Source organism: Vibrio gazogenes, assembly GCF_002196515.1.
Lineage (GTDB): Bacteria > Pseudomonadota > Gammaproteobacteria > Enterobacterales > Vibrionaceae > Vibrio > Vibrio gazogenes_A.
In genome coordinates this window covers 1153431-1211101 of record NZ_CP018835.1, presented here as the reverse complement: position 1 = coordinate 1211101, position 57671 = coordinate 1153431, and the positions used below count along the sequence as shown (strand labels likewise).

Sequence of the window (57671 nt, the reverse complement as noted above, 5' to 3'; positions counted from 1 at the left end):
AGCAAAACATGTAATTGATGCGAAAGAGCGTGGTCAGCAGGTGGTTGTCGTTGTGTCGGCGATGTCTGGTGAGACCAATCGATTATTAGATTTAGCCCATCAGGTTGATCGGGTTCCAAATGCTAGGGAACTGGATGTGATTTTATCCGCTGGAGAGCAGGCATCGATGGCTCTTTTGGCAATGACGCTGCATAAAATGGGGTATTCAGCGCGTTCATTCACAGGTTCCCAGCTTGGTATTATGACGACAAATCAGCACAATGATGCGACGATTCTACAAGCTGATACAGCGAGAATTCAGCAGTTATTGGATGAAGATACGATCGTGATTGTTGCTGGTTTTCAAGGCGTGAATGAAAAGGGTGATATCACGACCCTGGGACGAGGCGGTTCTGATACGACCGCGGTGACGCTTGCCGGCATGTTGGCAGCGGATGAATGCCAGATCTTTACCGATGTTGATGGCATTTATAGTACGGACCCCAGAATTGTCGACAATGCCCGAAAACTCGATATTATCGATTTCCCGTCAATGGAAGAGATGTCCCGAAAAGGTGCCAAAGTGCTCCATTTGCCGTGTGTCCAATATGCATGGCAACATCAGGTTCCGTTGAGGGTTTTATCGACATTTGAACAGAATGAGGGGACCCTCATTCGAGGGGAGAGCTCGCAGTATGACGTGTGTGGTATTGCGGTCCAAAAAGAGATGGTCAAGCTGAGTTTTGAGTCTCATCATATTGATTCCATTCTGAAACAATGCCATTTATTAGGAATTGATGTATGGAATGTGATCGGGGATGCAGAATTCACAGCTTTACTGATTAAACCGGATGCTAGTGCTAAGTTGGGACTGGTGTTTGAAGAGAAAATCCGTAATAGTAAGCCAGTTAGCTTACTGACGATTGTCGGCAAGAAAGCGAATGATTTGATTGATTCAACATATCAGTTGCTTTGTTCTGCCAATATTCTGATAGATAGTGGTTATTCTGATAGCTTATCTCATAGTTTGGTGATTGCGCCTGAACAAATAGATAGTGCTACAAATGTCGTCCATGAAGCTTATGTTATTTCCGGTTCATTTGTTGATCATGAACCTAAACAGCGTTTTATGGGCTGATTTTGTATGAGACAGTTTACCCCTATAGGGTTTTTAATAGATAATAATATGGTCAAGGCAAAACAGAGATAACTCAAGGAGCCAAAGAATGCTAATTTTGACTCGCCGTGTAGGCGAAACGCTCATGATAGGTGATGAAGTCACAGTAACTGTACTCGGTGTGAAAGGCAACCAAGTGAGAATTGGTGTCAATGCTCCCAAAGAAGTATCTGTTCATCGTGAAGAAATATACATGCGTATTCAAGCAGAAAAAGGCGGAAATAGCAGCTCAGGTACACCGAGCTATTAATCCCTCGATGAAAGGCTGGCAATTCTCTTTGTCAGCCTTTTTTGTTTCAACTGAGTCATCGTTATTCTCTCTGTTTTCTTGTTTTTTATTACGCTGATGATTTGAGTCACAAATCGATTGATTGGTGACTTAGGGCGAGTGGTATCTTGTCTGGCGATAAAAGAATCAATTTATTTCACATTGATTAAATACCCAACGCTTAATGCGTTTTTTCCCGTTTTTTCCAAGAAAATGTTTGACATATTTTTGGTAAATCGTAATATGTGCCTCCGCAAGACGGTGAGGTGGCCGAGAGGCTGAAGGCGCTCCCCTGCTAAGGGAGTATACGGTTTGTAGCCGTATCGAGGGTTCGAATCCCTCCCTCACCGCCATGTCTTGCTTGATACATGAAGTATTGCGCGCTCGTAGCTCAGCTGGATAGAGTACCTGGCTACGAACCAGGCGGTCGAAGGTTCGAATCCTTCCGAGCGCGCCACTTTGTGACTGTGTTGTGGTGAGGTGGCCGAGAGGCTGAAGGCGCTCCCCTGCTAAGGGAGTATACGGTTTGTAGCCGTATCGAGGGTTCGAATCCCTCCCTCACCGCCATAAGCACGAATATTCGTGAATGGAACAACACTGCAGTAAATATTGAAGTATTGCGCGCTCGTAGCTCAGCTGGATAGAGTACCTGGCTACGAACCAGGCGGTCGAAGGTTCGAATCCTTCCGAGCGCGCCACTTTGATGTTGACGGCAATATCAATAAATTGATTTAACAGTGCGCTCGTAGCTCAGCTGGATAGAGTACCTGGCTACGAACCAGGCGGTCGAAGGTTCGAATCCTTCCGAGCGCGCCATTACTTCAATTTTTGATCAATAATGCATTTCATCAGCGCGCTCGTAGCTCAGCTGGATAGAGTACCTGGCTACGAACCAGGCGGTCGAAGGTTCGAATCCTTCCGAGCGCGCCATTTCCTTGTTTTTCTTCTCATCTGCTTTTCGATTATTCTTTTATTTTTTGATAGCTTACTCACGTATTGCTGTCTCGATTTATTTCTTTTTTCTATCTTTATCTCAGCATTTGCATAAACTTTATCCGATACTGTTTGCGTTGAATTCTTGATGTGATATACGGATCTCGACCATATGTATGGTCGACTGACATCAGTCAGGCGTTGAGATAGCTCGTTTTAAGTTTGTTGATACGGATATTTAACAAATGTCTGCCCAGACAATCAATGAAAAGGAAATAGAATGAGTCATATAGGAAGTTTATTGTCAGAAGCCGCTACCTTAATGATGACAGGAATGCTCGTTGTCTTCGCGTTTCTGACGATTATGGTCTATCTAGTCAGTCTGATGTCCAAGATTGTGCCTCAAGAGTCCCCCCCATCTCCACCTGACGTCAGTCGGTCTCCACAGATACTTACCCATTCAACGGATGTTAGCCCTCAGGTTGTTGCTGCTATTTCAGCCGCTGTACACCAATATCGCTCATCAGCCAAACATAAATAATATAAATAGGAGTGTTGTATGTCTAAATCATTAGCACTTACTGATGTCGTTCTTCGAGACGCACACCAGTCTTTGTTTGCGACGCGGATGCGTATTGAAGATATGTTACCCATCGCATCAGCGCTTGATCAGGTTGGTTATTGGTCTTTAGAAACTTGGGGAGGCGCAACGTTTGATTCTTGTATTCGCTTTCTGGGAGAAGACCCATGGGAGCGACTCAGAACACTGAAGCAGGCGATGCCGAAAACCCCGATGCAGATGTTGTTGCGTGGTCAGAATCTATTGGGATATCGTCATTACGCAGATGATGTTGTCGAAAAATTCGTGGAGCGAGCACATCGAAATGGGATGGATGTCTTTCGGATCTTTGACGCAATGAATGATGTGCGTAACTTCAAGAAAGCAGTTCAATCGACGATCGATGTCGGCGCTCATGCACAAGGTACGCTCTCTTACACCACAAGTCCGGTTCATAACATCGATATGTGGGTTGATCTGGCGAAGCGTCTGGAAGATCTTGGCTGCCACTCTTTATGTATCAAAGACATGTCAGGGTTATTGAAACCTTATGAAGCTGAAACATTAATCCGTAGAATTAAGCAGTCCTGTGATGTGCCGTTAGCATTGCATTGTCATGCGACCACGGGGCTATCGACAGCAACAGCCATCAAAGCCGTTGAAGCGGGAATTGATATTTTAGATACAGCGATTTCATCGATGAGCCAGACATATGGACACACACCGACGGAAACGGTTGTTGCCATGTTGGAGAATAGTGAGCGAGATACTGGGCTTTCTCTGGAACAGTTAGCTCCCATTGCAGCGTATTTCCGTGATGTCCGCAAAAAATATGCGAAATGGGAAGGGCAGCTTAAAGGGGTCGATTCTCGTATTCTGATTGCTCAGGTGCCAGGTGGAATGCTAACCAATATGGAAGGGCAGTTAAAGGATCAAGGTGCGGCGGATCGTATTGACGAAGTTTTGGCTGAAATTCCGAAAGTTCGCCATGATCTCGGTTATATCCCATTGGTGACTCCGACATCACAAATCGTCGGGACTCAAGCGGTAATTAACGTGTTGATGGGTGAACGATATAAGAGTATTACCAAAGAAACCGCTGGGGTTCTGAAAGGGGAGTATGGTGCTGCGCCTGCCCCTGTCAGTGCTGAACTTCAGGCGCGAGTACTTGAGGGGCAGCAGCCCATTACTTGTCGCCCGGCGGACTTGATTGAATCTGAAATGGCAATACTCACCGATGAGCTGACCGAGAAAGCTAAAGCTGAAGGGATCGCTTTGGCTGAGTCCGTCGTCGATGATGTTCTGACGTATGCGCTTTTCCCGCAGGTTGGGCTCAAGTTCCTCAAAAACAGAAATAACCCTGACGCGTTCGAACCTCGACCTACCGGTGAAGATGCGACAGCAGTAAAAGCAGTACCTGATGCTGGCTCTGACGGAACTGTCTCCAACAACACTGTTTCTAACAATAAAGGTGTCGAATCCTATAGTGTGAAAGTCGATGGTCAAGTCTATGCGGTTGAAGTCGGTCCACAAGGGCAGTTAACGTCTGTGACATCGGCCTCGAATGCAGCAGCACAACCGACTGAGCCTGTCTCAAAAGGAGATGCAGAAGTCATCACCGCACCTTTGGCGGGAACGATTTTTAAAGTGAATGCTTTGCCCGGTCATCCCGTGAATGAGGGCGATGTGCTGATTGTACTAGAAGCGATGAAAATGGAAACCGAGGTTCGTGCTGCTAAAAATGGCACTGTGCAGGACGTTTTGGTGAAAGAAGGTGACTCGGTGCATGTCGGTTCACCGCTATTCAGTTTGGCATAAAGGTGACTCATGGACGGATTACTAACCTTATGGACGGAGACTGGTATTGCAAATTTTGAATTTGGTCAGATTTGCATGATTCTTGTCGGATGTCTGTTGCTATTTTTAGCAGTTGCCAAAGGGTTTGAACCCTTACTGCTATTGCCGATTGGCTTTGGTGCCATTTTAGCCAATATTCCCAACGCAGGTTTTACCGAGCCGGGCGGATTACTTTATTATATCTATCATGTCGGTATTGAGTCTGGCGTATTTCCCCTGTTGATCTTTATGGGGGTTGGCGCCATGACTGATTTTGGGGCGTTAATTGCCAACCCGAAGACCTTATGGCTGGGGGCTGCGGCTCAATTGGGGATTTTTGCCACTTTGATTGGGGCGATTCTGCTCAACTTGGTGCCGGGAATGGAATTTTCCATGGCGGATGCGTCTTCAATCGCAATTATTGGGGGCGCTGATGGGCCGACAGCAATATTTCTGGCGAGTCGCTTGTCACCTGATTTATTAGGGGCAATTGCAGTGGCTGCATATAGCTATATGGCGTTAGTGCCGATTATTCAGCCACCGATCATGAAAGCGCTGACAACACCGGCAGAGCGACAAATACAAATGGCACAATTGCGCTATGTTGGGCGGCTAGAGAAAATTTTCTTTCCGATGCTGGTGTTATTGATGACAATTCTCTTATTGCCATCAGCGACGCCTTTGGTGGGGATGTTTTGTCTTGGTAATCTTATGCGGGAAGTTGGGGTTGTCGAGCGTTTATCGAAAACCGCTCAGAATGAACTGATTAATATTGTAACAATATTTCTTGGCTTAGGTGTTGGTTCTAAATTACAGTCTGATAAATTCTTAAATCTTGAAACCTTAGGTATTCTGGCGTTGGGTGCGGTGGCATTTAGTATCGGGACTGCTGGTGGCGTATTGATGGCTAAGTTATTGAATAAGCTGTCTAAAGAAAGTATCAATCCGCTGATTGGTGCGGCAGGTGTCTCCGCTGTACCGATGGCTGCCCGGGTGGTGAATAAGGTCGGATTGCAGGCAAACCCGCAGAATTTTCTACTGATGCATGCGATGGGGCCTAATGTGGCTGGTGTTTTAGGATCTGCGGTTGCTGCGGGGATTCTTTTAGCGCTAGTCGGTTAATTTTTCTGCAAATTTACCGTCAGATGTTCACGATAGAGGGTAAAATGATATATATTCAAAGGAATACCTCAAGGTATTCCTTTGATTTTTACATCGATATAAATAGGTAAGGACGTTGGATATGGATAACAAGCAAATTGCGATAACCCAGTTTGGTGACGAAGATGTATTGGTGATTCAATCCAATTTGATACCAGAACCCGGAGCCGGAGAAGTGCTGGTCAAAGTTGCTTTTGCTGGTATCAATCCAATCGATGTAAAAACTCGCTCCGGTTTGGGGTGGGCTGCCGATCAGAATAAAGATCAACTGCCATGGGTACCCGGTTATGATATTTCCGGGACTGTGATTCGATGTGGTCAAGATGCTGAACGGTTTCAGGTGAATGATTTTGTCGCTGGTTTCATTGGCTTTCCTTTGAAAGGCGGTGGCTACAGCCAGTACGTTTGTGTGCCTGAAAGTGAATTAAGTTATGTGCCTCCTTCGGTCACGTTGGAAGCGGCTGCTGTATTACCATTGGCGGGGCAAACGGCGGTTCAGGCATTAAATAAAGCGCAGGTGAAAGAAGGCGATCGGGTTTTGATTCTTGCCGGAGCTGGTGGGGTCGGGCATTTAGCTGTCCAAATTGCAGTGGCCGCCAAAGCAGAAGTTTACACCACTTGCAGTGAAGAAAATCTTGATTATCTGGCAACGTTGGGCGCGCATGCGATTAATTATAACTTTGCACCAGTATCTGAACGGCTGGAAGATGTGGATATACTGATCGATCTGGTCGGTGGGCAGATTGCATTGGATGCCTTGAAATGTCTAAGAGATCAGGCAACAGTCGTTACAGTACCGACTGTGACTGCTGAGATGATTTGTGAAAAAGCCAAGTTACTCGGTTTTAATGCGATGGGAATGCTGGTTGATCCGGAGCCAGAACAACTTGATACCATGCTCTATATGGTTGGCGTCGGTTTACTGAAAACAGAAATTCAGCATATATACCCGCTACATGAAGTGCAAGAAGCGCACCGCCAAGTCGCAACCGGCCATACCCGAGGCAAAATTTTGCTTGATATGCAATGTTAGAATTCTGGGAAACCTTTTTTTCAGGGCTCGGATTATCTTTACAGGAATCAGCACTTTGGGCACTCTTTATTGGTGGTTTCCTGAGTGCTACCATCCTACCGGGTGGCTCTGAAGCCGCGTTAATTGCGACCCTCAATCTTCACCTATATCCGACTTTCACGATTGTTGCGATAGCGACTTTGGGCAACACGTTGGGTGGCATGGTCAACTATGGGATCGGTATATGGCTTCCGAACAGAACTCAGGAGAATAAACGCGGTCAGAAGTCTTTAGCTTGGTTACGACAATATGGCTACTGGGCTTTGTTATTTAGTTGGTTACCTGTGATTGGTGATGCAATGTGTATTGCAGCAGGCTGGCTTCGGATGCGTTTTCTGCCTTCTATGTTTTTGATCCTGATTGGTAAAGCGATTCGATATGCCATATTGGCTGCGTTATTTTATGGTTTGTTTTAAGGAGATGAAATGAGAAAGCTGTTGCTTTGCCTTCTCTGCCTGGCTGTTTTTTCTGGTTGTTCTTCCGTCCGTGATCCGGATGCTCTTCCTCAAGGTGTAACGTTGGTTGAGAAGCAATTGCCTCAACCCGGCCAAGTCCAAATTCCGTATTCTAAATATAAATTAGCCAATGGCCTGACAGTTATTTTGTCTCCGGATCACTCTGATCCATTAGTACATGTCGATGTCACTTACCATGTTGGTTCTGCCAGAGAGTCGCAGGGGAGAACCGGGTTTGCTCATTTTTTTGAACATATGATGTTTCAAGGCTCAAAGCATGTGAAGGATCAGCAACATTTTAAGCTGATTACCGAAGCCGGTGGCTCTTTGAATGGATCTACAAATCAGGATCGCACTAATTATTATGAAACGGTGCCGGCTAACCAGCTTGAAAAGGTGCTTTGGCTTGAATCTGACCGGATGGGTTTTTTGTTGGATGCGGTCTCTCAGCGAAAATTCGAAATTCAGCGTGATACCGTTAAAAACGAACGGGCTCAGAATTATGACAATCGTCCTTATGGCTTGATGTGGGAAAAGATGGGGGAGGCAATGTTTCCTCAGAATCATCCCTATTCATGGCAGCCGATTGGATATGTCCAGGATTTAGACAATGTGGATGTCAATGATTTAAAAGCCTTCTTTCTCCGTTGGTATGGTCCGAATAATGCTGTTTTGACCATCGGGGGTGATATCAACCCTGAACAGACCCTTGCTTGGGTCGAGAAATATTTTGGATCCATCCCTAAAGGACCCGAGGTGAAGGCGCCCTTAAAACGCCCGGTCACGTTATCGACAGATCGATATGTCACAATGGAAGATCGTATTCAGCAGCCGATGGTTGTTATCGGCTGGCCGACAGAATATAAAGGGGCGAAAAGCCAAGCTTCGCTAGATGTGCTGGCCCAAGTGCTTGGTGATGGAAATAACAGTTTACTCTATCAGTCACTGGTCAAAACTCAGCAAGCGTTAAGTGCCGGTGCTTTTCAGAGATGCGGTGAGCTTGCCTGTACATTCTATGTTTATGCGATGGCACCCTCAGATAAGCAGCATGATTTACAACAATTATCTCAGAAACTACTCAATATCGTCAGAAAGCTTGAAAAGCAGGGCGTTGCGCAGGAACGTCTGGATGAGATTAAAGGGATGGCAAAAGCCAATGCCGTTTTTGCCTTGGAAAGTGTTAAAGGTAAGGTCACCCAGTTAGCCAGTAACCAAACATTCTTTGGGCAACCCGATCGGTTGCAGCAGGAACTGGATGATCTGGACATGGTATCTTCTGCATCGGTACAGCGTGTGTTACGGCAATTTATTGTTAATCATCATAAAGTGACTTTAAGTGTTGTACCTCGAGGAAAGAATAATCTGGCAGTCAGACCTGCGAACTTTATCGCACCAAAGCATATCAGTGCTGCTCCTCATCATGTCGATGATCAGGATTTGGCATTTCGAACGGTTAGCGACTCTTTTGATCGCTCGGTGATTCCTTCTACATCTGGCCCTGTCAGGTTACACATGCCAAAACTTTATAGCGCATATTATGAGAATGGTATTGCGCTGATGGGGACGGTTACAACAGAGACTCCGACGGTTTTGGTGAGTATTAATTTACCGGCAGGAAACCGCTTTGTTCCTCAGGGAAAAGAGGGGTTGGCTGAATTAACGGCTCTTTTATTATCTGAAGGCAGTCTGACTCACTCTGCCGAGCAAATACAATCCGAACTGGATAAGCTTGGCTCAGTGATATCTGTTGATACTCAAACTTATACGACACGTATTACGATATCGAGTTTGAGTAAGAATCTGCCTCGAACAATGGCAATTGTTGAGGAGATGCTATTCCAGCCTAAGTTTGCCGTATCAGACTTTAAGCGGATTCGAAATCAAATGATTCAAGGTGCGATTTATCAACATCAAAAGTTGAGCTGGCTTGCTTCACAGGCGACTCAGCAAGTCTTGTTCGGTGATTCGTTGTTTTCACGCATCAGCGAGGGGACTGAAACGTCGCTTGGTGCACTCACTTTGGATGACGTGAAGTCTTTTTATCATCAGCACTATACTCCTCATGGTACTCAGATTGCTGTCGTGGGTGATATTTCCAAGCAAGAAGCAATCAAATCAGTTGCTTCTTTATCGGCATGGAAAGGTGATGATGCACCCTTGTTGGATCCCCAAATTGTTCCTGAGCTGCATGGACAAAAAATTTATCTTGTTGACAAGCCCGGTGCTTTGCAGAGTATTGTTCGTTATGTCCGTCAGGGATTACCGTTTGATGCGACGGGAGAGCAATTCCTGACACAACTGGCGAATTTTAATTTGGCAGGGAACTTCAATAGCCGAATGAACCAGAATCTGAGAGAGGACAAAGGTTATACCTATGGTGTGAGTAGCACGTTGGCAGGCAACCGGGAAATTGGTGTCATCATCTATAGTGCCTCGGTTCGCAATGATGCAACAGTGAGTGCGATTCGGGAAATGCAGCATGAAATGAAGCGTTACAGTCAATCGGGGATGACGCCAGAAGAGATGCATTTCATGCGCCTTGCTGTTGGGCAGCAGGATGCATTATCTTATGAAACGCCATCACAAAAGTCTCAACTGCTCAATGGTATTATGGCATATAGTTTGGACCATGATTATCTTCAGCAGAGAAATCAGATTGTTGCGACGGTTGATCGAGATGTATTGGATCAACTGGCAAAAAAATGGTTCAATCCGAAGGATTATCAGATTATTGTTGTGGGTGACATGAAGACCCTAAAACCGCAGTTAGAAAAGTTAAAAATCCCGATGGAAGATCTTGAAATCGTCCACTAGAGTACACATAAAGACTATACGAGAAGCTGATTTGTCGGTGTGTCTGGGATTTTCTGACTGGGTACGACAAATTTACAAGAAGCGAATAATATTTTGACTAATTTTGCCACACGACTAAAGTTGGTTGCTCAACAACCGGGTATCGTCAACGCTTTTAATCGGGGTGTTGAGCGAGAGACGTTACGATACACCAAGGATGGACAGTTAGTTCAGACACCGCACCCGGAAGCATTGGGCGCGGCATTAACAAACCAGTTTATTACAACGGATTTTGCAGAACAGTTGCTTGAGTTTATTACACCAGTGAGTCAGGATATTTCGACTTTGGTTCAGCAACTATCCGACATCCATCGTTTTGCGCAGGTCACAATTGATGATGAGGGGCTATGGCCAATGTCAATGCCTTGTTATGTCGGTGATGAAGAGAATATTCAACTCGCAAAATATGGAACGTCGAACATCGGTAAGATGAAAACGCTGTATCGTCAGGGATTAAAGAATCGTTACGGCAGCCTGATGCAGATTATTTCCGGGGTTCACTTTAATTTCTCTTTTCCGGAATCCTTCTGGGATGCCTTATTCGGTACACAATCTGACAGTGAACGCTGTGCTTCGAAGTCAGAAGCTTATCTGGGTGTGATTCGAAATTACTACCGATTTGGCTGGTTACTCCCTTATCTGTTTGGCGCATCGCCTGCACTATGTTCATCATTTATCAAAGGCCGTGAAACATCGCTGCCTTTTGAAAATATCGGTGAGACGTTATACCTGCCGCATGCGACTTCGCTACGACTGAGTGATTTGGGTTATACCAATAGTGCTCAGAGTACTCTCAAAATCGGTTTTAATAGTCTCGAACAATATCTTGATGGGCTTCGTCAGGCAATTCATTCTCCATCGGAAGAATTTGCTCAGATCGGTGTGAAAGTCAATGGTGAGTACAATCAGCTGAATAGTAATGTGCTTCAAATCGAAAACGAATTGTATGCTCCGATTCGACCTAAGCGTGTCACCCAGAGTGGCGAAAAGCCTTCTGAAGCATTGGCAAATCGAGGTATTGAATACATTGAAGTTCGTTCATTGGATGTTAATCCATTTAGCCCGATAGGCATTACTGAAACCCAAATCCGTTTCTTGGATCTTTTCCTGACCTGGGCGGCATTATCGGATTCAGAACCGATGGATGATTGTGAGCTGAATTGCTGGAGAGAAAACTGGCAAAAAGTAATTCTGGAAGGACGAAAACCCGGATTGGAACTTCAAATCGGGTGTCATGGTGAAGTGCTAACTTTACAAGCTTGGGCAAAGCGGGTTTTCGGTGAGTTAAAACTCGTTGCTGAATGGATGGATCAAGCTGCGGGTGATCATGCTTATCAGGATGCCTGCGAACAGTTATCGACTTATATTGATCTGCCGGAAAGTACATTATCCGGACAGTTCTTGGAACAGATTAAACAGTCTGGTGGGTTAGGAAAAACAGGCAGGGCGCTTGGTGATATTTATCGTCAGTATCATCTGGCACATAATTATCAGTATTACTCGCAGAAACTGATGGAAGAAGAAGTCACACGCTCGATGGTCGAACAAGATCAGATTGAACAAGATGATCGTTGTGACTTTGATGTATTTTTACAGCAGTATTTTTCTTACTCAAATACTCAGGAAGAACAGCCGGCCCAGGCTGCATGTGAATGATTATTGGGAATACCGAGGTCGGGTTATCGTTGTCATGACTCATGCTCTAAACATCAAAGTTTAGTGAAGCTTATCTGAGATAACGTTGTACGACTCACAAGATACAATTGATACTGGTTGTTAGAATCAGTCGAAATGGAGAATTATTATTATGCCATTATTAGATAGTTTTACGGTGGATCATACACGTATGCATGCCCCAGCCGTCCGTGTTGCGAAAAAAATGAATACCCCTAAAGGCGATACGATTACGGTGTTTGATTTACGCTTTACCGTACCAAATCAAGATATCCTTTCCGAGAAAGGTATTCATACACTAGAACACTTATTTGCAGGTTTTATGAGAGCTCATCTCAATGGTAACGGTGTTGAAATTATTGATATTTCCCCTATGGGATGCCGGACTGGCTTCTACATGAGCTTAATTGGTGTGCCTTCTGAGCAGCGAGTCGCTGATGCTTGGTTAGCTGCAATGCAAGATGTGCAGAAGGTTGAAGACCAGAACAAAATCCCAGAGTTGAACATCTATCAATGCGGAACCGCAGCGATGCACTCTTTGGATGAGGCGAAGGATATTGCTAAAGCTGTCATTTCAAGTGGTATCAGCGTGAACCAGAATGATGATTTGGCGCTGCCAGAATCAATGCTTCAGGAACTAAAAGTAGACTAATTGTCGCTGACGACAATACATGTTCACACAGACAATGTATGTTTACAAAAAAGCTTGGCTTTATGCCAAGCTTTTTACTTTTAGTGGATGTGCCAGTTAGTTCTAAACCTGAAACCCAAGCTATCCCCATGAGCTGTTATTGAGAATGCGTTATGACTTTTTGGCTTTGTCCGGAAAAACTTTGACGAGCTTAATTCGATTCTCTTCAATATCAATAATTTCCATCGCATGTTGAGCAACATTGATACTGAGTTGAGTTTGAGGGATATCTTCCAAATGTTCCAGAATTAAACCGTTTAAGGTTCTTGGGCCGTTGGTTGGTAGTTTCCATTTCAGACTTTTGTTGATATCCCGAATGTTGGCGCTGCCTTCGATGAGGAAACTGCCATCACTCTGCGGTGTTATTTCATCAGCAAGGCTTGGCGAAATCGAGGTCGTAAACTCACCCACGATCTCTTCAAGAATATCTTCAAGCGTGACAAGGCCATTGATATCGCCATATTCATCAACAATCAGTCCAATCCGCTCTTTATTTCTCTGGAACTTCAGTAACTGCACATTGAGTGGTGTTGATTCTGGAATGAAATACACCTCGTCTGCGGCGCGAAGTAACATCTCTTTATTAAACTCGTTTTTCTCAAGCATCAGACGGAAGGGGTCTCTGAGTTTTAAAATACCCACGACTTCATCAATATTATCCCGATAGAGCACCACTCGACCATGAGGGGAATGCGTTAACTGACGGACGATCGATTTCCAGTCATCATTGATATTAATGCCGGTAATCTCATTACGAGGAACCATAATATCGTTTACGGTGACGTGCTCTAAATCGAGAATAGATAACAGCATGTCTTGATGTCGTTTCGGAATCAGCCCCCCCGCTTCATTAACCACGGTTCTTAGTTCTTCCGAACTGAGATGATCACCGCCATTTTGTCGTGCCGAGACACCCAACAGCTTAATAAATCCGTTGGTGATGAGATTGACGAAGAGCACCAGTGGTGACAGGAGTTTCATGAGAATCGTCAGCAGAAAACTACTGATATAAGAAACTTTTTCTGGATGGAGTGCGGCGAGTGTTTTTGGCGTGACCTCGGCAAAGACCAGAATCACCAATGTCAAAATACCGGTTGCAATCGCAACCCCCATGTTTCCACCCAGCCGCATGCCGAGAATCGTCGCAATTGCGGAAGCGATAATATTGACTAAGTTATTGCCGATCAGAATCAGACCGATCAGGCGGTCTGGGCGGCTTAATAGTTTTTCAACACGCTTTGCACCTTTATGGCCTGTTTTAGCCAGATGCTTCAGGCGATAGCGATTCAATGCCATCATGCCTGTTTCTGAACCGGAGAAATATCCTGAGATGATGATAAGACACGCAAGTAGCGTAAATAAGACACCAGTTGATATGTCGTCCAAAATAAATAACTTCCTTTATTGATGTTGTGACCTTTATGGCTGAACTCTGCTTTTGTGTCAATCCATAAAGTATTTCAACAAGTTAATGTAAGATGAATTCTCGGACAAAACGGCTGCCGAAGTAAGCCAAAGTCAAAATAAAGGCGCCGGCAATTGCAAACCAGGTCACCTTTCTTCCTCGCCATCCTTTCTGATAATGGCCCCATAGCAGCACGGTATACACAACCCAGGCAATGACCGACAAGATACCTTTATGCGCTTTCCCTTGAGCAAAGATTTCTTCGATGAAGACAAAGCCGGTGATTAAGGTGCCGGTTAACAGCACATTACCGATCAGAATGATACGAAACAGTTGTCTCTCTATTTGGAGTAAAGGAGGGAGATTCGGGTTAATCGCTAATGATTTTTTCGTTTTCAGTTTATGATCTAACCAAGCTAATTGAAGTGCATACAGTGCACCAATTGTCAGCGTCGAATAAGAGAATAGTGCAAGGAAAATATGGATCAACAGCGGCAGGTTGTCTTCCATATGAGTAATGAAATTTCCGGGAAGGCTTGCTGCCGCAGACAAATTAATTGCTGCAAAACAGTAAACCACTGGCAGCATAAACCACAACCGAGTCCTGAGCATTGCACCGCTCATCACTAAGCCAATGATGAAACTGATGAGAGAACCAACATTCAGGATGCTTAGATTCTGGCCGTTCGGGTGGAAGATCAAATCGCTAAGTAACCACGCATGTAAGAGCAGCGCAGCTGCAGCGAAAATCAATACGGCTTTTGCTTTAATACCCGTTTGATTGACCAGTCCCGGAATGATGGTTGCAATAGCGAGACAGTAAAAAAGCGAAGCAACTATTGCGATAAATTTATCCATATATCTCATCAAAAAAGAGTGTAAAGAAGATGAATTATACATGCCTATGTGTCAATGAGCCACGGTTGACCACTTAATTTTGAATGACATAAAACAAATCGTTTACAGCCGAAATAATAGATTGCCAATTTCGCTGGAATATCGAGGTCAGAGAAGTGATATCGATGACTGAACAGATATGACTATCTGCTTTGGCTAAGGTATACTCGGACCTAATTTATAGAAATTCACAGCACCGCGAAGAGATGCAGTATGTTTGAGAATCTAACTGATCGTTTGTCCAAGACGCTGAAAAATATCAGTGGTAAAGGTCGTTTGACCGAAGAAAACATCAAAGAAACACTGAGAGAAGTGCGGATGGCTCTGCTTGAAGCTGATGTCGCACTTCCTGTTATCCGTGAATTTGTCAATCGGGTCAAAGAAGGCGCTGTTGGCGTTGAAGTCTCCAAATCACTCACTCCGGGACAGGAGTTCATCAAGATTGTACAAGCTGAACTTGAAGCGGTGATGGGCGCTTCGAATGAAGCACTGAACCTTGCTGCTCAGCCACCGGCTGTCGTTTTGATGGCAGGCTTACAGGGTGCGGGTAAAACAACCAGTGTCGGTAAGTTGTCGAAATTACTCAAAGAGCGGGATAAGAAAAAAGTCTTGGTGGTTTCCGCAGACGTTTATCGTCCTGCTGCAATTAAACAATTGGAAACCCTGGCAACTGATATTGGCGTTGACTTCTTTCCTTCAACGGCAGACCAGAAACCGATTGATATTGCTTTAGCTGCAATTGATCAGGCACGGAAAAAGTTTTACGACGTTCTCATCGTCGATACGGCTGGTCGCTTGGCTATCGATGAAGAAATGATGTCTGAAATCCAGGATCTTCACCGTGCGGTTAATCCTGTTGAGACACTGTTTGTTGTCGATGCAATGACAGGTCAGGATGCTGCAAATACCGCGAAGGCTTTTGGAGATGCACTGCCTCTGACGGGGGTCGTATTAACTAAAGTCGATGGGGATGCTCGTGGTGGTGCCGCGCTCTCTGTTCGTCATGTGACGGGAAAGCCAATCAAGTTCTTGGGGGTCGGAGAGAAAACCGATGCTTTAGAACCCTTCCATCCAGATCGCGTTGCGTCACGAATTTTGGGGATGGGGGATGTTCTTTCTCTTATTGAAGATTTACAACGCAATGTTGATCAGGAAAAAGCCCAGAAACTTGCTCAAAAGTTTAAAGAGAAAAAAGGTTTTGATTTAGAAGACTTCCGAGAGCAACTGGGACAGATGCAAAATATGGGTGGCATGATGGGAATGCTGGATAAACTTCCCGGAATGGCAAACATGAAAGACGGCATCAAAGATAAAGTTGATGATCGGATGTTCAAACAGATGGAAGCGATTATCGGCTCGATGACAATGAAAGAGCGTCAGAATCCCGATGTAATTAAGGGCTCTCGGAAGAAGCGAATCGCTGCTGGTTCTGGAACACAGGTTCAAGATGTGAACCGGTTACTGAAGCAGTTTACGCAAATGCAGAAAATGATGAAAAAAATGCAGAAAGGCGGCATGAAAGGCATGATGAGAAATATGCAGGGGATGATGGGTGGTGGTTTTAACCCATTCGGACGGTAAATTACTGCGGTTTCGTCATGTCGACGCACAATGGCTAAAAAATAGCTAAAGCCCTTGCAATGACTCTGAATAAGAGTAAAATTCGGGGGCTTTAAATTGGCACGAGACCCCAATCGACTGTTCTGAAAAACAGTTCTTGGGGTTAATTTTATTATATAAGCAAGCAAAGAGGACGATATGGTAACCATTCGTTTGGCACGTCACGGCGCTAAAAAGCGTCCATTTTATCAAATTGTAGTTGCGGATAGCCGCAATGCTGCTACTGGTCGTTTCATCGAGAAAGTAGGTTTCTTTAATCCTACTGCATCTGGTCAAGAAGAAGGTCTTCGCCTTGATCTGGATCGTGTAAACCACTGGGTTGGACAAGGTGCATCTCTGTCTGATCGTGTAGCAAAACTAGTAAAAGACGCTCAAAAAGCGGCTTAATCTATTTGTAGATGACTAGTAAATGTCGATGGAAGGTCAAGGCACAATGAGTGAACCGAAAAGTAAAATTGTTGTTGGTAAGTTTGGATCAACTTACGGCATTCGCGGTTGGCTTAAGGTTTTTTCCTTCACAGACAATCCGGAAAGTATTTTTGATTATAGCCCTTGGTATATTAACCGTAAGGGAGAGTGGATTGAGTACAAAGTTGAAAGCTGGAAGCGCCATAACAAAGGGATGGTGGTAAAGCTAGAAGGATTGGATGTTCGTGAAGACTCCCTTCTTTTAACCAATTTTGAGATTTCAGTTGACTCTGCGTCACTCCCTGAACTGTCAGAAGATGAGTTCTACTGGCGAGAATTATTTGGGATGCAGGTGATCACCACAGGTGGTTACCACCTGGGTGAGGTCATTGACCTCATGGAAACCGGCTCAAATGATGTTTTGGTTGTGAAAGCGAATCTAAAAGATGCTTTTGGACAAAAGGAACGTTTAATTCCGTTCCTTGAAGAGCAAGTGATTAAGAATATTGATCGCTCCGCTCAACGGATCGAAGTTGACTGGGATCCTGGATTCTGATGCCAGAGTACAGAGCGAGAAAATGATGTGGGTTGGCGTTATTAGCCTTTTTCCTGAAATGTTTCGTTCTGTGACTGATTATGGTGTCACAGGTCAAGCGGTAAAAAAAGGGTTGCTATCAGTTGAAGTCTGGAATCCGAGAGACTTTACTCATGATAGACATCGTACAGTTGACGATAAACCCTATGGGGGTGGGCCTGGTATGCTCATGATGGTACAGCCTTTGCGTGACGCCATCCATGCAGCCAAAGCATCCGCTCCCGGAAAGACGAAAGTGATATACCTTTCTCCACAGGGACGAAAACTCGATCAATGTGGGGTTGAAGAACTGGCAGCAGATGAAAATTTGATTTTAATCTGTGGTCGGTACGAAGGCGTCGATGAGCGTATTATTGAGTCTGAAGTTGATGAAGAGTGGTCTGTCGGAGACTTCGTAATGACTGGCGGTGAATTGCCGGCAATGACAATGATTGATGCAGCAGCTCGGTTTGTCCCCGGTGTTCTTGGGGATTTTGCATCAGCAGAAGAAGATTCTTTTGCTAATGGATTGCTGGATTGTCCACATTATACGCGCCCGGAAATATTAGATGGGAAAGAAATTCCCGCTGTATTGAAATCGGGGAATCATCGGGACATTCGTCGTTGGCGACTGAAACAGTCGTTAGGCCGTACTTGGCTAAGAAGACCGGAGCTCCTGGAAAACCTAGCTCTGACTGACGAACAGGAACAGTTACTAGTTGAATTCATTCAAGAATATCAAGCTAAGTAACTTCAATTAATTGAGTATCAGTTTATTCTAGGAAAATTAACAATGAGTAATATCATCAAAGCTCTTGAGCAAGAGCAAATGAAACAAGACCTACCTAAATTTGCACCAGGCGACACTGTCGTTGTGCAAGTCAAGGTTAAAGAAGGTGAGCGTGAGCGTTTACAGGCATTTGAAGGCGTTGTAATCGCTGTTCGTAACCGTGGTCTTCACTCAGCATTTACCGTTCGTAAAATTTCTAACGGTGAAGGTGTTGAGCGTACGTTCCAAACACACTCTCCAGCTGTTGACAGTATTGAAGTTAAGCGTCGTGGTGCAGTACGTCGTGCCAAGTTGTACTATCTACGCGAACGCTCTGGTAAGTCAGCTCGTATTAAAGAGAAACTTACTAAGAAGTAATGCTGTCTCAGACATGCGTTCTCAAAAAAACGGAGCCATCTGGCTCCGTTTTTTATGTCTTCTATTCATGATATGAGGAAGAGGATTGGATTAATCCCGAGTATCTTCAGCAACCGTGACCGGAATAGTGATTTCCTTGCCTTTCCTGATGACATCGACATGAATGGTTGTCCCCGGACGTAAATCGGTTACTAAATCCATGACGCTTTGGCGTCCGTTAATTTTTTTACCATCAATTTTGATGATGATATCTTGGGGTTTAAAGCCTGCTGAAGCGGCCGGGCCATTCGGATCGACACCGAGAACAATGATCCCACCGATATGTTCATTGCCGAGAAGCCGAGATTCAACTGAACTGATATCTTGTCCGTCAATCCCTATATACCCTCGAATCACGCGTCCGTCAGCAATGATTTTTTCCATAATCTTATTGGCAAGCTTATAGGGGATGGCAAAAGAAATACCGTAAGTTTCCAGATCCGTTGCTTGCTGAAATGAAGCCGTATTGATACCGACAAGTTCACCTTGGGTATTGACTAAAGCACCGCCAGAGTTACCTTCGTTGATTGCTGCATCAGTCTGAATAAATGCCTGCCGACCATCAATGCTGATTGAAGAACGTCCCGTCGCTGAAATAATTCCGAAGGTGGTGGTTTGGCCTAAGTTATAGGGGTTACCAATCGCGAGTACGACATCTCCAACCTGAGGAGAATAGTTTGGATTTTGAGGAATAACAGGCAAATTCGAGTCTTCAATTCGGAGGACCGCAATATCTGAACGACGGTCTTTACCAACCAGTTGTGCCGCTGCAACCCGACCGTCCTGAAGTGCAACGATCACTTGATCGGCCTGGGCAATAACATGGTAATTGGTAATGATATAGCCTTTTTCACTGACAATGACACCAGAACCCAAACCTTGTGTTGATAACTTTGAGCGATCATTGGCAGCATACTTGCGACTATAAATATTCACGACTGCTGGTGCAGCTCTACGTACTGCTTGATTGAAGGTGATTTGTAGCGTGTTGATATTGGTTGGTTGTGGATTCTTTGCCGGGGGGAAAATATGGCTTCTCAAAGAAGGAACAGAAATAATGACGACGAGTGCAGTCACTAAACCAATTCCAACAGAACGAAGTAAGTTAGCTATCATATTTCAATCCACTGAACCATTACAAACATGTATATAGGGTGGAAAGAATAGCACTCTCTGAATCAATAGAAAATGGGCCTTTCATCAGAAAGGCCCAATAATCGCTGGAATTAACGGATGACGAGGTAGATGGTTCGATCATCACGTTGAATATTCAGGGCTAGAATACTTGGTGATTTTTCCAGAATCTTTCTCAACTCAGCAATATTTTTCACTCGCTGTCTGTTCAGACCGATAATGATATCTCCTTCTTGAAGTTGATAGCCTTCAGCCGGAGAGCCTTTTTCAACATGGGTCACTTTGACCCCTTGGATTGGGTCACTTGAAGTTGTGTTAGACAGCTCGGCACCAGAGAGTCCTTCATACAGGGCTTTCGCCTGAGTTTTAGTCTCGTTCTGTTTGCCTAGCGTGACATTGAACGTTTGTTCTTTTCCATCTCTGAGGATACCGAGTGTCACCTTCTTACCTGCACCGAGGGTAGCCACTTTCGCACGCAGTTCAGAGAAAGAATCAATATCTTTACCATTGACGGAGACAATGATGTCGCCTGCTTTTAATCCCGCTTTATCTGCGGCACTATCCGGGACGACTTGACTGATAAATGCCCCTTTACTCGATGAGTACCCCATCGCTTGTGCCAGTTCTGAAGTCACTTCTCCACCTTGGACACCAAGCATCCCGCGTTTGACTTCACCATATTCGAGGATCTGATCCGTCAGGTTTTTCATCATGTTGGCTGGAATAGCAAAACCAATACCTACATTGCCACCATTCGGGCCAAGTATCGCAGTGTTAATCCCGATCAGCTCGCCTTTAAGGTTCACCAGTGCGCCACCCGAGTTACCGCTATTAATTGCAGCATCGGTTTGGATGAAGTTTTCGAAGTTTTCAATATTCAGTCCACTTCGGCCTAACGCAGAGATAATGCCTGAAGTGACGGTCTGTCCCAGACCGAATGGGTTACCAATTGCAACTGCAAAATCACCAACCCGGATTTTGTCTGAATCGGATAGTTTGATTTGCGTGAGGTTTTTCGCTTTTTCTAATTTAATCAGCGCGATATCTGACATTTTGTCGCCACCGACGAGTTCGGCTTTATATTCACGACCGTCAGAGAGTTTTACTCGGATTTTGTCAGCACCGTTAATGACATGGTAGTTGGTGACGACGTATCCTTTGTCTGCATTAATAATGACCCCTGAACCAAGTGCTTTAAAGGGACGTTTCTCAAGTTGCTCAGTTGGAAAATTCGGGCCAAAAAAGAAACGGAATTGTTCAGGCAGGCGTTGATGAGATACTTGTGTCCCTTCAACAGCGATAGAAACGACGGCTGGTGTCACATGCTCAAGCATTGGTGCTAGGCTTGGTAATTGTTCTCCGTTAACGGCGATAGGCAGAGCGGCCGCTGCTGGTAGCGGGGTGATGATCGAACTCATGCATAATGATAAGGTTGCTAATGCAAGCAAAGGTTTTTTCATCTTAAAACTCCTCTATGGAAATCACCTGTTGTAACTATTTGATATCTTGATATAAAAGTTTCAACAGCGTCAGTGTGTTTTAAGACTCAAAAACCTTTGCAAAGTTCACAAAAATTTTAATTTGGTTGCGCGTTTATAATATCTTTCGAGTGGATAATTGGTTTTTCTTCATTTCTTAGCTGGCCTGAAGCACCTAATGCGTAGTCTTTTGGCGGCTGGCTTTGATCTGGAGATTCTTGCGATTCAACCTCTTGGTGTTTGGCGATAGTTTTGATGAATGGATTATCTTGCTCAGGAAGATTCGGAATCAATTCTGATGACGTTTTCGCCAAATGTTGGTAGAGCTTCGTATAATCTTTGCCGATTGTGTCCAGCATCTCTGCGGTTTGGGCAAAATGATCCATCAGCTCTTGCCGTTGTTGTTCCAGCTCAAACTTCGTATTATCCAAGTCTTTTTGTACGGACTTCTGGTTTTTATATTGGGGGGTTGTCAGGCGAGTGATCACGACACCGACGACACATCCAATCAGCAAACCTATGATGGTATAGATCCAAGGCATAACCGCTCCTTATTGTTGTTATTTAACATGTTTTTACCAAAAGGTTACACATGCTCAAAGGACATGGTACTATGACTTCCTTGGCTGATAAAGCAAAAAGCATGTGTTGCGCTGCACACTTTCCTCTCTTCTTATTTTACTCGATATTTATGACACCTAGGCAACGTTACGATCAGGATTTGAAAGACAATAATTTTCAGAAAGATGACGCTCAGTTAACGGCGGTGGAGGCTTTAGATGATCTGTATCATCGATTCCTCACCTATCTGGAAAAGCCAGTTGAACGAGGCTCGTTATTGACTCGTTTACTCAGAAAAAATGTCCAGCGTCCTGTCCCCCCCAAAGGGTTATATTTCTGGGGTGGGGTCGGCAGAGGGAAAACTTACCTGATGGATACTTTTTATGATGCGCTCCCGACTCAGAAAAAGATGAGAGTGCATTTTCACCGCTTTATGTACCGTGTTCATGAAGAACTGAAGTTGCTTCATCATGTGAATGACCCGCTTGAAATGGTTGCGGATAAGTTTCGCGCAGAAACTGAGATTATCTGTTTTGACGAATTTTTTGTCTCGGATATTACGGATGCCATGATTTTGGGGACTCTTTTTCAGGCGCTTTTTGCGCGCAATATCATTTTGGTTGCCACTTCGAATATTCCACCAGATGATTTATACCGAAATGGTTTACAACGAGCACGCTTCCTCCCGGCTATCGACTTAATTAAAGAGCATTGCCTGGTAATGAATGTGGATAGTGGTGTTGACTATCGATTGAGAACACTCGAGCAGGCAGAAATTTACCATTTCCCGAATGATGAACAGTCACGAATCAGTTTGGAGAGTTACTATCGTCAACTGATCAGCCATGATGCGAATGCCATATCTAGTATTGAAGTCAATCATCGGCAAATACCAGTATTAAAAGCAGCAAATGGTGTGTTGTTCGCTACATTTGCACAGTTATGTCAGAGTATGAGAAGCCAGAATGACTATATTGAATTGTCTCGGTTGTACCATACTGTTTTATTGGCCGACGTGAAGCTGATGAACGCAACGCTGGATGATGCTGCCCGGCGTTTCATTGCCCTTGTTGACGAGTTTTATGAGCGTCATGTTAAATTAATCATTTCAGCAGAGGTCGCCTTGGATGCTTTATATCAAGGTGGGCAGTTATCATTTGAGTTTCAGCGTTGCCGTTCTCGTTTGATTGAGATGCAAAGTCGTGAATATTTGCTGAAAGAGCACCTGTCATAATTGCTTAAGCAAGCTTCTAAATTGATTGGTTTAAAAAATCAATTTTTGTCAGAAAAAAGATGATTTTTTTTTCTCACTTCTCTATAATCCTGCGACCCACCGTTACTGTAGGTCTGTTTTTCTATTCAGACTGAGAGTGCCAACCACTCGAAGGGGTGATGACTGGGCTCTAGACAGTGGGAGCAATTGCTCCTTAAGTGTAAATTTTAAATAACGGGTTATTATTAGCATGAAAACTTTCGTTGCTAAACCAGAAACTGTAAAACGCGACTGGTATGTTGTGGACGCAGAGGGTAAAACTCTTGGTCGTCTGGCAAGTGAAATTGCATCTCGCTTACGTGGCAAGCATAAAGCTGAATATACGCCTCACGTTGATACTGGTGATTACATCATCGTTGTTAACGCAGAAAAAGTGACTGTAACAGGTAATAAATCTGCAGCTAAGACTTATTATCGTCACTCTGAGTTCCCTGGTGGCATCAAGTCTATCACTTTTGATAAGCTGATCGACTACAAACCAGAGATGATTATCGAGCTAGCGGTTAAAGGTATGCTTCCACGTGGTCCTCTAGGCCGTGCTATGTACCGTAAACTGAAAGTTTACGCTGGCGCTGAGCACAACCATGCTGCTCAACAACCAAAAGTACTAGACATCTAATTGGGGATTTCGGAAATGGCAGAGAATCAATACTACGGCACTGGCCGTCGCAAAAGCTCAGCTGCACGTGTTTTTATTAAACCAGGCAGCGGTAACATCGTAATCAACAAGCGTAGCCTTGATGAGTACTTTGGTCGTCCTACAGCTCGTATGGTTGTTCAACAACCTCTTGAGTTGGTAGAGATGACTGACAAACTTGATCTGTACATCACTGTAAAAGGTGGCGGTATTTCAGGTCAGGCTGGTGCTATTCGTCACGGTATCACTCGTGCGTTGATGGAATATGATGAGTCTCTACGTCCTGCTCTACGCGCAGCTGGCTACGTTACTCGTGACGCTCGTCGCGTTGAACGTAAGAAAGTTGGTCTACGTAAAGCACGTCGTCGTCCACAGTTCTCAAAACGTTAATTACGTTTTATGTGGTTTCGAAAACCCGGCTATATGCCGGGTTTTTTTATATCGGTTGTTTATGAATTATCTATTCGAGCGGTTTGAAAGAGTGCCGCATCGAACTTATGGTGTCATTTGTCTAAGTTGCTTCCCGAGAGGTGAATATCCGACATGTCGGCTTCTCGCATGTCATTGATGGTGATAGCTGTGTTGAGTAAAACATATGGTACATTATCTTCTGGATAAGTCTCCTTAGGTGATTCTTTGTTCTCTGAAGAAAGAGTGTTGGCGTGATGTGCACTAATTATGCTATTATACCGTGCTGTTTTTCAGGGTTTTGATTATCAATGGAGGCTTGCCTCCATTGTTTTTATTATTATTGTGTGCTGGAGGGTTCCATGGCTGTTGCTGCCAATAAACGTTCTGTGATGACTTTATTTTCAAGTGCCTCAGATATGTATAGTCATCAGGTGAGAATTGTTCTGGCTGAGAAAGGTGTGAGTGTCGAGGTTGAGTTAGTTGATGAATCAAACTTACCTGCGGAACTGATCGAGTTAAATCCGTATAAATCAGTACCGACTCTTGTCGATCGTGAACTTGCACTTTATGACTCAAAAATTATTATGGAATATCTGGATGAGCGTTTTCCTCACCCACCACTGATGCCGGTTTATCCTGTAGCACGCGGTAATAGCCGTTTGATGGTTTATCGTATTGAGCGGAACTGGTATTCACTTGCTGATAAAGTGATAAATGGTTCTGTTAGCGAAGCTGAATCGGCAAGAAGTAAGTTGCAAAATGATTTGCTGACATTAGCACCAGTATTTGCTGAGTTTGAGTATTTCATGAGTGAAGAGTTTAGCTTGGTGGATTGTTATCTTGCGCCGTTATTATGGCGTTTACCTGTGTTGGGAATCGAGCTCATTGGTCCGGGTTCAAAAGAGTTGAAAGTCTATATGAACCGTGTTTTTGAACGAGATTCATTCTTGGCTTCTTTAACTGAAACTGAGCGTGAGATGCGTTTATCTCGTTAATTCGGGTAGGATGTATAGCTCATGGATAATATGACGCCTCGGCGCCCGTACATGCTTCGGGCCTTTTATGACTGGTTATTAGAGAACGATTTAACACCTCATCTGGTTGTTGATGCAACGCTGCCTGGCGTTCGGGTGCCTGTCGAATTCATTCAGGACGGACAGATCATTCTGAACATTGCCCCAAGGGCTGTCGGGAACCTAGAACTAGGTAATGATGCAATCATGTTTAACGCTCGTTTTGGCGGGCGCCCTCACTCTGTTATTGTGCCTATTTTTGCTGTTCAGGCAATCTACGCACGTGAAAATGGTGCAGGGACGATGTTTGAACCGGAAGACGCATACATTCAGCAACTTGAACAGGCTCAAGAACAAGAACAAGAGCAGGAAGCGCTGCAAAGTATGGATGTCGTAGAGACAACCACTGATGCGGATGACACTGTTTCCTCTTCTGATGATGACGAGCCTCCTCGACCTCGCGGAAAACCGAGTTTGAGAGTCGTGAAATAGACAACCGATTGAGTTTTAGTGAAAAATTCGTCATAAAAAAGCAGCTTTCGCTGCTTTTTTTGTTTCGGTTGACCCGTCCTAACTAAGGTTGACACTTTTCCAGCCACAAATTGGAGAATGTCATGAAATCAATAGGTAAACGTACACAGCAAGATTATTCCCTTGCCTTTAAATTGGCGGTTGTTGAGCAAGTTGAAAAAGGTGAAATGACTTATCAACAGGCTCAAGAGCGGTATGGTATTCAAGGTCGCTCGACTGTTTTAGTTTGGCTTCGTAAGCATGGTCAACTAGATTGGTCTTTAGGCGCCTCTGAATTAAAGGGAAAAGGTATCGCTATGTCTCAGTCATCTTCCCCACAAACACCTGAACAACGCATTAAAGAGCTTGAACAACAATTAGAAGAAACTCAGCTAAAAGCCGATTTTTTCGAGGCTGTTGTAAAAGTCATGGACAGAGACTTCGGAGTCCGTCTTTCAAAAAAGCGCAAAGCCGAATTATTGAGGAAAAAACGCTTTCAAAGTTAACCGTGACAAAAGCTTGCTTGTTTATCGGGATTTCACGCCAAGCATACTACAAGCGCTGCGAAGCAGAAAAAGAACGAGTCTCCCATGAGACTCATGTGCTCATTGCTGTGAAGAAAGAGCGTCTGGTACAACCTAGAATAGGTGTCAGAAAACTAAAATATATTTTGTCACAAAAGTGTTTAATCATCGGCCGAGACCACTTGTTTGCTCTTCTTAAAGCGAACCAACTTCTTGTTCCAACAAGGCAAGCATACCATCGCACGACGAACAGCCATCATCGATTTCATTGTCACCCTAACATCATAAAATCGGGTTATGCGCCTGAGCGTCCCGAGCAGTTGTGGGTTGCAGATATTACTTATCTACCGACTCGTGAGGGAGAAACTTATCTCAGTTTAGTCACGGATGCTTACTCTCGGAAAATCGTTGGTTATCACGTTGATGACAACATGAAAACTCAATCCGTTAAGCAAGCGTTTATTCATGCGCTTAAAAGTAGAAGAACTCACCAACCACTCATTCATCACTCAGATAGAGGGTTACAGTATTGTTCGGCAGAGTATCAAACGCTTCACCAACAGAATGGCGTCAGTTGCTCAATGACAGATGGGTATGATTGTTACCAGAATGCGTTGGCAGAACGAGTCAATGGAATACTCAAAAATGAATATCTTCTTAACAAGCCTGCGAATTTAGAAGAAGCACGAAAGATGGTTGCAGAGTCGGTAAAAATCTATAATCAATATAGGCCACACACAGCTTTAAAATACAAAACGCCCGATGAAGTACATCGAGCGTTTTACTAAAATGTGTCAACCCATATCAGGACGGGTCAGGTCGATAGGTGGCATCACCCAACGTTGATTATTGTTTCTGCTGACTGGGTGAATATTGGAACGCTTTAATTACTCGTTTCACACCAGAGATATTACGTGCTATTTCTGCGGCATGGTTACCATGTTCCGGGGTAACATAGCCAAATAAGAACACTTCTTTATCTTCTGTAATTACTTTAATCTTAACACCGCTCAGTTGATTATCTGTTAACAGTGATGATTTAACCTTTGTCGTGATCCAACTGTCTTGGCTGATATCCGATGTACTTAAGGGTTTACGAATTCGAACCTGATCATGAACTTCTTTAACACCCTTAACTTTTTGTACATCTTTTTCTAATGATTTCAGCAGGCTGTCATCTTGAGATTGACCCATTAATACAACTACCCCACGAAAAGAGTTGGATACAATACGGGTCTTACCACGATAAGGAGGTTTTCTGATCAAGCCGGTTATTTCAGCTTCAATGTAATTGTCATCCCAGATTTCCTGAGTGGTTCGTGGATCCGTGACGATATCGGCTGTTGTTGCTGCGCCAGCAATAAACAACCCAACACATCCAGATAACATGACAGCAAGAGATAACGTAATCAGAATGGTTAAGTTTTTCATGATTTACTCTTCATGGGGTGGAAATAATACTTGATCAATCAGGTCACAGAGGCAGTGCAGTGTCACCATGTGGACTTCATGAATACGGGCAGTGCGGAGGGAAGGAATACGAATTTCAACATCGTTTTCTCCCAATAGACCAGCCATTTCACCACCATCTTTCCCTGTCAGGGCAATGATAGTCATGTCTCGGGTCACTGCCGCTTCCATGGCTTTGATAATATTTTTGCTATTCCCACTGGTTGAAATTGCCAGCAAGATGTCGTTGGCTTGGCCAAAGGCTCGCACCTGTTTGGAAAAGATTTCTTGGTAATGGTAATCATTGGCAACGGCAGTCATCGTTGTGTTGTCTGCCGTCAGAGCCATAGCCGGTAGGCTAGGGCGCTCAGTTTCGAAACGGTTGAGTAGACAAGATGCAAACTGTTGAGCGTTTGCTGATGAGCCCCCATTACCGCAACAAAGGATCTTGTTACCATTGAGCAAACTGGCAACCATGGCCTGTGCTGCATGTGTAATAGCATCTGGTAATGCTTCAGCGGCAGCAATCTGAATTTGAATACTTTCAGTAAAACTAGCTTTAATGCTTTCGAGCATCGATTATCCCTGCGTTATTGCATTTTGGAACCAATCGATGTCATCACCATCTTGATGAATGGCAATCACATCGAAACGAAAATCAGTGTCATAAGGTGACAAGCCTTGTGTTAATAACCAGAACTGAGCTGTCTGAATTAATTTTTTGGTCTTTGTCGGAGTTACGGCTTCAGCCGCATGACCAAAGGCGCGATTTTTTCTATATTTTACTTCAACAAATACAGTCGTTTGTTGATCGCGCATAATCAGGTCAATTTCACCGGTACGACATGAAAAGTTTTGGGTGATCAATTGTAAGCCTCGTGCCAGTAAAAAAGCCGAGGCTGCTTGTTCATAGTGAGCACCGATCTCGCGATGGTTAAAGCGAGCCATACTCTCCCCAAGTTAACTCTTGCTGAACGATACACTGTTTATCAATACTGAGCGTGCCGGTTTGACCCTGAACTTGATATCCCTCAACCGCTTTCATTTGCGGGAGCGACGTCATTAAAGTGTACGCATCCATTCCCATTGCTTTCAATCGTTTCTCAGCATTAGAATCTTTTGGCCACAAATCTTCCATCTGTTCTTTGGTCGCAGCTTGTGGCTTGAGCAGTAAAGGAATATCACTGAATGTGACCCCCGAGAGGTCTTCATATTGATTGTTACTATTACTCCGGGAGCTTGAAAACAGTTTCGGCTGCGTCGTATCCGGGTTGATCGCCACTTCGATAAATGGCTTGAGTAGTGTAAGTTCTGCGCTGTTGGCAACAATATAGACGGTATCGATATCGCGTCGGCTACGTGGCTGACTTTCCAGCTTCATATCTAACAATGATTCCATTTGAGCAATATTCTTTTGACTATTCTGCAAACCGAACACCGCGTTGATATTTTGCTGTAAGTGACGTTTATCGCCAAACCGACTGATTGTCAGTGGATGCTTACTATACTTTTGCCACTCTTGCTGGAAGGCATCTGCGACTCTTTCACCGTAGCTTCCTTGCGGCACTAAAATCATCGGATACTGATATCCCAAGCGGAACAAATGTTTTGCGGCTTGGCTGGCCTCTTGTTCAGGAGACAGGGCAAAGTAACATGCGGACGAATTCGAACTTATATTTTCCGGAATGTTTAGAGCCAGCATAGGAATTTGGTGTTTCTTTTGCTTCTCTATCTGTTGTAGTTGGGTGATATCTTCTTTGATCAGCGGACCGACAACAAAGTCGATATGCTCTTGCATCAATTGATTGACTGTATCAGAAAATGATTGTTCGTTTGTATCGATCACATTCAGCGTCATATCGGTATCTCTGCCCCGATCATTCATCATCGCAAACATAAATCCGTCTCGGATTAACTGAGCCTGCTGAGAAAATTTACCACTTAGTGGCAGGAGTAAAGCTGTTCTTTTTGGGGTTGATATTTTCATCGCCAAAACCGCTTTGACCCCTCCGGGCATATGGATGGCGGCCGGATGATGGCTATTTTCTGCTAACCATTTTTCGAGTGTATTTTTCAATTGTGAGAGATCGCCATCCAGCGTTTTCATATAAATGGCGAGTTGGAGCCAACCGGCTAATTCATCTTCATCGGATGCAACGTTTAACTCTGTAATCTCTGTCGCAGAATAATGAGAAAGATTCTGCCAGATCTGACGGGCAACTTTAGGCTGGAGATTCTGTGGACTCAGGTCATAGACCTCGACTAAAGCTCGGGCGGCATCAAACCATTTTTCAAGACTCATGAAAATATCGGCTTTAGTCTGATAGAATGCTAACCATTGAGCATCAGGAAGTTTCCACCAAGGTTTAAAAGTCAGTCGTTTAAGTGCTGTTTCATTCTGATCATTATTGAGAAAGAGTCTGGCCCGGGCAAGTTGCCATTCCGCTTGCTGCGTTTCTGACAGTTTTTGTTTGGTCAGTCGGAATAATAGTAAATTCGCTTGGGCGACTTGGTTTTCTTTCACCGCTGCTTTTAGCGCCATGATTAGCCAGTCATTTTGTATTGACCCTTCATTGCTGTCGGCTCTCATGAGATAGTCCTGCGAACTGAGTGTCGGACGTTGAGTAATATCGACACGATTCGAGTCTATTGAATTGGAAGCACATGCCGCAAGAAGGATTGTGAATGTAATCTGAGTGATTAGGCGTGCCACATTGAGTCTGTTATGCTTTTTCTGAGCCATGAGCTGTAATTTATTCCGGTAAAATTGTCTCTATAATAATCTTTGAAGTGATGATAAACAAATGACGAATCATAAAACGTTGCAGGAGCAAGCGCCAACACTATACATTGTTCCTACGCCAATTGGTAATTTAGGCGATATAACGCAAAGAGCCATTGATGTTCTTTCTCAGGTTGACATGATTGCTGCTGAGGATACGCGCCACACTGGGAAACTTTTATCTCACCTGAATGTTCAAACCAGAACTTTTTCTCTCCATGATCATAATGAACAGGAGAAAGCTTCGGTATTGGTTGAAAAACTGCTCTCCGGACAGTCGATTGCTTTAGTCTCTGACGCCGGAACACCGTTGATCAGCGATCCAGGATATCATCTTGTTAAACTTTGTCGTCAGGCGGGTGTAAAAGTGGTCCCTTTGCCAGGGGCTTGTGCTGTTATCGCGGCATTAAGCGCTTCAGGTTTACCATCGGATCGATTCAGTTTTGAAGGGTTCCTTCCTCCGAAAACGAAAGCTCGTAAAGATAAAATAGCAGAGATCGCGCATGAGGAGCGGACTTGTATTTTCTATGAATCCACTCATCGCATCATTGAATCATTACATGATTTGCAGGCTGTGCTCGGGCCTGATCGCGAAGTCGTTCTGGCAAGGGAGTTGACGAAAACCTTTGAAACCATTCAGGGCTTACCGTTGGGAGAACTCATCCCGTGGGTGATGGCAGACGAAAACCGCCGCAAGGGAGAGATGGTCTTACTGATTCATGGCTATCGGCGTTCTGAACGGGATGAGTTTCCTGAAGAGGCGGTTCGGACACTTAAAATTCTGACTCAGGAGCTGCCTTTAAAAAAAGCGGCTGCTCTCGTGGCTGAAATTTATCATCTGAAGAAAAATGCACTTTATAAATGGGGACTTGAACATCTGGATTGAACCGTGGTGTATCAAGGTTTAGCACCTTGTTGCACATAAAAAGACCCGTTAAGCGGTTGGGCTTCGGGTCTTACTGAAAAACACTCATGCAGTGTTGCGCTTGTACCTACAAGCTGATGATCATCTGAACGGTGATGCTCCCCACGCTAAATTGTCCCCAGCTCCAGTAAGTTGCTTTTTAACCATAAAAATTGATGTATTCTGTTATAAAAAGCCGATAAAGTGATTTATATAAAAAAAAATACTAATCTTTATAAGGGTGCATCCTTGTTTTGACCTGTGCTGTTTTGGATGTGACTTCAATCTAAGGGTATGTTTTCTTATCGATATCGGTTTAGAAAATATATTGAATCTGGCCTGAGGTGTTTTTTATGTCTAAATTCAGTATCAGAATAAAATTGGTTGTGATAACCGGCGTATTCTTTGCCTGTCTTGTTGGTGTACTTATTTACTTATCTGCCCACTCAATTCGTTCTCTGAGTGACTTTTCTGCCAATGAATTAAAATTATACCAAGAAGAGCAAGCAGGACTTTTACTCGAAGCTGCCGCTAGTGAAGTGAATGCTCAAGTGTCCAATTACCTTGGCGATACAGCAGCGGTTGTGACCAGTTTTTCTAAAGTCTTAGCGGATACATCAGTGGGCAATGGCGGCGTCCCTCTTGCTCGTCAAAAAGTCAAAGATATGACCCTGTCTTTACTCAAAAGCTCACCGAATATGAATGCGCTGTACGCACAATTTGAACCGAATGGTTATGATGGTAAAGACCAAGCGTCGATAGGAACCGGTGATCATACATCTTCAATTGGTACTTTAGACACCTATTGGTTAAAAGGGGGTAAGGATAACTATATTTACAGTGCAGGACAGCCCGACCTGAAATATGTTCAGGATAAAGATGAAAATGGTGTTCGAGTATCCGAATGGTACTTGTGCCCGATGGACACGAAAAAAGCATGTTTGTCAGACCCTTATTTGTTTGAACTGACAACAAATGGTCAAAAAGTATTGATGACCACGTACTCTTCACCGATTCTGGCAGAGAAAAAGTTCGTAGGTATGGTCGGTGCGGATATCAATTTGTCTGAGATTCAAAAGAAACTCGAACAAATCAGCAGTAACTTATTTGATGGCGAAGGCAAGATTACCATTGTCAGTGAAAAAGGTTTAGTTGTGGGATCCAGTGAATTGCCTGATGCGATTGGCAAAAACACGAACAAGGTGGGGCTAACCTTTGCGAATCAAAAATCAGGTCTGGTCAAAGGTGATAAACAATGGGTATATAGCAGCAGCATGACCATCAATGCGGCTCCCAATGTCTGGAAAATCTATGTCTCTGTGCCAACTTCTGTTTTATTAGCGCCTGTTACCAAAATGTCCAGTCAACTGGATGATAAAACACAAAGTTCAATCACTTTGTTCATGGGATTGTCCATCGGACTGTTATTGGCTGGACTTGTGCTGGTCTTTTTAGTCGTCAATACGGTAACGTCTCCACTACGTAGTATTGCTTTGCGCATGGAAAAACTAGCGTCAGAAGAAGGCGATTTAACCCAGCGTCTCGATACACAAAACCATTTAGAACTTGTGTTGTTGGCGCAAGGATTTAATCAGTTTACGGGTAAATTGCAGGACATGATGATTCGTCTGATTCAGCAGCGAGATGTGGTTGCTAAAACGAATGATGAGTTTACCAAGGCGACAGCGACAGCCCATCAGTCCACTTTGGTACAGGCAGAGCAGATAGATTCTGTCGTCTCCGCTGTCACGGAAATGTCTAGCTCGGCAACAGAAGTCGCAAACTTGGCTCGGCATAATGGTGAAGCCGCAACAGAAATTAGTCAGTACTTAACTGAGTCGTATGAGCTTGTTCAATCGAATCGACAGATGGTTGAAGGTCTTGCAGCTCAGTTAAACGACGCCAGCAATCAAGTTGCACAGGTGTCTCAACGCAGTGATTCTATTTATAGTATTTTGGATACGATTCGAGCGATTGCAGAGCAAACTAATTTATTAGCATTGAATGCAGCCATTGAAGCGGCTCGCGCGGGGGATCAAGGTCGAGGGTTTGCCGTGGTGGCTGATGAAGTGCGTAATTTGGCGGCACGGACACAGGAGTCAACAGAAGAAGTGGATGTCCTGATCAAAGGCTTGCAACAGGATGTTCAATCGGCTGTGGCGTTGATCGAGGAGAGCCAAGAAAGTGCTCAGCAAACCGTCGCTTCTTCTGTTGAAAATACGAATAAATTGGGCATTGTGAATGAAAGGGTGGCAGGTATTTCGGATAATACAATCCAAGTTGCAGCAGCGGCAGAGCAGCAATCGAACGTGGCAGAGGATATAAATAGGAGCTTGGTTGGTATTCATGAATCTTCGACCAAGCTTAAAGAAATTGTCAGTGAGCTGGAAAGTAGTAATGCAGATAGCTCTAAGGCTGTCGTGGAATTTACCGCGATTCTGTCGCTGTTGAAAGTGAAGTAGTTAGCCGTTAATCGATGGTTTACGTCGGAGTGGTATTCTTGATAAGAATATCACTCCTTTATCTATTTATCGTTCTCCCATTGAGCAGCGTATTACGGTGTCATTATGTTGCTCTTTCATTCGGGTGATTTGCCATCAATTGGCGCATTTTATCAATAATCCAATCCGTTAGCTTAGATCTAGGGCTTTGGATGAGCGTAACAATGCCGACTTCAATAAAACGATCCGATAACACGTCGCTTCTGGCGATTTTGATATGCTGCGAAAACGACTTATCGCTGGCAATATGCTCAGGCACGATGGCCCATCCTTGATTCTGTGTGACCAACTCACAAATTAAATAATAACTGTCGATGTCCCAATGGTCTGGACTTAAGGCATGTTCCCGATTTTCTCCTGAGCGATTGCATAATACGAATTGTCGATATTGTTGTAATTGCGCCAAGCTTAGAGTGTCTTTACTGGCCAGAGGGTGCTGTTTTCCAACAATGAGAACCTGCTTGAAATAGCCAAGCGAGTGTAATTGTAATTTAGCGGGCAATTCATCATTACTGATCATGAGACCAATATCCGCATTGTGATTGGCAATGGCAACCGCTATATCATCTTGGGAACCGTTGGTAATGACCAAGTGAGTGTTGGGGAAAGAATCTCCGAATTGGGGAAAAATGGTGTGGATAGTTTCTAAGGGAAGCGCTTCGTCTATGGCAATGCGTAATGAAATCGGCTCCTGACGTGCGGCCGTTAATGCTCTGGATTCCAAGCGTAAACATTGGTTTAGAACAGCTTGCGCTTCAGGCAGTATTTCTTCTCCTAGTGAGGTGAGAGCCGGGTACTTAGAACGGCGATCAAACAACTCAAAGCCTAAATCAAGTTCTAAATTGGAAATCGCACTGCTGATGCGTGATTGTGCTTTCTGTAGCTTTCTTGCTGCGGCAGAGAAAGAGCCTAATTCGGCAGCAGTCACAAAAGCGAGTAGTTGATCAAGGGTCCAGTTCATATTGTGCTCCAATCACTTGGTTTACCGATTGAAATTTGTCTGACTTATCCGTTAAACGGATAGTAACTAACTTTATTGTATCTTAATTCGTTATATTATGCTCTCTCATCTAAATAATGGGAGAGGCAGAATGCCAACCGTGATACCAACGCAACCACAATCGGTTGCACAGGCTTTTTGGCGCTTTGCGATACCCTCTATTGTCGCCATGCTGGTGAGTGGTTTGTACCAGATCATCGATGGTTTCTTTGTCGGGCATTATATTGGAAGTGAAGGATTAGCCGGCATTAATATGGCGATTCCATTGTTGGGCTTAATCATGGGCTTTGGTCTTCTTATCGGGATGGGCGGCGGTAGTGTTTTGTCCCAATATCGCGGTGAGAAGAACCTACCTGCGACACGATCGACACTGGTGACAGCCCTGTTTCTGGTTGTCGGGATTGGTTTATTGGCTTCTCTGGTGTTTACGGCCTTGGGGAAAAGTAGCTTGCATCTGCAAGGCGCCACGGGCAACACACTGATGCTGAGTTGGCAGTATGTGGAAATTATGTCTTATGGGGCTTTCATTTCCATCGGTGCCAGTGCCATGCCTATGCTAGTGAGAAATGATGATAGTCCGAATATTGCAACGATCTTTATTGTCGTGGGGGCATTATTAAACATTGTTTTGGATTATGTCTTTTTGGGCATATTCGGTATGGGGCTTAAAGGGGCAGCGGTAGCAACCTTAATTGCCCAGCTTGTGACCTGTGTTCTATGTCTCCGGTATTTTACCGCCAAAATTACCTTATCACTCAGTCAGTTTGATATCAGTATCACTAAACGGATTATGCAGCTTGGGACGTCGAACTTGGTGATGTTTACCTACATGAGTTTTATCATTGCACTGCATAACCGATTGTTTATGGATTATGGCGACACGACCCAGTTAGCGGCGTTCGCTATTGTCGGCTATTTAGCCAGCGGTTATTACTTTTTTGCCGAAGGCTTGGTGAGTGGCTTGCAGCCTCCTGTCAGTTATTACTTGGGGGCGAAGCAATATCGGCGCATTATTCAAACTGTGAAGTTAGCGTTTTCTGTGAGTGTGGGTTCAGGCATCATCGTCGTGATTGTGCTGAACCTTTTCCCTGAATTTTTCACCAGTTTTTTTGTCAATGCCAATGCGCCCCTGATTGAGGCGACTAAAGTCGGTATTCGTTTGCACTTGATGACACTGTTTTTAGATGGCTTCATATTTATGGCATCGGTTTACTTTGTCGCGGTGGGAAAAAGTGGTCAGGCTTTATTTGTCTCCGTCGGGAACATGTTGGTACAACTCCCATTCTTGCTGATCTTACCAAGGTTCTTTGGCATTGATGGTGTGTGGCTGGCAGTGCCGTTATCGAATATTGCTTTTACCGCGATTGTCTTACCCATGTTATTCATGAACTTAAAAGGTTTGATGAAATTGAACCGCAGTAATAATGCGCAAGTGATGACACTGACAAACTTTAGCTAATCGGTGCGAGGTGCATCAATTAGCAACGCAAGTCTCGTGGCACTGAAGAGAAATGAACGCGATAAACGGAGAGTTGAATCTGGCTGGAGCCGACTGAATCAAATTGATATCGGATGGAAAAACAACCAGTCGCTTTTTCATCGGTAGACAGCGTTTCTCTTTCTCTATACAATTCGCGCTCGGAGTTGACTGGGTAGTCGCTGCTTTATTGATGTCCCTTAGTTTTGCTGGGGGAGACTGATAAAGGGGAGGAAAGTCCGGGCTCCATAGAGCAGGGTGCCAGGTAACGCCTGGGGGGCGTAAGCCCACGACAAGTGCAGCAGAGAGAAGACCGCCGATGACCCTTGGGTCAGGTAAGGGTGAAAGGGTGCGGTAAGAGCGCACCGTGCGTCTGGTAACAGTTCGTAGCAAGGTAAACTCCACCCGGAGCAAGACCAAATAGGCTCTCATATGGCGTGGCTCGCGTCTGGGAGCGGGTAGGTTGCTTGAGCCAGTGAGCGATTGCTGGCCTAGAGGAATGGCTACTACCGTTGCAAAACGGAACAGAACCCGGCTTATAGGTTAACTCCGGCTATTCTTGACCCATCATGATATTCAGTCATGATGGGTTTTTTGCTTTATATTGACGTTATCTGTCCCAGATCGTTTAAACTTGGCGCAATATCACGTCTGGTATTCGGGAAGACGGTAGCAGTGTTTCAGGCATTCTACTACCATAGTGTTCTGAGCAAGTTGAACGTATTCGACCCCTGTGTTTGTTGCATATGGGATGGGTTACTTGCATAGGTTTTACGAGAGAACGAATGACGCAAACAGCATTTCAGCACATTTCCGTCCTGTTGGATGAATCAATCCGAGGACTGGATATCAAACCGGACGGTATCTACATCGACGGCACGTTTGGTCGGGGTGGGCATTCGCGCACGATTTTGTCCAAATTAGGCCCACAAGGTAAACTCTATAGTATCGATCGTGACCCACAGGCGATTGAAGTCGCCCGACAGATCGATGATCCCCGTTTTACGATCATTCATGGTCCGTTTTCCGCAATTGCTGATTATGCCGAGGCATATGGCTTGAACGGAAAAGTCGACGGTGTTCTGTTTGATTTAGGCGTTTCTTCACCGCAGTTGGATGACGCTGACCGCGGATTTAGTTTTTTAAAAGATGGCCCGTTGGATATGCGCATGGATCCGACATCTGGTATTCCGGTTTCTCAGTGGCTGAATGACGCGGATTTAGATGATATCACTTGGGTCATTCGTGAATTTGGTGAAGATCGTTATGCCCGCAGAATTGCTAAAGCAATTATCAATTATCGCAGTGATGAAGAAAATGAACCGTTATTGCGGACTCGGCAATTGGCTCAACTGATTGCTGATGTTGTGCCGAAAAATTATAAAGAGAAGAAACATCCTGCGACGCGTGCTTTTCAGGCGTTTCGGATTTATATCAATAGTGAATTAGAAGAAATTGATTATGCGTTAAAAGGTGCATTATCGATCCTTGCGCCACAAGGTCGTTTATCCGTGATTAGCTTCCATTCGTTAGAAGATCGTATGGTAAAGCATTTTATGCGTAAAGAAAGCAAAGGGCCTGAGGTTCCTCATGGACTTCCTTTAACGGATGCTCAGATTCAGGCGTTGGGCAGTGCTCGTCTTAAGACGATTGGTAAAGCTATCAAACCTTCTGAACAAGAAGTCGCACAGAATACCCGCTCCAGAAGTTCAGTGCTCCGGATTGCGGAAAAGCTGGCATGACACAGACAAAAAACAGCCAACCGAGTCCGAATCTGGTTCGATTGATTTTGACCGACCTATTCACCGTGGGTCGTTTAGCGCTGTTTTTACTTTTCATTATGTTTGTTACTGCGATGGGAATCGTATTTACGACCCATCAAGCTCGGCTCGCTATCACAGCCAGAGAACATGAAATGGTTGAACGAGAGCGCTTAGATAGTGAATGGCGTAACCTATTATTGGAAGAAACTGCGCTTTCAGATAACAGCCGGGTTCAGGATCTGGCTCAGAAAGACCTGAATATGATTCGTCCCGATGCAGACAAGGAAGTGGTAGTTCCTCTGAAATGAAAAAGATAGAGTCCTCTCCCCAAAAGCAGCCTTCTCAAAGCCATGTTTTCATCCGTTGGCGCTTCTATATTATCTTATTCTTCGTTTTTTCTGCCTTTGGTATTTTGGTTGGGCGTACCGCCTATATTCAGGTGATTGAGCCTGATAACTTGGTGTATCAAGGTGACTTGCGTTCAATCCGCGCGAAAACGATTCCATCAGCACGGGGGATTATCTCCGATCGAAACGGAGAACCACTGGCTGTGAGTGTCCCTGTCGATGCTGTATGGGCCGACCCTGCAACTATTTTTAAATATCATGAATTGGACGAGCGAAACCGCTGGTACGCTTTAGCTGATGTGCTGGGACTCGATCGACAAGCTTTGATTGATAAAATCTCTGACAATAAAAGTCGTCGGTTTATCTACTTGCAGCGTCAGGTGAATCCACCGATGGCAAAATACATTCGTGAGCTGAAATTAAAAGGTGTCGGCCTGAAATCTGAATCCCGACGTTATTATCCCTCTGGTGAAGTTAGTGCTCACTTAATTGGTGTTACCGGGATTGATGGTCACGGATTAGAAGGGGTCGAAAAAAGTTATGACAACTGGCTCAGCGGTGAAGCCGGCAAACAGGTGATTCGTAAAGACCGTTATGGTCGGGTTGTTGAGAATATTGCATTAGAAGCCAAGCAGGAAGGAAAGCCGTTACAGCTCACCATCGATCAAAGAATTCAGGCGATTGCTTATCGGGCCGTAAAACAAGCGAAGGCGGATCATCGGGCAACATCGGCATCGGCAGTGATTGTGGATGTGAAAAGCGGTGCCATTCTGGCCATGGTCAATGCCCCCTCGTATAACCCGAATAATCGCACTGATCTCCAAACATTCCGCATGAGAAACCGAGTTCTGACTGATGCCATGGAACCGGGCTCAACCATTAAACCGTTTACGGAGATTGCAGCACTCGAAAATGGTGCCGCCACACCGGATACGGTGATTGATACGGGGAACGGTGTTTTCCGAATTGGTGGGAGCCGTGTTCGGGATGTGTCCCGGGCCGGAAAAGCCAACCTACAAAAAATCCTCCAAAAATCGAGTAATATCGGGGTTGCAAAACTGGCTTTAAGGATGCCGATTCAGGCGTTATTAGGCGTCTATGGTTCCGTCGGGTTAGGCGAGCTATCAGGATTGAATTTAGTTGGCGAATCCATGGGGATTTTCCCCAACCGGACACGATGGTCTAAATTCGAGATCGCAACTTTAGCATTTGGATATGGTATTTCAGTCACACCGATTCAACTGGTTCATGCTTATGCGACGCTGGGGAATTATGGCCTGTATCAACCGTTGCATATTATCGAGAATAACCAGCAGGACATGTCGAAGCAGGTGATTGACCATGATACCGCAAAGTTAGTGCTGGGATATATGGAAACGGTAACTCAACCCGGAGGAACCGCGACAAGGGCTGCGATTCCCGGGTATCGGATTGCGGCAAAAACGGGAACGTCACGGAAAGCAACCAAAGGCGGATATAGTGATGAGTATGTCACGATTACCGCTGGCATAGCACCGGTCAGCGATCCTCGTTTGGCTTTGGTCGTGGTCGTCAATGAGCCTCAAGGTGATGAATATTATGGCGGCTCGGTTGCCGCGCCTGTTTTTGCTGAAATTATGAAAGGAGCACTCCAGATAATGAACATCGCTCCCGATGATAATCAGCCCCGAAGTAAATAAGGAATGCGTATGTGTGACAGTATCTCGATTGCAGAATTGATTTCTCCTTGGCTTCGATTAGAGGCGACCGCATATGCTGATATTCCGGTTCACCGACTGGCACTCGATAGTCGTCAGATTCGCTCCGGCGATACATTTGTTGCGGTCATCGGACATCAAATCGATGGACGGGCGTTTGTTGATGCAGCGGTGACTGCGGGCGCGAATCTGGTGATTGCGCAGTCTGATTCGCACAAACAACATGGCACCATTGAGTCGCGAGCTTCAGTGCCGATCATTTATCTGGATGAACTGAATGCTCATCTCTCTGAATTAGCGGGGCGACTGTATCATCATCCGAGTCAACATCACTCGTTGGTGGGAATTACCGGAACAAATGGCAAAACAACAATTTCTCAATTGATTGCTCAGTGGGTGAATGTATTGGGCAAGCAGTGCGCTGTGATGGGCACGACAGGAAATGGATTTCTTGAACAGTTACAACCTGTTGGCAATACGACCGGTAGTGCGATTGAAATTCAGGAAACATTATCCACTTTGGTGAATCAGGGGGCGAACTATACCGCGATGGAAGTGTCATCCCACGGTCTGGTTCAAGGGCGAGTGAAAGCTTTATATTTTGATGTGGGTGTTTTTTCCAATTTAAGTCGTGATCACCTTGATTACCATGGTGATATGGCGAGTTATGCACAAGCGAAGAAGTTATTATTTTGTACCCATCAGTGCCAGCGCGCCGTGATCAATGTCGATGACCCGATCGGTCGTTTATGGTGTGATGAATTGGATGAAGCGATTGGGGTCTCTCTGTCGGAGCAACCACAGACCCGCCTTGGTGTTTGGGCGACAGCTATCCAGTATCGTGAAGATGGCATTCATCTGTCTTTTGACAGCTCATGGGGAAGCGGCAGCTTTTCGGTGCCTTTAATTGGGGCATTTAACGCCAGTAACGTGTTATTGACGTTTGCGACGATGCTGGCGCTGGGATTTGATAAAGATGATTTAGTCGCGACAGCCGGGCATTTATCGCCTGTCATCGGGCGTATGGAGTTATTCCAAAAAGCGGGACGTGCGAAGATTGTCGTTGATTATGCACATACCCCCGATGCACTGGAAAAGGCACTCTCAGCGCTGAGAGTGCATTGCCACGGCAAACTATGGGCTATCTTTGGCTGTGGTGGTGACCGGGATCGCGGTAAACGTCCGCTGATGGCAGCCATTGCAGAGCGGCTGGCTGATCATGTCGTTCTGACGGATGACAATCCACGTAGTGAAGCCGCTCAACTGATTATTCAGGATATGTTGCAAGGCTTACAGTCTCCGGCGGATATACATATCGAACATCAACGGCAAACAGCGACAGAATACGCACTATCCCATGCTGATGAGAACGATATTATCTTGCTTGCAGGAAAAGGGCATGAAGACTATCAGGTTACGGCTGAAGGGGTTCATCATTACTCTGATCGAGAGACGGCAATAAGACTGTTGGAGTTAACAGCATGATTCAGGTTTCATTATCACAATTGGCAAACGTTCTTGAAGCAGAATTGATTGGCGAAGATCTTTATATTCACGCAATTTCAACGGACACCCGTCATATTGACAAAGGAGCATTGTTCATCGCTTTGGTCGGTGAACGTTTCGATGCGCATGACTTTGCCGATCAAGCGATCGAGCAAGGCGCTCAGGCGTTACTGGTGAGTCAGGTATTGAAAGTCGATGTACCTCAGATTGTTGTGCGTGATACGCGTCAGGCTTTAGGCACAGTCGCTGCGTGGGTTCACCAGCAGTGTCAGACGAAAACTGTTGCAATTACGGGAAGTTGCGGTAAGACGACCGTAAAAGAAATGGTTGCAGCGATTTTAGCCCAAAAAGGGCGGGTGCTGTATACACAAGGGAATTTCAATAATGAAATTGGCGTACCTTTGACATTGCTCCGATCTTGCCCTGAAGATGATTTTGCTATTATTGAGCTGGGGGCGAATCATGTCGGAGAAATCGCTTATACGACACGATTAGTCAGACCGGATGCAGCATTGGTTAATAATGTTGCCGCTTCTCATTTAGAAGGTTTTGGATCTTTAGAGGGCGTCAAGGTTGCCAAAGGGGAGATCTTTGAAGGACTGACTCCCGGTTCGACAGCGGTCATTAACCTCGATAGTCAAGGAAATGCCCTGTGGGAAACGGTACTCGCTGATAAGCATGTTGTTACTTTTTCACGACAACAGACGTCTGCTGATTTTTATGCGCAGTCTGTTCATTTGGATGCGTCTGCCCGTCCAAGCTTTACGCTAATTTCACCTCAAGGTCAGCGAGATGTTCAATTAAATATCATCGGTGAACATAATATTGCTAATGCACTGGCAGCGGCGGCATTGGCAACGGCTGCCGGTGCAACGTTAGATGAAATAAAAGATGGATTAGAAAACGCGAAAAATGTGCAGGGTCGCGTGGATGTGTCGATGCTGACACCAAAAATTCGTCTGATTGATGATAGTTATAATGCCAGTGTGCCTGCTGTAAAATCTGCCATTGATCTTCTGGCAACATTTTCTGCAGTTCGATGGCTTGTGTTAGGGAATATGGCTGAGCTCGGTGATGAAAGTCTTGCACTTCACCGTCAAGTCGGTGAACATGCAGCACCCTTTGGGTTTGATTATGTGCTGACATATGGCGACGATGCCAAAGTTATCAGTGAGGAGTGTCAAGGCGTACACTTTTCTTCACATCAACACATGATGGAGTATATCGAGCGGCAACTCGATAATAATCAAAATCAAGAGCATGTTTTACTCGTCAAAGGTGCGCATAGTGCCGGTATGGGTAAGATAGTTGCTGCTCTCAAGGAGAAATACGCATGATTATTTGGCTTGCAGAATTATTACAGCCATATTTTTCTTTCTTTCGTCTGTTTGAATATCTGTCATTCAGAGCCATCCTCAGTATTTTGACCGCACTGGGCCTCTCTCTCTGGATGGGGCCTCGTCTCATTAAGCGACTACAATTGCTGCAAATCGGACAAGTTGTTCGTAATGACGGACCTGAGTCTCACTTTAGCAAGCGTGGGACACCGACTATGGGGGGGGTGATGATTCTCGCCTCTATCTTTATCACGGTGTTATTGTGGACGGATTTGTCCAACCCCTACGTCTGGGCGGTGATGGTTGTTCTCCTCGGCTATGGGGCGATTGGTTTTGTTGATGATTATCGTAAAGTTGTGCGCAAAAATACCGATGGTCTGATCGCTCGGTGGAAGTATTTTTGGCAGTCTCTGATTGCTTTATGTGTCGCATTTGCCTTGTACATTCATGGCAAAGATACCAGTGCAACGGAACTGGTGGTGCCTTTCTTCAAAGATGTCATGCCACAATTGGGGATGTTTTATATTGTTCTGACTTATTTCGTGATTGTCGGAACCAGTAACGCGGTCAATTTAACGGATGGACTGGATGGTCTGGCAATTATGCCAACCGTTTTAGTCGCTGCCGGTTTTGGTGTTATTTCCTGGGCGACGGGCAATGTGAATTTTGCCAATTATCTTCATATCCCTTATATCGCTTATGCATCAGAGCTATCCGTTGTCTGTACCGCCATTGTCGGTGCCGGGCTTGGATTTCTATGGTTCAATACTTATCCTGCACAGGTGTTTATGGGGGATGTCGGCTCACTCGCTCTAGGTGGAGCACTGGGAACTATTGCAGTACTCGTTCGTCAGGAATTTGTTCTGGTGATTATGGGCGGAGTCTTTGTGATGGAAACACTCTCGGTGATCTTACAGGTTGGGTCTTATAAATTACGTGGGCAACGTATTTTCAGAATGGCCCCCATCCATCATCACTATGAATTAAAAGGCTGGCCCGAGCCTCGTGTGATTGTGCGTTTCTGGATTATTTCAATTGTGCTGGTTCTGATTGGTCTGGCAACACTGAAAGTCCGTTAATGTATTGCCGATGCAGGTGCTGTGAGTTGAATGGCGCAGTGTGATTGAATCGTAAGCGCTATGGTGGTTTTGGGATTATCTGTTTATGTGTGTAACAGTTTAAGAATCGACTTGGAATGGCGTGGTATAAGATGAATGATTGGCAAGATGTAAAGAGTGTCGTTGTCGTTGGGTTGGGGATTACAGGCCTTTCGGTCGTGAAATATCTGGGTAGATATCATCCGAATCTCTCTGTCAGAGTCATCGATACTCGGGACAATCCACCTGGATTGAGTGAATTACCGGTTGGTGTTGAATGCCATCAAGGCGGCTGGCGCAGTGAATGGCTCGCGGTCGCCGATTTAGTTGTGATTAATCCCGGCATCGCATTATCGACACCAGAAATTCAACAGGTTATCAAAACGGGAACGGCCGTGGTTGGCGACATCGAGTTATTTGCCTGGCATATCGACAAACCTGTCATCGCCATTACCGGTTCTAATGGTAAAAGTACCGTCACGGATTTAACCGGAAAAATGGCTGCTGCGGCCGGTCTTCAGGTTGCTGTGGGTGGTAATATCGGCATACCGGCATTGGATTTGATTGATGAATCGGTTGATTTGTACGTTCTGGAGCTTTCCAGCTTTCAACTGGAGACAACGAGCCATCTCAAGCTGAAAGCCGCGGCATTTCTGAATTTGTCTGAAGATCATATGGACCGATATCAAGATCTTGAGGGATATCGACAAGCTAAGTTGCGGATCTTTGCTCATGCAGAAGCTGCCATCGTCAATCATGATGACCCATGCACATTTCCTGATACATTTTCAGGTGCGGTTGCCACGTTTTCCATCTCACAAGCGGCTGATTTTTCACTTCAATATATTGATGAGTGTGAATATTTGGTAGCGAATGGACGTCCGGTCATTGGCTGTGAGCAACTCAAATTAGTCGGACGACATAATCTGGCTAATGTTTTAACTGTATTCGCGTTATTGCAACACGCCGGTATTTCGTATGAAAAAGGCCTTGATGTACTCAAGTCTTACACTGGATTGACACATCGTTGCCAGGTTGTTGAAGATAATCATGGGATTCAATGGGTCAATGATTCTAAAGCGACGAATGTTGCCAGTACATTGGCAGCGCTCTCAGGTTTGACTTTAAAAGGCACACTGTATTTATTGGTCGGTGGTGTCGGTAAAGGGGCTGATTTCTCGCCGCTAGCACCGGCTCTGGATTCACTGAATGTTCGGCTGTGTTGTTTTGGCCGTGATGGTCAGCAGTTTATGCCGTTGCACCCTGCAGCGAAACAGTACGAAACGATGGCTGATGTGATTGCCGATATCGCACCTCAGTTGTTACAAGGCGATATCGTGATGCTTTCACCTGCCTGTGCCAGCTTTGATCAGTTTAAGAATTTTATGGCAAGAGGCGATGCTTTTGTCGATTTAGCGCACCAGTACGCATAGTGTAGGTTGATTGTGTCACTTGTATCGAAAGCAACCGCCAGAATGATTCGATGGCTGAAGACCCCAAGTCCTCAGGTGTTGTTTGATCGGCAATTAGTATGGATCGCACTGGGACTCATGTTAATCGGTTTGGTGATGGTGACTTCGGCATCATTTCCTGTGAGTTCACGGCTGACCGATCAACCGTTTCATTTTATGTTTCGTCAGGCGACCTTTTTAGCATTGGCTCTGGTTGTCTCTGCTGTTGTGTTGCAAGTGCCATTATATCGTTGGTTTCAGTACAGCTCCTTGTTATTAGCGCTCTCATTTGCACTGTTAGTGATTGTCCTGATTGCCGGTAAATCGGTGAATGGTGCATCTCGCTGGATTCCTTTGGGGCTGTTTAACCTACAACCGGCAGAAGTTGCAAAACTAACGCTATTTATTTTTATGTCTGGTTATCTGGTCAGGAAGCATGATGAAGTCCGGCAAACCTTTTTTGGCGGGTTCATGAAACCGATTATGGTGTTCTCATGTCTGGCCATTTTGTTATTGCTTCAGCCAGACCTTGGTACGGTCATTGTGATGTTGGTGACTTTATTCGGTATGTTGTTTATTGCCGGTGCAAAGTTGTCTCAGTTTATTGCGTTGATGATTGCCGGGGTGATGTCAGTGATCGGACTGATCATTGCTGAACCGTACCGTATTCGCCGGGTTACATCGTTTCTCGACCCATGGGAAGACCCTTTCGGTAGTGGTTATCAGTTGACGCAATCACTGATGGCTTTCGGCCGTGGTGGCTGGTTTGGTCAGGGACTTGGCAATTCGATTCAAAAATTGGAGTATTTACCTGAGGCGCATACCGATTTCGTTTTTGCCGTCTTAGCCGAGGAGCTTGGATTTGTCGGGGTTGTTCTGGTCTTAATGTTACTGATGTGGCTCGTGATGAAAGCCGTTTTTATCGGTAAAAAGGCATTTGAACATGAGCAACAGTTTGGGGGCTATCTTGCTTTCGGGATTGGTATCTGGTTTGCCTTCCAGACACTGGTTAATGTCGGCGCGGCAGCGGGGATTGTTCCGACCAAAGGGTTAACGTTGCCACTTATCAGTTATGGTGGTTCGAGCTTAATTGTAATGTCTGTTGCGGTTTCAATTTTATTGAGAATTGATTTTGAATGCCGACTTGCGGATGTGGAAAAAGAAGTTGTAAAAAACGCAGATGAACAAGAATAAACGTTTAATGGTCATGGCCGGTGGTACGGGCGGACATGTTTTCCCCGGGCTTGCTGTTGCCAAAGCACTACAAGCGCAAGGATGGGAAATTCGTTGGTTGGGAACCGCTGATCGAATGGAAGCGGAATTGGTGCCTAAGCATCAGATTGAGATTGATTTTATTCAAGTCAAAGGATTGCGGGGGCAAGGCATTTTGCGCTTATTGAAAGCGCCATTTCAAATCATCAACGCAATTTTTCAGGCCAGAGCTTATATCAAACAATGGCAACCAGATGCAGTGTTAGGCATGGGCGGCTATGTGAGCGGCCCCGGAGGCGTTGCCGCATGGCTGTTGGGGATTCCGGTCGTATTACATGAACAGAATGCGGTTGCAGGTTTAACCAATCGTTGGCTTGCGCGTATTGCCCGACGTGTTTTTCAGGCTTTCCCCGGTGCATTTCCGAATGCAGATGTCGTCGGTAATCCAGTGCGTACGGACGTGGCACAACTGGCGGAGCCAATACAGAGAATGAAAGATCGCGATGGTCCCATTCGTATCTTGGTGATGGGCGGGAGCCAAGGGGCTCGAATCTTGAATCAGACGATGCCTGATGCGATGGCATTGTTGGCGAATCATCCGGTTGAAGTTCGTCATCAGGCTGGGAAGGGGAATCAATCGTCTGTTGAGCAGCTGTATCGTCAACAACACATTGAGCATGTTTGTGTGACAGAATTTATTGATGATGTGGCCGAAGCTTATGCGTGGGCTGATCTGCTGATTTGTCGGTCTGGCGCGTTAACGGTTTCTGAAATTGCAGCTGCCGGTGTCGGGGCCATTTTTGTTCCCTTCATGCACAAAGATCGCCAACAAGCCCTGAATGCTGATCATTTGGTTGCAGCCGATGCTGCGATAATGATCGAGCAACCACAGCTAAGTGCGCAGAAAATGGCTGATGTCATTGCTCAACTTGATCGCAGCCGATTGCTCGATATGGCTGCGAAAGCCAGACAACTGGCGCAACCGGATGCCGATAAGATCGTTGCGAATGCGATCATCTCTTTAACTGAATAATGGAAAGTTTCATGACAATGACCTATACACCTGACGTAGCCCAGCTTAGAACAATCATTCCTGAAATGCGTCGGGTGAAGAGCATTCATTTTGTCGGGATTGGTGGCGCTGGTATGAGTGGGATCGCCGAGGTTCTGTTGAATGAAGGTTATCAGATCACCGGGTCTGATATTGCGGCCAATGCGATCACCGATAATTTAGAAGCGAAAGGGGCGATCATTCATATTGGTCATCACGCAGAAAATGTTGAGAAAGCGAGTGTTGTCGTTGTTTCGACTGCCATTGATATGAATAACCCTGAACTCATCGAAGCCAGAGAAAGACGTGTACCGATTGTGCGTCGGGCTGAAATGTTGGCTGAACTGATGCGTTTCCGTCATGGGATTGCTGTCGCGGGAACACATGGAAAAACCACGACGACTGCTTTAGTGACACAAATCTATTTTGAAGCTGGCTTAGATCCGACGTTCGTCAATGGTGGGTTAGTCAAAAGTGCAGGTACAAATGCCCGGTTGGGGAGTAGTCGGATCCTAATCGCTGAAGCGGATGAAAGTGATGCCTCTTTCTTACACCTTCAGCCGATGGTCAGTATTGTGACCAATATTGAAGCGGATCATATGGACACTTATCAAGGTGATTTTGAAACCTTGAAGCGGACGTTTGTCGAGTTTTTACATAATTTGCCTTTTTATGGTCAGGCGATCCTCTGCATTGATGATCCTGTTGTCCGAGAACTGATTCCCCAATTGAGTCGTCATGTCGTCACATATGGTTTTTCACAGGATGCTGACGTCCGTATCGAGAATTATCAGCAGCGTGGTCAACAAGGTCAATTTACTGTGGTTCGCAAAGATCGTCCTGATTTATCGATTACTTTGAATATCCCCGGGCGTCATAATGCAATGAATGCAGCGGCAGCAATTGCTGTTGCGACTGAGGATGACATTGGTGATGAAGCGATTTTGAAAGCGATGGCAAGTACTCAGGGAACGGGGCGCCGCTTTGATCACTTAGGTGTATTCGACTCTGGTCGCGGCAAGGTCATGCTGGTTGATGATTATGGTCATCATCCGACAGAAGTTGATGTGACGATTCAGGCAGCCAGAAGTGGTTGGGCGGAAAAACGGTTAGTGATGATTTTTCAACCGCATCGCTATAGTCGCACCCGAGATTTATATGATGACTTTGCCAATGTACTAGAGCAGGTTGATGTGTTGATTATGTTGGATGTTTATCCGGCAGGAGAAAAGCCGATTGCTGGTGCTGATGGGCGTTCATTATGTCGTACGATTCGGGGCCGTGGCAAAATAGACCCAATATTTGTTCCTGACAGTCAAACATTACCGAGTATTCTCGCCAATGTATTACAAGATGGTGACTTGGTGCTGACGCAAGGTGCTGGTGATATTGGCAAAGTAGCGAGACAATTAGCCTCATTGCAGTTGAACGTTGATAAAATGCAACAAGTAGGATAAAAAACTAATATTTATCTGTTTCAAATAGTGTGGAAGTTGGCATCAGAGCTAAATTTCTGTTTTTCTTTATTTGATACTTTGAGCGAGCTCAGTATAATCCGAAAGTTATAGTGAATGTTTTGCCACAATTGTAATTCGAAAGCAGGATGTACCCAATCAATTGATGGCTGATGGTGAACTTGAATGAAGCAAATATTAATGAGAAGCCATCAGTTGTCACTGTCACCATGGCTCAGAGAACGAGTCTGGGGTGGGATTTTTCTGTTCTCGGTGACTTTCTTTATCGGATTGTTACTTTATTCTACGTTAAGTTGGATGTGGGATGAAGACCGATTGCCTCTGTCCCGAATCATTTTGCAGGGACAGATGAAATATGTCACGGCACATGATGTCCAGCAGGCGTTTGCCTCGCTAGAGCACGTCGGAACATTTATGTCTCAGGATGTGGATCAGTTACAACGTAGTGTTCAAATGATTCCATGGGTCGAACATGCGTCGATTCGTAAACAATGGCCTGATACGATTAAAGTGTTTCTGACTGAACACCAAGTTCAGGCGATATGGAATGGTCAGTCTCTTTTAGACGAACATGGTGTTGTGTTTGATGGCGATTTAGGGCTTGTGCAAGGGGAACATGTCAAATTATACGGCCCGGAAAATTCGTCGGTTGAAGTGCTTGATATGTGGCGCAAATATAATCCTGAGTTTCAAAAATTAGGATTGAATATTTCCTCTCTATTGCTCAATGAGCGAAGAGCCTGGCAGATAATACTGGATAACGGTATTCGCCTTGAGCTGGGGAAAGAATCAATCAAGGAGCGAATCATGAGGTTCGTTGCACTTTATCGTTATTTTGGTCAAAAAGCTGAAAAAATAAGCTATATTGACCTCAGATATGATACCGGAGCTGCTGTCGGGTGGTTTTCGGAACAAGAGTTAGAGCAAGAGAATACAACGGATGACAAAAATGACCGATGACAACATAATTGTAGGTCTCGATGTTGGCACGGCAACTGTTTCTGCTTTGGTCGGAGAAATATTGCCTGATGGGCAGATTAATATCATCGGCGCAGGGACAAGCCCATCCAGAGGAATGGATAAGGGTGGTGTGAATGATTTGGAATCGGTTGTAAAGTCTGTTCAGCGGGCGATCGACCAAGCTGAACTGATGGCAGAATGTCAGATTAACAATGTGTTCTTATCAATTTCTGGTAAACATATTGCGAGTCGGATTGAAAAGGGAATGGGAACTATTTCTGAGGAAGAAGTTTCTCAGGAAGATATGGACCGAGCTATTCATACGGCGAAATCAATTAAGATCGGCGATGAGCAGCGAATTCTGCACGTGATTCCCCAAGAGTTTACGATCGATTACCAAGAAGGAATTAAAAATCCACTTGGTTTATCCGGTGTGCGCATGGAAGTCAGTGTGCATCTTATATCCTGTCATAATGATATGGCCAGAAATATCATTAAGGCTGTTGAGCGATGTGGGTTGAAAGTTGAACAGCTGGTCTATTCAGGGCTAGCAGCCAGCAACGCTGTGATCACTGAAGACGAGCGAGAGCTCGGTGTCTGTGTGGTCGATATCGGTGCTGGGACGATGGATATTGCAATCTGGACCGGCGGAGCACTGCGTCATACGGAAGTTTTCTCGTATGCCGGTAATGCTGTGACCAGTGATATTGCATTTGCATTCGGGACGCCAGTCAGCGATGCTGAAGAGATAAAAGTAAAATATGGATGTGCATTGAGCGAGTTAGTCAGTAAAGATGACACGGTAAATGTACCCAGTGTTGGAGGCCGTCCTTCGCGTAGTTTGCAGCGTCAAACCTTGTCGGAAGTGATAGAGCCTCGCTACACTGAATTAATGGGACTGGTTCACCAGACCATCGACACTGTGCAGGAAAAGTTACGATCCGAAGGGATCAAACATCATTTAGCTGCCGGAGTCGTTCTAACGGGTGGTGCTGCTCAGATTGAAGGACTGGTCGAATGTGCGGAACGAGTTTTCCGCAATCAGGTTCGTGTAGGAAAACCACTTGAAGTGAGTGGACTCACGGACTACGTAAAAGAGCCGTATCATTCTACGGCTGTTGGTTTACTTCATTATGCAAGGGATAGTCAAATAAGTGACGAGACAGAATATAGCGAACCTAAACGCCAATCGATGTCCGGGCTATTTGGTCGTTTGCGTAATTGGATACAGAAAGAGTTTTAACCTGAGTTGCAGGAAAAACGGAGATAACACATGTTTGAACCGATGATGGAAATGTCTGACGATGCTGTAATTAAAGTCGTTGGAGTTGGTGGCGGCGGCGGTAACGCTGTAGAACACATGGTGCGTGAATCCATCGAAGGCGTGGAATTCATCAGTGTTAACACAGATGCACAGGCACTTCGTAAGACCAGTGTAAGTGCTGTCATTCAAATTGGTGGAGATATCACCAAAGGGTTAGGTGCTGGTGCAAATCCTCAAGTAGGGCGTGATGCTGCGCTTGAAGATAAAGAAAAAATTAAAGAATACCTAACGGGTGCCGATATGGTGTTTATCGCAGCTGGTATGGGTGGTGGAACCGGTACTGGAGCAGCACCAGTCATTGCTGAAGTCGCAAAAGAACTGGGCGTGTTAACGGTTGCTGTGGTCACCAAGCCGTTTAGCTTTGAAGGAAAGAAACGACTCGCCTTTGCAGAGCAAGGTATCGAAGAGTTATCAAAACATGTTGACTCTTTGATTACGATTCCGAATGAGAAGCTGCTTAAGGTCTTGGGACGCGGTATCACGTTACTTGAAGCCTTTGCCAGTGCGAACGACGTATTGAAGAATGCAGTTCAGGGGATTGCTGAATTGATTACCCGCCCCGGCATGATCAACGTGGACTTTGCAGATGTGAGAACCGTCATGTCTGAAATGGGACATGCAATGATGGGGAGTGGTGTCGCGAAAGGTGAAGATCGGGCAGAAGAAGCCGCTGAAATGGCTATCTCCAGTCCGCTGTTGGAAGATATCGACCTTGCTGGCGCTCGTGGTGTACTGGTTAATATTACCGCTGGTCTTGATATGCGTTTGGATGAGTTTGAGACGGTTGGTAATACGGTGAAAGCATTTGCATCGGATAACGCAACGGTTGTTATCGGTACCTCGCTTGACCCGGATATGGCTGATGAAATTCGTGTGACGGTTGTTGCAACAGGTATCGGCAATGAGAAAAAACCGGATATCACGCTTGTTGCTGGTGGCAAAGCAAATGCTCAGGCAGCGAACACTCAACAGCAAACCACATCACCACAACAAAGCTGTGTTCCTCACGTTGCTGCAAAGACGGAAGAAAAAGTGGCACCGAAATTGCAAGGTGATATTGAGTCAAAATCTCAGCCTTCATCGGCAAATTCTCAAGGCGCTGGTCAGAGTACAGCACCGAAAGAGAAAGAAAGTGGTTATCTCGATATTCCGGCTTTTTTACGTCGTCAGGCTGATTGATTTATCATAATTTGACACCGCTCACAATTGTGATATTATTTGCGGCTAATAAGTATTTGGCCGTGTTTTGTAGCACTGACATTGAGGCAAGCAGATGATCAGACAACGTACGTTGAAAGAGATAGTGAAAACAACTGGGGTGGGACTTCACTCTGGTCGAAAAGTCACGTTAACTCTTCGCCCTGCCGCTGCAAACACCGGTATCATTTATCGCCGGACCGATGTAACGCCGCCTGTTGATTTTCCGGCAAACCCAGAAGATGTACGTGACACAATGTTGTGTACAGCTCTTGTGAATGACGAAGGTGTACGTATTTCTACCGTAGAGCATTTGAATGCTGCTCTTGCTGGGATGGGAATCGATAATGCAGTGGTTGAAGTCGATGCGCCGGAAATTCCGATTATGGACGGCAGTGCCAGCCCCTTTGTATTTCTTTTACAGCAAGCTGGGATTGAAGTTCAGAATGCGGCGAAGCGATTCATTCGGGTGAAAAAGCCTGTCCGTTTTGAAGACGGTGATAAATGGGCTGAACTCGTGCCTTATCAAGGTTTTCGGATGGATTTTGAGATCGACTTTAACCATCCCGCAATTGAATCTGATGAGCAGCGACTATTATTCGACTTCTCATCTCAATCGTTTATTCGAGATATTTCTCGGGCGAGAACATTCGGTTTCATGCGTGATATCGAATATTTACAGTCACAGAATCTTTGTTTAGGTGGTAGTTTCGATTGTGCAATCGTTCTGGATGATTATCGAATTCTAAATGAAGACGGACTTCGTTTTGCGAATGAATTTGTCACACATAAAGTGTTGGATGCCATTGGCGATCTATACATGTGTGGTCATTCTATCGTCGGTGAATTTAGAGCCTACAAATCAGGACACGGTCTGAATAATCAATTGCTACGTGCACTCCTAGCAGACCAAGAAGCATGGGAATGGGCGACGTTTGGTGAAGACGTTGGTTCTCCGGTTGCTTTTGCTGATCCGAGCACAGTATTGGCTTAATTGACTACCTTTTTCGTAAAAAACCAGACTCCGTGTCTGGTTTTTTTGCATCAGGCTGTCGTTTATATATGAGAGCGGCGGACTTACTCGTTTTTCTTGTTGGCAAGACAGGCAATATTTTCCAGTCTTTTTTTCACTTTCGGTGACGCATGATCCGCGATGCATTTGAGCAAATCTGCTGTTTGAGACGAAATAATTCGTGGATTTTTAGGTGCTTTCTCTTCATCTGAAGATGATTTGATTCGATAAATAGACGGATTGATCACCACTTCGAGACTAATCAGGTGGGCAAATCCCTGACTGCGTAATTGACTCAAAATTTGTAAGCGTTCATAGTCCACCTTCATCTTGATTGCCGCACTGGCCACCTCTAATACTAGATGACTACGGCGAAGATTTGCCACACGGACATAAGGCTGAGAACCCCTTGGCAGTAGTGGTAAAATAATCTGACTGAGCTGATTGATTGACTCAGCATGTTTCTGAATTTCTTTCAGCTTTGAATGGCTGATTAATTCATTCGTCGCAGTCGGGCGGTGGTTTCTCATTATGGGATCCAGTTTGCATCACTTTCGCTGTTCTATTCTATCTCAAATTACTCGTCAATGGCGTGTCTGGTGTTTCTTTCTTCGTTTGATGCATGATTTTAAGTATTGCAATCAAACAAATCGTTGGTGATATTGGTGATCAGACTAAAAATTCCTTACACTATATCCTTCTTAAAAGGATTGCCTTGAAAAACCATCGATAAGCCTCAATATCGGATAGACATGATTTATCTCAGTACACTTAGTTGATGACTGGTAGAGACTGATGGAACAAGAATAGATCTCAAATGATCTAAGCACAGAGAGATTCGGATAAAAATGATAACTAAGCTACTGACTAAGGTTATTGGTAGCCGCAATGACAGAACATTGCGACGCCTGAGAAAAATTGTTAAAGAAATCAATAATTATGAACCTACTTATGAAGCGTTCTCTGACGAAGATTTAAAAGCAAAAACGATTGAATTTCGGGAGCGCTTGGCTCAGGGAGAAACACTTGACCAACTCCTTCCTGAAGCGTTTGCAACGGTTCGCGAAGCATCGAAACGCGTGTTCGGCATGCGCCATTTTGATGTTCAGTTGATTGGTGGGATGGTGCTTAATGGTGGACAAATCGCCGAAATGCGTACGGGTGAAGGGAAAACGCTGACAGCGACTCTGGCTGCTTACCTAAACGCTTTACCGGGGCATGGTGTCCATGTGGTCACCGTGAACGATTATCTTGCTAAACGGGATGCAGAAACCAATCGGCCGCTGTTTGAATTTTTGGGTATGACCGTTGGTGTCAACGTCCCCGGAATGATGCCTCAAGAGAAGCAAGAAGCTTATCAGGCCGATATTATTTATGGGACAAACAATGAGTTCGGCTTCGATTACTTACGCGATAATATGGCGTTTCGTAAAGAAGACCGTGTTCAGAGAGCTCGCTTTTTTGCGATAGTCGATGAGGTGGACTCCATCCTGATTGATGAAGCCAGAACACCATTGATTATTTCCGGTCCTGCTGAAGACAGTTCTGAATTGTACACCCGCATTAATACTTTGATTCCTTCGCTGAAAAGGCAAGAAAAGGAAGATTCGGAAGAGTATCGTGGCGATGAGCACTACACCGTTGATGAAAAAGTGAAACAGGTCTACCTGACAGAAACCGGGCAAGAATATGTCGAGGAACTGTTGGTGAAAAATGGCCTGATGAATGAAGGAGATACCCTATACTCTCCGGCGAATATCAGTTTGCTCCATCACGTGAATGCAGCGCTTAGAGCGCATGTTTTGTTTGAGAAAGATGTTGATTATATCGTTTCAAACGAAGGTGAAGTGATCATTGTCGATGAGCATACAGGGCGGACAATGCCTGGTCGTCGCTGGTCTGATGGTTTGCATCAGGCCGTTGAAGCTAAAGAAGGGGTGAAAATCCAAAATGAGAACCAAACATTAGCTTCTATCACCTTCCAGAACTACTTCCGTCTCTATGACAAACTGTCAGGCATGACAGGCACGGCCGATACAGAAGCATTCGAATTCCAGACTATTTATGGTTTGGAGACGGTGGTTATCCCAACCAATAAACCGATGATTCGTGATGATATGGCGGACGTCGTTTATCGGACTGAAACCGAAAAATTTGCAGCGATCATTGAAGATATTAAAGAGCGGGTACAAAAAGGGCAGCCCATCCTTGTCGGAACAATTTCTATTGAGAAATCCGAACTTCTGTCTCAGGCGCTGAAGAAAGCCAAAGTCAAACACAATGTATTGAATGCTAAGTTTCACGAAAAAGAGGCTGAAATTGTTGCTGAAGCGGGTAAACCTGGTTCTGTTACGATTGCAACCAATATGGCTGGTCGCGGGACGGATATCGTTTTAGGTGGGAGTTGGCAGTCAAAAGTTGAGGCTCTGGATAATCCGACTCAAGAACAGATTGATCAAATTAAAGCGGAATGGCAAAAAGTACATGAGCAGGTACTTGAAGCCGGTGGTTTGCATATTATCGGTACCGAGCGGCATGAATCCCGCCGGATCGATAACCAGTTGAGAGGCCGCTCTGGTCGTCAAGGGGATGCAGGTTCATCACGTTTCTATCTTTCAATGGAAGATGCACTACTGAGAATCTTTACTTCGGATCGAATGGCTGGCCTGATTCAAAGTGGGATGGATGAAGGTGAAGCGATTGAAAGTAAACTGCTGTCTCGCTCTATAGAAAAAGCACAACGTAAGGTCGAAGGACGCAACTTCGATATTCGTAAGCAGTTGCTGGAATATGATGATGTTGCCAATGATCAGCGTAAGGTCGTTTATGAACTCCGTGATGAGTTGATGGAAGCAGAAGATATTCAGGAGATGCTTGAGCAGAACCGTTTCGATGTTTTCAGTGCTGTCATTGACGAATACATTCCACCGCAGTCTCTGGAAGATATGTGGGATATTCAGGGATTGCAAAATCGCCTGAAGCATGATTTTGATCTGAATTTGCCGATTCAGGAGTGGCTGGATGAAGATGATAAGCTGTATGAAGAAGTACTTCGTGAGCGTATCATTGCCGAAGCTGTCAAAGTCTATAAAGAGAAAGAAACATTAGTTGGCGTAGAAGTGCTGCGTAATTTTGAAAAATCCGTCATGTTACAAACACTGGATACATTATGGAAAGAACATCTGGCAGCGATGGATCATCTACGGCAGGGGATTCATTTACGTGGATATGCGCAAAAGAACCCTAAGCAGGAATATAAACGCGAGTCGTTTGAATTGTTTGAAGGGCTGCTGGATTCTCTGAAGTCTGATGTGATTACAATTCTGTCAAAAGTTCGGGTGCAACAACCTGAAGAAGTTGATGAGATGGAAGCACGTCGTCAGGCACAAGTCGAAGAGGCGGCTCGCCATGCGCAAGCACAACATGCTGCGAGCGATACCTTGCAAGGCGACGAAGCACAAGAAGGCCATCAGCCGTTGGTTCGTGAAGAGAAAAAAGTTGGACGTAATGAGCCTTGTCCATGTGGCAGCGGCAAAAAATACAAGCAGTGCCATGGACGTATTGCATAAAAATTCAACATAATTCAAGAGCCGCTGATGAAGCGGCTCTTTTTTTGCCAAGCAATTATCGTTAGACTCGATGGATAACAGCGTGTCAGAGGAAAGTATGAAAAGAACACATATTGTTGCTGCGATCATTTTCAATCAGGATCAATCTCAAGTTTATATTACCAAACGGCCTGCTCATCTGCATAAAGGCGGATTTTGGGAGTTTCCTGGTGGTAAAGTTGAGAGTGGAGAATCGATTGAAGTGGCGATTCACCGTGAGTTAGATGAAGAG

General features: G+C 44.9%; 51 protein-coding genes, 6 tRNA genes and 1 other RNA gene (2 of these 58 cut by a window edge). 47 read left to right on the top strand and 11 right to left on the bottom strand.

Annotated elements, in window-relative coordinates:
• The 16 genes from BSQ33_RS05530 to luxS all read left to right on the top strand — a co-directional run.
• A protein-coding gene (locus tag BSQ33_RS05530) for an aspartate kinase (protein WP_088133575.1) crosses the window boundary here: on the top strand, positions 1 to 1117 show its 3' portion. The gene continues 71 nt to the left of window position 1, outside the view; the window shows 1117 of its 1188 coding nt (coding positions 72–1188); its start codon lies beyond the left edge, outside the window; the stop codon is at positions 1115 to 1117.
• An 88-nt stretch (positions 1118 to 1205) separates the two neighbouring features.
• Entirely contained in the window at positions 1206 to 1406 is a 201-nt protein-coding gene (csrA, locus tag BSQ33_RS05525) for a carbon storage regulator CsrA (protein ID WP_072955909.1), read from the top strand.
• A gap of 278 nt (positions 1407 to 1684) precedes the next feature.
• Positions 1685 to 1777 (top strand) — tRNA-Ser (locus BSQ33_RS05520).
• 27 nt (positions 1778 to 1804) lie between these two features.
• Positions 1805 to 1881 (top strand) — tRNA-Arg (locus tag BSQ33_RS05515).
• Positions 1882 to 1898: 17 nt separating this feature from the next.
• Positions 1899 to 1991 (top strand) — tRNA-Ser (locus BSQ33_RS05510).
• A 54-nt stretch (positions 1992 to 2045) separates the two neighbouring features.
• Positions 2046 to 2122: transfer RNA gene (locus BSQ33_RS05505), tRNA-Arg, on the top strand.
• Positions 2123 to 2163: 41 nt separating this feature from the next.
• Positions 2164 to 2240: transfer RNA gene (locus BSQ33_RS05500), tRNA-Arg, on the top strand.
• Between the two features lie 37 nt (positions 2241 to 2277).
• Positions 2278 to 2354 (top strand) — tRNA-Arg (locus BSQ33_RS05495).
• 283 nt (positions 2355 to 2637) lie between these two features.
• Positions 2638 to 2898 carry an oxaloacetate decarboxylase subunit gamma gene (locus BSQ33_RS05490; protein ID WP_088133574.1) on the top strand — a complete coding sequence of 87 codons (261 nt, stop codon included), beginning with the start codon at positions 2638 to 2640 and terminating at the stop codon, positions 2896 to 2898.
• Positions 2899 to 2916: 18 nt separating this feature from the next.
• A complete protein-coding gene (oadA, locus tag BSQ33_RS05485) occupies positions 2917 to 4734 on the top strand; it encodes a sodium-extruding oxaloacetate decarboxylase subunit alpha (RefSeq protein ID WP_088133573.1) in 1818 nt (605 codons plus the stop codon).
• A gap of 9 nt (positions 4735 to 4743) precedes the next feature.
• Positions 4744 to 5874, top strand: a complete 1131-nt coding sequence (locus tag BSQ33_RS05480) for a sodium ion-translocating decarboxylase subunit beta (protein ID WP_074371847.1) — start codon at positions 4744 to 4746, stop codon at positions 5872 to 5874.
• Positions 5875 to 5995: 121 nt separating this feature from the next.
• Entirely contained in the window at positions 5996 to 6946 is a 951-nt protein-coding gene (locus BSQ33_RS05475; protein WP_088133572.1) for an NADP-dependent oxidoreductase, read from the top strand.
• Positions 6940 to 7401 (top strand): YqaA family protein, encoded by a 462-nt coding sequence (locus BSQ33_RS05470; protein ID WP_088133571.1) that lies wholly within the window; start codon positions 6940 to 6942, stop codon positions 7399 to 7401. Before BSQ33_RS05475 ends, BSQ33_RS05470 begins: the two co-directional genes overlap by 7 nt.
• Before the next feature lie 9 nt (positions 7402 to 7410).
• A complete protein-coding gene (locus BSQ33_RS05465; RefSeq protein ID WP_088133570.1) occupies positions 7411 to 10254 on the top strand; it encodes a M16 family metallopeptidase in 2844 nt (947 codons plus the stop codon).
• Positions 10255 to 10347: 93 nt separating this feature from the next.
• Positions 10348 to 11949: a glutamate--cysteine ligase gene (gshA, locus tag BSQ33_RS05460; protein ID WP_088133569.1), complete on the top strand. Its 1602-nt coding sequence runs from the start codon at positions 10348 to 10350 to the stop codon at positions 11947 to 11949.
• A gap of 151 nt (positions 11950 to 12100) precedes the next feature.
• Positions 12101 to 12619: an S-ribosylhomocysteine lyase gene (luxS, locus tag BSQ33_RS05455; protein WP_088133568.1), complete on the top strand. Its 519-nt coding sequence runs from the start codon at positions 12101 to 12103 to the stop codon at positions 12617 to 12619.
• Between the two features lie 150 nt (positions 12620 to 12769).
• Here the strand turns inward: luxS and BSQ33_RS05450 are convergent, their stop codons facing one another.
• Positions 12770 to 14044 carry an HlyC/CorC family transporter gene (locus BSQ33_RS05450; protein ID WP_072955930.1) on the bottom strand — a complete coding sequence of 425 codons (1275 nt, stop codon included), beginning with the start codon at positions 14042 to 14044 and terminating at the stop codon, positions 12770 to 12772.
• 82 nt (positions 14045 to 14126) lie between these two features.
• Positions 14127 to 14921, bottom strand: a complete 795-nt coding sequence (locus BSQ33_RS05445; protein WP_088133567.1) for a cytochrome C assembly family protein — start codon at positions 14919 to 14921, stop codon at positions 14127 to 14129.
• 252 nt (positions 14922 to 15173) lie between these two features.
• On the opposite strand from BSQ33_RS05445, the gene ffh reads away from it, so the two are divergent.
• The 5 genes from ffh to rplS all read left to right on the top strand — a co-directional run bounded on the left by ffh (position 15174) and on the right by rplS (position 18709).
• Complete coding sequence (gene ffh / locus BSQ33_RS05440; RefSeq protein WP_088133566.1) at positions 15174 to 16541, top strand: signal recognition particle protein; 1368 nt, start codon at positions 15174 to 15176, stop codon at positions 16539 to 16541.
• Between the two features lie 177 nt (positions 16542 to 16718).
• Positions 16719 to 16967 (top strand): 30S ribosomal protein S16, encoded by a 249-nt coding sequence (gene rpsP / locus BSQ33_RS05435; protein WP_059121562.1) that lies wholly within the window; start codon positions 16719 to 16721, stop codon positions 16965 to 16967.
• Positions 16968 to 16989: 22 nt separating this feature from the next.
• Positions 16990 to 17544 (top strand): ribosome maturation factor RimM, encoded by a 555-nt coding sequence (gene rimM / locus BSQ33_RS05430; RefSeq protein WP_072955936.1) that lies wholly within the window; start codon positions 16990 to 16992, stop codon positions 17542 to 17544.
• Between the two features lie 25 nt (positions 17545 to 17569).
• Positions 17570 to 18313 carry a tRNA (guanosine(37)-N1)-methyltransferase TrmD gene (trmD, locus tag BSQ33_RS05425; RefSeq protein WP_088134539.1) on the top strand — a complete coding sequence of 248 codons (744 nt, stop codon included), beginning with the start codon at positions 17570 to 17572 and terminating at the stop codon, positions 18311 to 18313.
• Positions 18314 to 18355: 42 nt separating this feature from the next.
• The gene (gene rplS / locus BSQ33_RS05420; protein WP_072955938.1) at positions 18356 to 18709 is read left to right on the top strand and encodes a 50S ribosomal protein L19; all 354 of its coding nucleotides are present in this window, start codon (positions 18356 to 18358) and stop codon (positions 18707 to 18709) included.
• 90 nt (positions 18710 to 18799) lie between these two features.
• On the opposite strand, the gene degS is transcribed toward rplS, so the two are convergent.
• The 3 genes from degS to zapG form a co-directional block, all read right to left on the bottom strand.
• Positions 18800 to 19864 (bottom strand): outer membrane-stress sensor serine endopeptidase DegS, encoded by a 1065-nt coding sequence (degS, locus tag BSQ33_RS05415; RefSeq protein ID WP_072955940.1) that lies wholly within the window; start codon positions 19862 to 19864, stop codon positions 18800 to 18802.
• Positions 19865 to 19974: 110 nt separating this feature from the next.
• Positions 19975 to 21342: a DegQ family serine endoprotease gene (locus BSQ33_RS05410; protein ID WP_088133565.1), complete on the bottom strand. Its 1368-nt coding sequence runs from the start codon at positions 21340 to 21342 to the stop codon at positions 19975 to 19977.
• A gap of 116 nt (positions 21343 to 21458) precedes the next feature.
• Entirely contained in the window at positions 21459 to 21902 is a 444-nt protein-coding gene (gene zapG, locus BSQ33_RS05405) for a Z-ring associated protein ZapG (RefSeq protein WP_088133564.1), read from the bottom strand.
• A gap of 149 nt (positions 21903 to 22051) precedes the next feature.
• On the opposite strand from zapG, the gene zapE reads away from it, so the two are divergent.
• From zapE to BSQ33_RS05375, 6 genes are all read left to right on the top strand, one after another.
• Positions 22052 to 23155 carry a cell division protein ZapE gene (gene zapE / locus BSQ33_RS05400; RefSeq protein ID WP_088134538.1) on the top strand — a complete coding sequence of 368 codons (1104 nt, stop codon included), beginning with the start codon at positions 22052 to 22054 and terminating at the stop codon, positions 23153 to 23155.
• 229 nt (positions 23156 to 23384) lie between these two features.
• Positions 23385 to 23813 (top strand): 50S ribosomal protein L13, encoded by a 429-nt coding sequence (rplM, locus tag BSQ33_RS05395; RefSeq protein WP_088133563.1) that lies wholly within the window; start codon positions 23385 to 23387, stop codon positions 23811 to 23813.
• Between the two features lie 15 nt (positions 23814 to 23828).
• Positions 23829 to 24221, top strand: coding sequence for a 30S ribosomal protein S9 (rpsI, locus tag BSQ33_RS05390; protein WP_038183163.1), 393 nt, complete (start codon positions 23829 to 23831; stop codon positions 24219 to 24221).
• A 380-nt stretch (positions 24222 to 24601) separates the two neighbouring features.
• Entirely contained in the window at positions 24602 to 25237 is a 636-nt protein-coding gene (gene sspA / locus BSQ33_RS05385; RefSeq protein WP_074371831.1) for a stringent starvation protein SspA, read from the top strand.
• A 30-nt stretch (positions 25238 to 25267) separates the two neighbouring features.
• Positions 25268 to 25747 carry a ClpXP protease specificity-enhancing factor gene (sspB, locus tag BSQ33_RS05380; RefSeq protein ID WP_420070625.1) on the top strand — a complete coding sequence of 160 codons (480 nt, stop codon included), beginning with the start codon at positions 25268 to 25270 and terminating at the stop codon, positions 25745 to 25747.
• 122 nt (positions 25748 to 25869) lie between these two features.
• Positions 25870 to 27077 (top strand): IS3 family transposase gene (locus BSQ33_RS05375; RefSeq protein WP_198298138.1). Its coding sequence is split into 2 segments (ribosomal slippage): positions 25870 to 26221 and positions 26221 to 27077, totalling 1209 coding nucleotides; the frame shifts between segments, so codons are not numbered across the junction.
• Positions 27078 to 27135: 58 nt separating this feature from the next.
• Here BSQ33_RS05375 and BSQ33_RS05370 read toward each other — a convergent pair.
• The 4 genes from BSQ33_RS05370 to BSQ33_RS05355 are packed head-to-tail and all read right to left on the bottom strand — an operon-like array spanning position 27136 to position 30481.
• Positions 27136 to 27720, bottom strand: coding sequence for a BON domain-containing protein (locus BSQ33_RS05370; protein ID WP_088133561.1), 585 nt, complete (start codon positions 27718 to 27720; stop codon positions 27136 to 27138).
• Between the two features lie 3 nt (positions 27721 to 27723).
• Entirely contained in the window at positions 27724 to 28314 is a 591-nt protein-coding gene (locus BSQ33_RS05365) for a phosphoheptose isomerase (protein ID WP_038183172.1), read from the bottom strand.
• Positions 28315 to 28317: 3 nt separating this feature from the next.
• Entirely contained in the window at positions 28318 to 28686 is a 369-nt protein-coding gene (locus BSQ33_RS05360) for a YraN family protein (protein ID WP_088133560.1), read from the bottom strand.
• The gene (locus BSQ33_RS05355; RefSeq protein ID WP_088133559.1) at positions 28673 to 30481 is read right to left on the bottom strand and encodes a penicillin-binding protein activator; all 1809 of its coding nucleotides are present in this window, start codon (positions 30479 to 30481) and stop codon (positions 28673 to 28675) included. Before BSQ33_RS05355 ends, BSQ33_RS05360 begins: the two co-directional genes overlap by 14 nt.
• Positions 30482 to 30542: 61 nt before the next feature.
• Here BSQ33_RS05355 and rsmI point away from each other — a divergent pair, with 61 nt between their 5' ends.
• Both rsmI and BSQ33_RS05345 read left to right on the top strand, forming a co-directional pair.
• Positions 30543 to 31406 carry a 16S rRNA (cytidine(1402)-2'-O)-methyltransferase gene (rsmI, locus tag BSQ33_RS05350; RefSeq protein ID WP_088133558.1) on the top strand — a complete coding sequence of 288 codons (864 nt, stop codon included), beginning with the start codon at positions 30543 to 30545 and terminating at the stop codon, positions 31404 to 31406.
• A gap of 371 nt (positions 31407 to 31777) precedes the next feature.
• Positions 31778 to 33886, top strand: a complete 2109-nt coding sequence (locus tag BSQ33_RS05345; RefSeq protein WP_088133557.1) for a methyl-accepting chemotaxis protein — start codon at positions 31778 to 31780, stop codon at positions 33884 to 33886.
• Between the two features lie 103 nt (positions 33887 to 33989).
• On the opposite strand, the gene BSQ33_RS05340 is transcribed toward BSQ33_RS05345, so the two are convergent.
• Entirely contained in the window at positions 33990 to 34886 is an 897-nt protein-coding gene (locus tag BSQ33_RS05340; RefSeq protein WP_088133556.1) for a LysR family transcriptional regulator, read from the bottom strand.
• Positions 34887 to 35016: 130 nt separating this feature from the next.
• On the opposite strand from BSQ33_RS05340, the gene BSQ33_RS05335 reads away from it, so the two are divergent.
• The 16 genes from BSQ33_RS05335 (at position 35017) to lpxC (ending at position 53813) form a co-directional block, all read left to right on the top strand.
• The gene (locus BSQ33_RS05335; protein WP_088133555.1) at positions 35017 to 36384 is read left to right on the top strand and encodes an MATE family efflux transporter; all 1368 of its coding nucleotides are present in this window, start codon (positions 35017 to 35019) and stop codon (positions 36382 to 36384) included.
• A 181-nt stretch (positions 36385 to 36565) separates the two neighbouring features.
• An RNA gene (gene rnpB, locus BSQ33_RS05330) (RNase P RNA component class A) lies at positions 36566 to 36957 on the top strand.
• A gap of 230 nt (positions 36958 to 37187) precedes the next feature.
• A complete protein-coding gene (rsmH, locus tag BSQ33_RS05325; RefSeq protein WP_088133554.1) occupies positions 37188 to 38144 on the top strand; it encodes a 16S rRNA (cytosine(1402)-N(4))-methyltransferase RsmH in 957 nt (318 codons plus the stop codon).
• Positions 38141 to 38473, top strand: coding sequence for a cell division protein FtsL (ftsL, locus tag BSQ33_RS05320; RefSeq protein WP_088133553.1), 333 nt, complete (start codon positions 38141 to 38143; stop codon positions 38471 to 38473). The genes rsmH and ftsL overlap by 4 nt, the downstream gene beginning before the upstream one ends.
• Complete coding sequence (locus BSQ33_RS05315; protein WP_088133552.1) at positions 38470 to 40191, top strand: penicillin-binding transpeptidase domain-containing protein; 1722 nt, start codon at positions 38470 to 38472, stop codon at positions 40189 to 40191. The genes ftsL and BSQ33_RS05315 overlap by 4 nt, the downstream gene beginning before the upstream one ends.
• 9 nt (positions 40192 to 40200) lie before the next feature.
• Positions 40201 to 41694 carry a UDP-N-acetylmuramoyl-L-alanyl-D-glutamate--2,6-diaminopimelate ligase gene (gene murE, locus BSQ33_RS05310; RefSeq protein ID WP_088133551.1) on the top strand — a complete coding sequence of 498 codons (1494 nt, stop codon included), beginning with the start codon at positions 40201 to 40203 and terminating at the stop codon, positions 41692 to 41694.
• Entirely contained in the window at positions 41691 to 43052 is a 1362-nt protein-coding gene (gene murF, locus BSQ33_RS05305; RefSeq protein WP_088133550.1) for a UDP-N-acetylmuramoyl-tripeptide--D-alanyl-D-alanine ligase, read from the top strand. Before murE ends, murF begins: the two co-directional genes overlap by 4 nt.
• Positions 43049 to 44131 (top strand): phospho-N-acetylmuramoyl-pentapeptide-transferase, encoded by a 1083-nt coding sequence (mraY, locus tag BSQ33_RS05300; protein ID WP_088133549.1) that lies wholly within the window; start codon positions 43049 to 43051, stop codon positions 44129 to 44131. Before murF ends, mraY begins: the two co-directional genes overlap by 4 nt.
• Positions 44132 to 44262: 131 nt before the next feature.
• Complete coding sequence (murD, locus tag BSQ33_RS05295; protein WP_088133548.1) at positions 44263 to 45582, top strand: UDP-N-acetylmuramoyl-L-alanine--D-glutamate ligase; 1320 nt, start codon at positions 44263 to 44265, stop codon at positions 45580 to 45582.
• A gap of 42 nt (positions 45583 to 45624) precedes the next feature.
• Entirely contained in the window at positions 45625 to 46794 is a 1170-nt protein-coding gene (gene ftsW, locus BSQ33_RS05290; RefSeq protein ID WP_088133547.1) for a cell division protein FtsW, read from the top strand.
• On the top strand, positions 46781 to 47845 hold the full coding sequence (gene murG, locus BSQ33_RS05285; RefSeq protein WP_088133546.1) for an undecaprenyldiphospho-muramoylpentapeptide beta-N-acetylglucosaminyltransferase: 1065 nt from the start codon (positions 46781 to 46783) through the stop codon (positions 47843 to 47845). The genes ftsW and murG overlap by 14 nt, the downstream gene beginning before the upstream one ends.
• Before the next feature lie 11 nt (positions 47846 to 47856).
• Complete coding sequence (murC, locus tag BSQ33_RS05280) at positions 47857 to 49320, top strand: UDP-N-acetylmuramate--L-alanine ligase (protein WP_088133545.1); 1464 nt, start codon at positions 47857 to 47859, stop codon at positions 49318 to 49320.
• 183 nt (positions 49321 to 49503) lie between these two features.
• Entirely contained in the window at positions 49504 to 50298 is a 795-nt protein-coding gene (locus BSQ33_RS05275; protein ID WP_088133544.1) for a cell division protein FtsQ/DivIB, read from the top strand.
• Positions 50279 to 51541: a cell division protein FtsA gene (gene ftsA / locus BSQ33_RS05270; protein WP_088133543.1), complete on the top strand. Its 1263-nt coding sequence runs from the start codon at positions 50279 to 50281 to the stop codon at positions 51539 to 51541. Before BSQ33_RS05275 ends, ftsA begins: the two co-directional genes overlap by 20 nt.
• A 30-nt stretch (positions 51542 to 51571) precedes the next feature.
• Positions 51572 to 52801, top strand: coding sequence for a cell division protein FtsZ (ftsZ, locus tag BSQ33_RS05265; protein WP_088133542.1), 1230 nt, complete (start codon positions 51572 to 51574; stop codon positions 52799 to 52801).
• 94 nt (positions 52802 to 52895) lie between these two features.
• The gene (lpxC, locus tag BSQ33_RS05260) at positions 52896 to 53813 is read left to right on the top strand and encodes a UDP-3-O-acyl-N-acetylglucosamine deacetylase (RefSeq protein ID WP_088133541.1); all 918 of its coding nucleotides are present in this window, start codon (positions 52896 to 52898) and stop codon (positions 53811 to 53813) included.
• An 83-nt stretch (positions 53814 to 53896) separates the two neighbouring features.
• Here lpxC and BSQ33_RS05255 read toward each other — a convergent pair whose 3' ends face one another.
• Positions 53897 to 54361 carry a DUF721 domain-containing protein gene (locus BSQ33_RS05255; protein WP_088133540.1) on the bottom strand — a complete coding sequence of 155 codons (465 nt, stop codon included), beginning with the start codon at positions 54359 to 54361 and terminating at the stop codon, positions 53897 to 53899.
• Positions 54362 to 54679: 318 nt separating this feature from the next.
• On the opposite strand from BSQ33_RS05255, the gene secA reads away from it, so the two are divergent.
• Entirely contained in the window at positions 54680 to 57400 is a 2721-nt protein-coding gene (gene secA / locus BSQ33_RS05250; protein ID WP_088133539.1) for a preprotein translocase subunit SecA, read from the top strand.
• Between the two features lie 97 nt (positions 57401 to 57497).
• A protein-coding gene (mutT, locus tag BSQ33_RS05245) for an 8-oxo-dGTP diphosphatase MutT (protein ID WP_088133538.1) crosses the window boundary here: on the top strand, positions 57498 to 57671 show its start. The gene runs 228 nt beyond the window's last position; 174 of the gene's 402 nt are visible here — the first part of the coding sequence; the start codon lies at positions 57498 to 57500; the stop codon falls past the right edge of the window.

Bases quoted from the DNA above. Each gene is read 5' to 3' on its own strand.
- murF (WP_088133550.1), top strand. From the start codon at position 41,691: ATGATTCAGGTTTCATTATCACAATTGGCAAACGTTCTTGAAGCAGAA.
- BSQ33_RS05360 (WP_088133560.1), bottom strand. From the start codon at position 28,686: ATGGCTCGCTTTAACCATCGCGAGATCGGTGCTCACTATGAACAAGCA.
- ftsL (WP_088133553.1), top strand. From the start codon at position 38,141: ATGACACAGACAAAAAACAGCCAACCGAGTCCGAATCTGGTTCGATTG.
- ffh (WP_088133566.1), top strand. From the start codon at position 15,174: ATGTTTGAGAATCTAACTGATCGTTTGTCCAAGACGCTGAAAAATATC.
- BSQ33_RS05315 (WP_088133552.1), top strand. From the start codon at position 38,470: ATGAAAAAGATAGAGTCCTCTCCCCAAAAGCAGCCTTCTCAAAGCCAT.
- BSQ33_RS05480 (WP_074371847.1), top strand. From the start codon at position 4,744: ATGGACGGATTACTAACCTTATGGACGGAGACTGGTATTGCAAATTTT.
- secA (WP_088133539.1), top strand. From the start codon at position 54,680: ATGATAACTAAGCTACTGACTAAGGTTATTGGTAGCCGCAATGACAGA.
- BSQ33_RS05345 (WP_088133557.1), top strand. From the start codon at position 31,778: ATGTCTAAATTCAGTATCAGAATAAAATTGGTTGTGATAACCGGCGTA.
- luxS (WP_088133568.1), top strand. From the start codon at position 12,101: ATGCCATTATTAGATAGTTTTACGGTGGATCATACACGTATGCATGCC.
- BSQ33_RS05370 (WP_088133561.1), bottom strand. From the start codon at position 27,720: ATGAAAAACTTAACCATTCTGATTACGTTATCTCTTGCTGTCATGTTA.
- sspB (WP_420070625.1), top strand. From the start codon at position 25,268: ATGACGCCTCGGCGCCCGTACATGCTTCGGGCCTTTTATGACTGGTTA.
- murE (WP_088133551.1), top strand. From the start codon at position 40,201: ATGTGTGACAGTATCTCGATTGCAGAATTGATTTCTCCTTGGCTTCGA.
- BSQ33_RS05255 (WP_088133540.1), bottom strand. From the start codon at position 54,361: ATGAGAAACCACCGCCCGACTGCGACGAATGAATTAATCAGCCATTCA.
- csrA (WP_072955909.1), top strand. From the start codon at position 1,206: ATGCTAATTTTGACTCGCCGTGTAGGCGAAACGCTCATGATAGGTGAT.
- BSQ33_RS05410 (WP_088133565.1), bottom strand. From the start codon at position 21,342: ATGAAAAAACCTTTGCTTGCATTAGCAACCTTATCATTATGCATGAGT.
- BSQ33_RS05490 (WP_088133574.1), top strand. From the start codon at position 2,638: ATGAGTCATATAGGAAGTTTATTGTCAGAAGCCGCTACCTTAATGATG.
- BSQ33_RS05470 (WP_088133571.1), top strand. From the start codon at position 6,940: ATGTTAGAATTCTGGGAAACCTTTTTTTCAGGGCTCGGATTATCTTTA.
- BSQ33_RS05355 (WP_088133559.1), bottom strand. From the start codon at position 30,481: ATGGCTCAGAAAAAGCATAACAGACTCAATGTGGCACGCCTAATCACT.
- lpxC (WP_088133541.1), top strand. From the start codon at position 52,896: ATGATCAGACAACGTACGTTGAAAGAGATAGTGAAAACAACTGGGGTG.
- BSQ33_RS05465 (WP_088133570.1), top strand. From the start codon at position 7,411: ATGAGAAAGCTGTTGCTTTGCCTTCTCTGCCTGGCTGTTTTTTCTGGT.
- zapE (WP_088134538.1), top strand. From the start codon at position 22,052: ATGACACCTAGGCAACGTTACGATCAGGATTTGAAAGACAATAATTTT.
- BSQ33_RS05340 (WP_088133556.1), bottom strand. From the start codon at position 34,886: ATGAACTGGACCCTTGATCAACTACTCGCTTTTGTGACTGCTGCCGAA.
- rsmH (WP_088133554.1), top strand. From the start codon at position 37,188: ATGACGCAAACAGCATTTCAGCACATTTCCGTCCTGTTGGATGAATCA.
- ftsA (WP_088133543.1), top strand. From the start codon at position 50,279: ATGACAAAAATGACCGATGACAACATAATTGTAGGTCTCGATGTTGGC.
- trmD (WP_088134539.1), top strand. From the start codon at position 17,570: ATGTGGGTTGGCGTTATTAGCCTTTTTCCTGAAATGTTTCGTTCTGTG.
- rpsP (WP_059121562.1), top strand. From the start codon at position 16,719: ATGGTAACCATTCGTTTGGCACGTCACGGCGCTAAAAAGCGTCCATTT.
- oadA (WP_088133573.1), top strand. From the start codon at position 2,917: ATGTCTAAATCATTAGCACTTACTGATGTCGTTCTTCGAGACGCACAC.
- mraY (WP_088133549.1), top strand. From the start codon at position 43,049: ATGATTATTTGGCTTGCAGAATTATTACAGCCATATTTTTCTTTCTTT.
- sspA (WP_074371831.1), top strand. From the start codon at position 24,602: ATGGCTGTTGCTGCCAATAAACGTTCTGTGATGACTTTATTTTCAAGT.
- ftsZ (WP_088133542.1), top strand. From the start codon at position 51,572: ATGTTTGAACCGATGATGGAAATGTCTGACGATGCTGTAATTAAAGTC.
- BSQ33_RS05335 (WP_088133555.1), top strand. From the start codon at position 35,017: ATGCCAACCGTGATACCAACGCAACCACAATCGGTTGCACAGGCTTTT.
- BSQ33_RS05365 (WP_038183172.1), bottom strand. From the start codon at position 28,314: ATGCTCGAAAGCATTAAAGCTAGTTTTACTGAAAGTATTCAAATTCAG.
- rplS (WP_072955938.1), top strand. From the start codon at position 18,356: ATGAGTAATATCATCAAAGCTCTTGAGCAAGAGCAAATGAAACAAGAC.
- BSQ33_RS05475 (WP_088133572.1), top strand. From the start codon at position 5,996: ATGGATAACAAGCAAATTGCGATAACCCAGTTTGGTGACGAAGATGTA.
- murC (WP_088133545.1), top strand. From the start codon at position 47,857: ATGACAATGACCTATACACCTGACGTAGCCCAGCTTAGAACAATCATT.
- rplM (WP_088133563.1), top strand. From the start codon at position 23,385: ATGAAAACTTTCGTTGCTAAACCAGAAACTGTAAAACGCGACTGGTAT.
- BSQ33_RS05445 (WP_088133567.1), bottom strand. From the start codon at position 14,921: ATGGATAAATTTATCGCAATAGTTGCTTCGCTTTTTTACTGTCTCGCT.
- degS (WP_072955940.1), bottom strand. From the start codon at position 19,864: ATGATAGCTAACTTACTTCGTTCTGTTGGAATTGGTTTAGTGACTGCA.
- rpsI (WP_038183163.1), top strand. From the start codon at position 23,829: ATGGCAGAGAATCAATACTACGGCACTGGCCGTCGCAAAAGCTCAGCT.
- zapG (WP_088133564.1), bottom strand. From the start codon at position 21,902: ATGCCTTGGATCTATACCATCATAGGTTTGCTGATTGGATGTGTCGTC.
- murD (WP_088133548.1), top strand. From the start codon at position 44,263: ATGAATGATTGGCAAGATGTAAAGAGTGTCGTTGTCGTTGGGTTGGGG.
- rimM (WP_072955936.1), top strand. From the start codon at position 16,990: ATGTCGATGGAAGGTCAAGGCACAATGAGTGAACCGAAAAGTAAAATT.
- rsmI (WP_088133558.1), top strand. From the start codon at position 30,543: ATGACGAATCATAAAACGTTGCAGGAGCAAGCGCCAACACTATACATT.
- BSQ33_RS05275 (WP_088133544.1), top strand. From the start codon at position 49,504: ATGAAGCAAATATTAATGAGAAGCCATCAGTTGTCACTGTCACCATGG.
- ftsW (WP_088133547.1), top strand. From the start codon at position 45,625: ATGATTCGATGGCTGAAGACCCCAAGTCCTCAGGTGTTGTTTGATCGG.
- murG (WP_088133546.1), top strand. From the start codon at position 46,781: ATGAACAAGAATAAACGTTTAATGGTCATGGCCGGTGGTACGGGCGGA.